This window comes from Curtobacterium sp. RM9 (genome assembly GCF_054956955.1).
Map to the genome: position 1 here is coordinate 3,003,895 of NZ_CM143271.1, position 54,353 is coordinate 3,058,247.

The window sequence follows — 54,353 nt, forward strand, 5'->3', positions numbered from 1 at the left end:
CGGCGCGTTCGCAGTGGTGCCGGTGTCGACGGCTCAGGCGGGACGGACGGACTCCGCCTGCGGCCCCTTCGACCCGGTGCCGACGTCGAACGTCACTGCCTGGCCCTCTTCGAGGACCTTGTAGCCCGACATGTCGATTGCCGAGTAGTGCACGAACACGTCCTGGCCCCCTCCATCGACGGTGATGAAGCCGAAGCCCTTCTCGGCGTTGAACCACTTCACGGTTCCGTTGGCCATGATCTCTTGCTCCCTGCGGTGGTGCTGATGCTGACGACGTCCTCGCCGTCTGCGCACGACTCTGACCGAACACCGGGGAGGTGGCAAGAGGTGTGACGTTCTTTCACGTGGATTCCGTCGGAATGCAACGTTCCCGAAACACGAGCGTCACAAAGGGCGTGTCAGCCCGCGTAGTCCGCACCGAGCACGACGCTCACGTCCGCGTTCGGGAACGCCGCCGAGCGCTGCACGGCCCTCGTGCCGAGCGACTTGGCGATGCCCTGCGCCACCGCGGCCTGCGACGCCTGCTGGTAGTACACGATCGTCGCGGTCGTCCCGGTGGTGCCCGCGTCGCCGGTCGACGTGACCTTCCACCCGGCGGCCGTCAGCGCCGTGCGGGCCTTCGCCGCGAGCCCGGAGGTCGTCGTGCCGTTCAGCACGACGACGCTCGTCGAGCCCTGGTCGGCCGGGGTCGCCGCGGCGGGCGCGGACGGGGTCGCGGTGGGCTTCGCGCTGCCCGTGGTGGCCGGCGCCGACGCCGAGGACGACGACGACGGGGCGGTCGACGAGCTCGACCCCGGGAAGGAGTAACTGTCGTTGAGCAGGGCGAGGACGAGCACGCCGAGACCGACGAGGACACCGGTCGCGAGGGCGGCCCAGGCGAACGCGATCCAGCCGCGCCCCCGCCGCTGCGCCCCGCGGTGCGCGCCGACCCGGGGACCCTCGGTGACGTCGTCGAACCGGTCGCGGGGGTGTCTCGTCGTCATCGTTCCTCTTCACGTCCTTCGGGGATGGCGCCGGGTGCGACGAAGCTGCGGGTCGCGCGGGCACTGGTGCGGGCGTGCCGCAGCCGCTGCAGCCGGGTGACGAGCAGCGGGTCGTACGCGAGCGCCGCGGGCGAGTCGATCACACGGTTGAGCACCTGGTAGTACCGCGCCGGCGACATGTCGAACTCGACCCGGATCTCCGCTTCCTTCGTGCGGTCGTGCCGCGCCCGGTCGTGCTCGAACGCGAGCACGTGCTTCGCGAGCTCGCTGAGCTCGTCGGCGGGGAGGGCGGTCACTGCTGTCCGATCACGGTCCGGTAACGGGTCTCGCACATCGTAGGGGTGTGACGGGGCCGCACCCTGGCACGCCGCTGGACTGTCGCGAACACCGGTCACAGGTTCGGTTCGCGGAACCACCGCACCCGTGTGCCGAAGGGGTCGGAGACGGCGAGGGCGGTCCCGTCGAGCGAGAGCGTCGCGAAGGCGTCCGGGTCGTTCGGGTCCACGTCGCCGGGCAGCGTCTCCGCGACGCCCGCCAGGATCCCCGTCCGTTCGAGGGCGATCCAGTGCACCCCGCGCTCCCGGAGCCGGTCGACCACCCGCTGCCGACCCACGCCCGGCACGTAGACGAGGGTCCCGGTGGTCATCACCACCGGCTCGACGTGGTCCGGCAGGGCGTCGAGTGCGCGGTCGAGGTCACCCGGCAGCGCTCCCCTGATCCGGACGGGAGGCGCGGCTCGCGTCGCCAGCGCCGCCTCGCGCATCAGGGCGGTCCGGTCCGTCGCCTCGGGCGGGACGGCCTCGACCAGCCGGTCGAACGCCCCGTGCTCGGCCAGGTCGATCGGGTTCGGGTCGAGGGCGACCCGCGCGCCGATCCGGATCGGGGTCGCACGCGGCGCGGGCACCACGCCGGAGACCGCGACCGTGAGGTGCACCGACGGCTCGGCGACCGCCGTGTGCACCCGGACGCGCTCGGGTCGCACCCCGCCGCGCACGTCGCGCCCCGCGGCACCGGGGTGCGGCGCCGGCAGCGGGGTGCGACCGGGCGTGCGGGCGGCGTCGGTGAGGACGTGGTCGAGCGTCACGTGGTCCGGGACCGAGCAGAGCCCGGCGGCTGCTCCCGCGTCGACGAGCCCCAGCGGACGCTCGGTCGCGGCGGCGAGCGCCTGCAGGACCGGCACGACCGGACCGAGGCGACGCGGGTCGTTGGCCTGCACCGTGGCGGTGGCGAGGGCCGCGACCAGGGCGGGGCGCGCCTCCAGGCCGACCGCGCGGAGCGCATCCGGGTCCGCAGGGTCCGCACCGAAGCGCCGGGCGACCGCGAAGAACAGCTCGGGCTGCCGCTGCTGCTCCGGGACCGCGTCGAGGAGCGCGACGAGGTCGTCGTCGAGCGACCGCGCCCACGCGGCGTACGACGGCGAGACCGCGGCGATGCGGTCGGCGTACGCGGCGTAGCGCGCCCGGGTGTCGGTCACGGGCGGTACATGCCGACGTGGCGGATGCCGGCCTCGTCGTAGGGCGACCCGAAGCGGACGAAGCCGTGCCGTTCGTAGAGTGCTGCGACGTACTCCTGGGCGTGCAGGACGAACGGGTCGTGCCCGTGTGCCTCGAGCACCGCGGCGACGAGTCGACCGGCGATCCCCTGCCCGCGGTGGTCCGGGTGCGTGGCGACCCGGCCGATCACCCACGCCGGTGGCACGCCACCCTCGGGGTGGGGCTCGCCCGGCGCCGGGCGGATCAGCCGCAGGTACCCGACCGGATCGGCGTCCGCTCCGAACCACCAGTGCTCCGTGTCCGCCTCGCGGTCGCGGCCGTCGAAGTCCACGCCGGTGACCCGCTGTTCGAGCGCGAACACGCGGTTCCGGAGGACGACGATGCCGTACAGTTCGTCCGTCGTCAGACGGTCCCAGCGGGCGTGGTGCACGGAATGCTCGGACATCGTCGCGAGTTTACTGAGGTGGCCGGGTGCCCCGTCGAAGCCCGGCCGGAAGCAGGAGGAACACATGACGTACAACGTCGACAAGTCCGACGCCCAGTGGCGCGAGGAGCTCTCCCCGGACCAGTACGCCGTCCTCCGGCAGGCCGGTACGGAGCGCCCGTGGACCGGTGAGCTCCTCGACGAGGAGCGTGCCGGTGTCTACACGTGTGCGGCGTGCGGCAAGGAGCTGTTCAAGAGCGGTACGAAGTTCGACTCCGGCTGCGGCTGGCCGTCCTTCTACGAGTCGGTCGACCCGGACGCCGTGCAGCTCATCGAGGACAAGTCCCTCGGCATGGTCCGTACCGAGGTCCGCTGCGCGAACTGTGGCTCGCACCTCGGGCACGTGTTCCCGGACGGCTTCGGCACGCCGACCGGTGACCGCTACTGCATGAACTCCATCTCGCTGAACTTCGAGGCGAAGGAGTGACCCCGGACGCGCCCCGGTAGAGTGGGCGCGTCCGCCGGCATGGCGCAATTGGTAGCGCACCGTACTTGTAATACGGGGGTTGCGGGTTCGAGTCCCGCTGCCGGCCCCGCAGGACCATCCGGTCCGAGAGATCGAGAGCCCGGGCGAGGGGATCGCCCGGGCTCTCGGCGCGAGTGGAACACGGATCAGGGGTGTTCCCGGCGCTCGACGCGGTAACCAGCCGGTCGTGCAGCGATCGTGACACCCCGCCCGGCGTGGTGTCCAGGGATCGTCCGATCCTCGCGGAAAGCCGCAGCGCGAGGACAGCCGCCGCTCAGCACGGCTGCCCTCGCTGTGATGCTGCTCAGCGACCGCCCGTGATCTTGCGCTCCCGCTGCGCGACACCCGCGGTGCCGTACGGGTAGTCGTCGATGCGCGGCGCGCTGGCGTCGGTCAGCGTCCGGAGCTCGTCCTCGGTCAGCACGAGGTCGGCAGCACCGAGGTTGTCCTCGAGCTGCGAGACCGTGCGGGCACCGAGGATGACGCTCGTGACGGCGGGTCGGGCGAGCAGCCAGGCGAGGGCGACCTGCGACTTCGAGGCGCCGTGCGCGTCCGCGACGGCGGACACCGCGTCGAGGACGGCCCAGGTGCGCTCGTCGGAGTTCCGGGCCTCCCACGCCTCCATGCCGCGCTGCGGGTTCTCGCCGAGCCGGGTCGCGCCGCTCGGGGCCTGGTCGCGCTGGTACTTGCCGGACAGCCAGCCGCCGGCGAGGGGCGACCAGGGCAGCAGGCCGATGCCGGCGTCGAGGCACGCGGGCACGACCTCGTGCTCGATGTCGCGGACGAGCAGGTTGTACTGCGGCTGCAGCGTCACCGGCGGCACCCAGCCGTGGGCCTTCGCCTCGTAGACGGCCTTCGTGACCTGGTAGCCGAGGTAGTTCGAGAAGCCGTAGGTGCCGATCTTGCCCGCGGAGACGGCGTCGTCGAGGAAGCGCAGGGTCTCCTCGATCGGCGTCAGGGCGTCCCACGCGTGCATCTGGTAGAGATCGATGTGGTCGACGCCGAGGCGCTCGAGCGAGGCGTCGAGGGCGACGCGGAGGTGCCGCCGCGAGAGGCCGAGGTCGTTCGGACCGTCGCCCTGCGGGAAGCGTCCCTTCGTGGCGAGGACGACCTGCTGCGCTTCGGTGGGGTGGGCGGCGAGCCAGCGGCCGATGATCCGCTCGGACTCGTTGCCCGAGTACACGTCGGCCGTGTCGACGAGGGTGCCGCCGGCTGCGACGAAGGCGTCGAGGATCTGGTGGGAGGTGGGTTCGTCGGCTTCGCTGCCGAACGTCATGGTGCCGAGGGTCAGCGTCGACACCGATGTCCCGCTGTTGCCGAGGAGTCTGTAGTCCATGGGCGGCACGGTACGCCCGGCCACCGCGACCCGAGGGGACCCGCGAGTACCTGTCAGCGCACCTCGGACAGGAACGCGATCGCCGCCTGCCGGAAGTCACGCGACGTCGGGGCGCCGAACCGTGTCACCGCGTGGTTGCGCCCCCGAGGAAGGCGATCGCGGCCTGTCGGAACGCACGCGACGTCGGGGCGCCGAACCGGGTCACCGCGTGGTTGCGCCCCCGAGGAACGCGATCGCGGCCTGTCGGAACGCACGCGACGTCGGGGCGTTGAAGTGGTTGCGACCCGGGATCTCGAAGAACCGCGCGTCCGGCGCCGCCTCGGCCAGCCGCACCGCGCTGTCCTTGATGCCGTCCTCGCTGCCGGCCGCCATGAGCACGGGCTGCCCCGGCGCGTTCGCGGGCGTCGGCTCGATGCTGTTCCGCATCCCCTCGACCATCGCGACGAGGGCGGCGAGGTCGTTCCCCTCGACGCCCGCCGCCATCGTCAGGTACCCGTTCGTCACGCGGTCCTCGACCGGGGTGCCGTCGGCGATGTACGCCTTCGCCTGGTCGACCCGCACGCGCCGCATCGGGTCGGCGTCCGGGATCCCGCCGAAGACCGCGCGCGAGATCCGGTCCGGCAGGCGTTCGGCGGTGTGCCAGCCGACGCGTGCACCGAGGGAGTACCCGAGGAACGCGACGTCGTCGAGCAGGTAGGTGTCGACGACGGTGGTCACGTCGGCGACGAGGTGGTCCATCGAGTAGGCGCCCGGGTCGTGCGGCTTGGCGCTGCGCCCGTGGCCGCGCTGGTCGAGGGCGAGGACGCGGTAGCCCGCCCGGACGAGGTCACGGGTCCAGCCGGCCTGGTGCCAGTTGAGCAGTGCGCCGGAGGCGAAGCCGTGCACGGCGAGGACCACGGGGGCGTCCGGGTCGCCGAAGTCGTAGGTGGCGAGGGGCAGCCCGTCCGGGGACATCACGACACGGGGGCGGGGCGCTTCGGGGACGAGTGACATGTCGCCTCCAGGCTACCGGGGCAGGGTGGGTGGCATGGACGGCTACGGCGGCGACCAGATCCGGGCGGCAGAACGACCGCACCTCGACGCGGGGGAACCGCTCATGCAGCGGGCGGCGGACGGCTTGGCCCGCATCGTCGCGGGACTCCTCGACGACCCGGCCGTCCGACCGGGTGACGGACCGGGCTCGGTCCTGGTGCTGGCCGGCAGCGGCGACAACGGCGGCGACGCCCTGTTCGCCGCGGCGCGGCTCGCATCGGACGGGAGGCGCGTGGCGGTGCTCCGCGTCGGCTCACGCGTCCACGGGGCGGGCCTGGCAGCGGCGCTGGACGCCGGTGCGCGCCTCCTGGACGGCGGCCCGACCGACCCCGGGGCGGGCCGGGCGGACGCGGGGGCGGCGGACGTGCTCCGGGCCGCGGTGCCCGGCGACGGCGAGCGCCTCGCCGCCGTCGCGAGCGAGGCCGCGGCGGAGGCCGACCTGGTGCTCGACGGGATCCTCGGCATCGGGGTGCACGGCGCGTCCGCGCTCCGCTCCCCCGCGCGCGAGGTGGTCGACGCGATCCGCGAGCTGGCGCGCGACCAGCGCGCACCGTTCGTCGTCGCGGTCGACGTACCGAGCGGCATCGACGTCGACACCGGCGGTGTCGCCGACGAGCACGTGCTGCACGCCGACGTCACGGTCACGTTCGGCGGGGTGAAGGCCGGGCTGCTCACCGGTCCGGGCGCGACGCTCGCCGGTCGCATCGAGCTCGTCGACGTCGGGATCGGCGCGGACCTCGCGGCGACGGAGCCGCTGATCCGCACCTGACCACGACGACCCGTCAGACGGCGCCGGCGTCCACCCCGTGCTCGACGTCGGGACGCGCCTCGAGCCAGGTGTCGACGAAGTGCCGGTAGTTCGCGGCGATGAGCGACTCCGCGGCCTCGGTGTCGAGGTGCTCGCGGACGACGTCCTCGAGCGCCTCTTCCCAGTTGCTCCGGCCGATCGCGAACCCGACGAACCCGTCGACCGGTGCGGCGGTCCGCAGCCAGTGGTCGAGCTGCTCCTCCGGGGCGTCACGGCCGAGGACGATGCACTGCACGGCGTCCCGACCACCGCGCCGGGCGGTGGCGACCACGCGTTCGGCGTCCTCACGGCGGTCGAGGCCCTCGAGCTTCCAGACGTCGGCCTCGACCCCGTGGTCCTGCAGGTACTCGAGCACCTGCACGACGAGGTCCGGCCGGAGGTCGCGGTCGTAGTCCTCGACGGATGCCTGCTGCTCGTCGGTGCCCGGCACGAGGAGTTCGACGAGGAAGGTGCGCCCGGCGTCGTGCAGCGCGGTCGCGACGGCGGCGAGGTCGGCGGCCTGCTGCGCGCGGCGCTCCCGGTCGAACGCCGGGTTGTCGCGGACGAGCACCTTCACGTAGTCGGGGTCGAACGCGTCGACGTGGGCGAGCCAGTCGTCGCCGTACTCGAGCTCGAACCACTCGCGGCCGGAGCGCTCGATCGGCATCGCGAGGCGGAGTCCGGCCTCCGTCACGAGGCGGGCGACGTCGGCGCCGTAGCGCTCGTCGACGAGGACGCCGGTGCGCTCCCGCGAGGCCCCGCCGGCGAGCGCCGTGAGCAGCCCGCGGTAGACCAGCTGCTTGCCGGCGCGGACGCGTTCCGCCTCGGCCTCGTCCTGCGGCTCGCCGTCGGACTCGTCGTACGTGTGCTCCAGGAGCGAGGACCGCTGGTCCATCGCGAGGAGGAAGAGGGGGTGCTGTTCATCGAGGTCGGCCATGCCGTCCATGCTGCTCGCCCCCGCTCGGTCGCGTCTCAGAGCGCGCGGTCCAGCAGACGCGGTGCGCCCGCACCTCCCCGGCGCCGCGTCCGTACGGTGGTCGCATGACCTTCAACGATGACTCCCAGCTCTCCGGCGGGAAGGTGAAGCGCCGCGGGCGGACGGCTGCGATCGCGGGCGGCGGCGGCGTGGGTGTCGTCGCGATCGTCGCGCTGCTCGTGACCGTGTTCACGGGGGGCAACGTCGATCTCACGTCCCTGCTCGGCAGCGGTGGCGGGGGTCTCACGCAGATCCAGCAGCAGGGCGAAGCGGTCGACGCAGCCCCCGAGTGCCGCACCGGCGAGGACGCGAACAAGTCCGTCGACTGTCGGATGGAGGGCGCGGCCGAGTCGCTCGACGCCTACTGGACGGCCGAGGCCCGGCAGCTCGGGATCTCCTACCGTTCGCCGGACTTCTACCTGTTCGACGGTTCGACCGACACCTCCTGCGGGCAGGCGTCCGCGTCCACCGGCCCGTTCTACTGCCCGCCGGACCGGGCGATCTACCTCGACACCGCGTTCTACGACGACCTGCAGTCCCGCTACGGCTCGTCCGGCGGGCCGCTCGCGCAGATGTACGTCGTCGCGCACGAGTGGGGCCACCACGTCCAGCAGCTGCAGGGCTCGTTCGCGAACACCGACCGCTCGGGTACCGGTGCGTCGTCGGGCAGCGTGCGGGTCGAGCTGCAGGCGGACTGCTACGCGGGAGCCTGGGTCGGTGACGCCGCGACGACGAAGGACGCGGACGGCCGCACCTTCTTCGAGCCGATCACCCGGTCGGAGATCGACGACGCACTCTCGGCAGCGAGCGCGGTCGGCGACGACAGCATCCAGGAGCGCGCCACCGGTCGGGTCGACCCGGACTCGTTCACGCACGGCACGAGCGAGCAGCGGCAGCGCTGGTTCCTGCAGGGCTACCAGCGGGGAGCGACCAGCTGCGACACGTTCAGCGTGCCGGGATCGTCGCTCTGACGGGACCGTCGCGCTGACGGGACCGTCGCTCGGACGGACCTCAGCGCGCCGAGGCGCTGGCCGACGGCTTCGGCTTCGGGGTGCTCGACGGGGTCGGCGTCGGCGTCGGCGTGGAGTCGGTCGAGCCGGCGGCCGAGACCACGAACGTGCGGAAGTCGTCGTTCGTGATCGGGTCGGTCAGCTCGTAGCGCTGTCCGTTCACGAGCACGAGGGGTGTGCCGGGGAACTCCTCGAGCGACGAGCCCGGGATGTCCCCACCGGTGACCGAGGACGTGCGCTCGTCGACCCACTTCGCGAAGGTCTGGTCCCCGATGCACTTCCGGATCGCCGAGCGGTCGCGGAGGCCGTCGACCCCGGTGACGACGCGGGTGAGCTGCGCGTCGGTGAGGCCGGTCGTGCCCTCCTCGGGCTGTCGGGCGAAGAGCGCCTGGTTCACCGCGAGGAACTGCGCGGGCGACCGGTCCGCCACGCAGGCGGCCGCGTTCGCCGCGCGGAGCGAGTACTTGGTGCCCTGCGACCGGTTCGTGAGGATCGCGACCGGGTGGACGTCGACCGTCGCGGCGCCGGACTCGACGAGGTTCTGGATGTACTCGCCGTTCGCCTTCTCGAACGCGCCGCACGTGGGGCAGAGGTAGTCGACGTACAGCGTGATCTGCACGGCACCGGCTGCGTCGGTGGCACCCGCCGAGGGAGACGCCGACGCGGTCGACGACTGCCGGAGGTCGTCCTGGCCGATCGTGATGCCGCCCTGCGACATGTTGGCGGGACCGGGCCCCGCGGGCTGCGTCGAGTCGACCAGCACGAGCGTGACCACCGTCGCCGCGGCGAGCAGGACGACGCCGAGCCCGATCTGCAGCCCGAGGCGCACACCGCGCTGCCGACGCTTCTGCTGCGCACGACGTCGCTGGGCCCGCTGTCTGGCGGCTTCGCGGCGCTCGTTCCGCGCGGCGCGGGCATCACCCTCGGGGCGGTTGGTCATCGAGTGGTCCTCCTGGTTCGGCGGCGTCCGACCTGCCTCCCCCCGAACGGCCGACGGACCCGTCGATCGTAGTGGGGCGCTCTGGGAACCACCCAACCAGCCGGACCGCACTGGCGCTTCCCCGGGAAGTCGTGTTGTATGAGCACCGATGGTCGACGGCGACCATCCGGGGCCCTCAGGGCAACCGCTTCACTCGGATCGTCCGGCACGTACCTGCCGGTGAAGGAAGGACCGAACGCTCATGGCGTCCGTCACCTACGACAAGGCAACCCGTCTCTACCCGGGCGGCAACCGCCCCGCTGTCGACTCGCTCGACCTGGACGTCGCCGACGGCGAGTTCCTCGTCCTCGTCGGCCCCTCCGGCTGCGGCAAGTCGACCTCCCTGCGCATGCTCGCCGGCCTCGAAGAGGTCAACTCCGGCGCCATCCGCATCGGCGACCGCGACGTCACCGACGTCCCGCCGAAGGACCGCGACATCGCGATGGTCTTCCAGAACTACGCGCTGTACCCGCACATGACCGTCGCCGAGAACATGGGCTTCGCGCTCAAGATCGCCGGTGTCGGCAAGGAAGAGCGCGCCACCCGCGTGCAGGAGGCCGCCAAGCTCCTCGACCTCGAGCAGTACCTCGGCCGCAAGCCGAAGGCGCTCTCCGGTGGTCAGCGTCAGCGCGTCGCGATGGGTCGCGCGATCGTCCGTCAGCCGCAGGTGTTCCTCATGGACGAGCCGCTGTCGAACCTCGACGCCAAGCTCCGCGTGCAGACCCGCACGCAGATCGCGTCGCTGCAGCGTCGCCTCGGCGTCACCACGGTCTACGTCACGCACGACCAGACCGAGGCCCTCACCATGGGCGACCGCATCGCGGTGCTCAAGGACGGCATCCTGCAGCAGGTCGGCAGCCCCCGCGACCTCTACGAGAAGCCGAACAACGTGTTCGTCGCCGGCTTCATCGGTTCGCCGGCCATGAACCTCCTGCCGGCCGACGTGGTCGAGGGCGGCATCCGCTTCGGTTCGCTCAACCACCCGATCGACCGCGACACGCTGTCGAACGCCCGCTCCGGCTCCATCACGGTCGGCATCCGCCCCGAGGACGTCATCGTGTCGGCCTCGGGCGAGGGCCTGCCCGTCACGGTCGACGTGGTCGAGGAGCTCGGTGCCGACGGCTACCTCTACGGTCACGCCGACGTCAACGGCCAGCGCGCCGACATCGTCGCCCGTGTCGACGGTCGTTCGCACCCGTCGATCGGTGACACCATCGTGATCGCGCCGAAGCAGGGCCACGTCCACGCATTCGACACCGAGTCGGGCGAGCGCCTCGACGACAAGGCCGTCGCCAGCGTCTGACGCTGGACGAACCGGACAGGAGGCGCGGTGCCAGCTGGCACCGCGCCTCCTGTCTGTCAGACCACCCGCACCAACAGGAGCCAACCGTGCCCGACTCCCTGTCCATCACCGCAGCCACCGTCGACCCGGGTCTGCTCGACCTCCCGTGGGACCTGCCGCTCGAGGACTGGCCCGACGACGTGATCGTCGCGCTGCCGAAGGGCATCTCGCGGCACCTCGTGCGGTTCGTGCACCTGAGCGGGTACGTCGCCGCTGTGAAGGAGACCGGCGAGGAGGTCGCGCGCAGCGAGTACGAGATGCTCCGCACCCTGCAGCGCATGGACGTGCCGTGCGTCGACCCCGTCGCGGTCATCACGAACCGTGTCGACGAACACGGCGAGCCCCTGCACCCCGTGCTCGTCACCCGGCACCTGCGCTTCTCGCTCCCGTACCGCGCGTTGTACTCGCAGACGCTGCGTCCGGAGACCGCCACCCGTCTCGTCGACGCCCTGGCGCTCCTGCTCGTCCGGCTGCACGTCATCGGGTTCTACTGGGGTGACGTGTCCCTGTCGAACACCCTGTTCCGCCGCGACGCCGGGTCGTTCGCGGCGTACCTCGTGGACGCCGAGACCGGCAAGCTCTACCCCGGCGGCCTGTCGAACGGGCAGCGGGAGAACGACCTCGAGGTCGCGCGCGTGAACATCGCCGGCGAGCTCCTCGACCTCGAGGCCGGCGGTCGGCTCGACGAGAACGCCGACGCGGTCGACGTGTCGAACCGGATCGTGGCGCAGTACCGGACGCTGTGGAAGGAGCTGACCGGCACCGAGCAGTTCGACATCAAGGAGCGCTGGCGGATCAACGACCGTGTGGAGCGCCTCAACGCCCTGGGGTTCGACATCGAGGAGCTGTCGATCCACACCACCGAGGGCGGCTCGCAGGTCCGGATCCAGCCCAAGGTCGTCGACGCCGGGCACCACCAGCGCCGGCTGCTCCGTCTGACCGGGCTCGACGCCGGCGAGAACCAGGCGCGACGGCTGCTCAACGACCTCGACGCCTACCGCGCGCGCAACGGTCGCGACCAGCTCGACGAGGAGATGGTGGCGCACGAGTGGGTGTCCCGCGTGTTCGAGCCCGTCGTGCGCTCGATCCCCCGTGACCTCCGCGGGAGGCTCGAACCGGCTGAGGTGTTCCACGAGCTGCTCGAGCACCGCTGGTACATGTCGCAGCAGGAGGAGCGCGCGGTCTCGCTCCCCGAGGCGACGACCGCGTACATCAACGACGTGCTGCGCCACCGCCGCGACGAGCGGCTGCTCATCAACCCGCCGACGTCGTCGATGACGCTCCCGATCCCCGTCGTCGACGAGGACGAGGACGAGTCCGACGACGTCGAGGACTGGCGCGCCTCGGTCTAGACCGCACGCCTGCCCAGCCGGGCCCTGCCCCGCCCCGCCCGACCCCGCCCCGCCCCGCCGAGCCCCGCCGAGCCCCGCCCCGCCGAGCGGGCAACATCCGTCACACTCGGCGCAGCCGGGCGTCAGGTCGTGTCCGCTCGACGACACGCACGCGGCGTGTCCTGCTCGCTCGCGGACGCACAGGAGGCGCGGTGCCGGTCCCTGGGACCGGCACCGCGCCTCCTGTGCGTGCGTCTGGCGTCGTCGGTCGGCTACTCCGCGCGACGGCGGCGGGCGACCTCCCACAGGGTCACGCTCGCCGCGATGCCCGCGTTGAGGGACTCCGTCGCGCTCGAGATCGGGATCGACACGATCGCGTCGCACGTCTCGGTGACGAGGCGCGACAGGCCCTTGCCCTCGGACCCCACCACGATGACGATCGGGCGGTCGGCGAGCTGGAGCTCGTCGAGCTGCACGTCCCCGTCGCCCGCGAGCCCGAGGACGAACAGCCCCATCGACTTCAGGGACTTGAGGGTCTGCGTGAGGTTCGGCGCCATCGCGACGGGTGTCCGGGCAGCGGCACCAGCAGAGGTCTTCCACGCGCTCGCGGTCACGCCGACCGAGCGGCGCTGGGGCACGATCACGCCGTGCCCGCCGAATGCGGCGGTGGAGCGGATGATCGCGCCGAGGTTGCGCGGGTCGGTGATGCCGTCGAGGGCGACCATGAGCGGCACCTCGTCCTTGGCGAACGCGCGCTCGACGACCTCCTCGGCCACTGCGTACTCGTACGCCGGCACCTTGAGCGCGACGCCCTGGTGCACGCTGTCGTGCCCGGTGATGCGGTCGAGCTCCGGACGCATGATCTCCATGATGGGCACGCCGCGGTGGTTGGCGAGCGCGAGGATCTCCTTCACGCGGTCGTCCACCTCGATGCGCGACGCGATGTAGAGCGTCGTCGACGGGGTCTTCGTCCGGAGCGCCTCGAGCACCGAGTTCCGGCCCGTGACGAGCTCGGAGTCGTCGGTCTTCCGCGCCGGCGGGCGGCTGCTGCGCTGCTGCGGTGCGCTGGAGGCGCCGTGGCGACCGCGCGCCGCGTCGAGGCGGTCCTTCGCTGCCTTGCGCTTGCCGGCCGGGTGGTACGGACGGTCTTCGGCCTTCGGCGTGGGCTTGCGACCCTCGAGCGCCTGCGCGCCCTGGCCGCCGGAGCCGACCTGCTTGTTGCCCTTGCGACCGGAACGGACCGCGCCGGGGCGGCCCTTCTTGTTCCCCGAGACGTTCTTCATTGCTCTCTCCTGTCCGGCACGGCCGTTGTCAGGCGATGCTCCAGCGTGTACCTGCTGCGGTGTCCTCGATGGTGATGCCCGCGGCGGCGAGGTCGTCCCGCACGCGGTCGGCCGTGGCGAAGTCGCGTGCCGCCCGTGCGTCTGCACGTTCCTGCACGAGTCGTTCGACCAGCGCTGCGAGCGGTGCTGCCGAGGCGTCCTGGCCGCCGCCCGACCAGTGGGCGGCCCGCGGGTCGATGCCGAGCACCTCCACCATCGCGGCCACCTGATGGTACGCGGTTCCGAGCGCTTCCGCATCGTCCGCGTCCAGGGCGGCGTTGCCGGCGCGCACGGTGTCGTGCAGCACAGCGAGGGCCTGGGGCACGGAGAGGTCGTCGTCCATGGCCGCAGCGAACGCGTCGGGCACGGTCGGGGCATCGCGCAGGACGACCCCCTCGAGCCGCGGTTCGGCACGGTCGAGGAAGCCCGCGATCCGGTCGTACGCCGCCTCGGCCTCGGCCAGGGAGCCGTCGTGGTGGTCGATCGACGAGCGGTAGTGGGCGGCGCCGAGGAAGTACCGCACCACCGCGGGACGAGCCGCCCCGAGGAACTCGGCGGCGAAGATCGAGTTGCCGAGCGACTTCGACATCTTCTGCCCGTCGACCGTCACGAGGCCGTTGTGCAGCCAGTACGAAGCGAACGGGTCCCCCGCCGCGGTCGACTGCGCGAGCTCGTTCTCGTGGTGCGGGAACCGGAGGTCGAGCCCGCCGCCGTGGATGTCGAACGCCGGGCCGAGGTAGCGCCGCGACATCGCGGAGCACTCGATGTGCCAGCCGGGGCGCCCCGGACCCCAGGGCGAGTCCCAGTTCGCGGTCTCGGGTTCGCCGGGCTTCGCGCCCTTCCAGAGCGCGAAGTCCCGCGGGTCGCGCTTGCCGCGGGGGTCGGCGTCGGCGGCTTCGACCATGTCCTCGCGACGCTGCCGGGTGAGTGCGCCGTAGGACACCCAGCTGCCGGTGTCGAAGTAGACGTCGCCGCTGCCGTCCGCCGCGGCGTAGGCGTGCCCGCGGTCGATCAGCCGCTGGATGATGTCGTGCATCTGCGGCACGCTCGCGGTGGCACGGGGCTCGTACGTCGGCGGCAGGATGCCGAGCGCGGCGTACGCGGCGGTGAACTCGAGCTCGACGCGGTAGGCACGCGCGAACCACTCCTCGTCGGTGCCCGCCGCCAGGTCGAGCACCTTGTCGTCGATGTCGGTGACGTTGCGCACGAGCGTGACCCGCAGACCGCGGTACGTCAGCCAGCGCCGCCAGATGTCGTAGACCAGCGCCGACCGGAGGTGCCCGATGTGCGGCGAGGACTGCACCGTCGGCCCGCAGACGTACATGCTGACCTGTCCGTCGACCCGCGGTTCGAGGTCGACGACGGCAGCGGCACGGGAGTCGTAGAGGCGCACGGTCACGCCCTCAGCCTAGGACGTGCGAACCGTCGTGCGACGGACCGTCGCCGTCGCGATCGCCGCGAGTCCATCGCCGCGGCCCGTGAACCCGAGGCCGTCCGTCGTCGTGCCGGACACCGCCACCGGTGCACCCACGACCGCGGCCAGCGCGTCCTGCATCTCCGTACGCCGACCGCCGATGCGCGGCCGGTTGCCGATCACCTGCACCGTCACCCCGGTCGGCACGAGCCCGGCCTCGGCGAGCAGGGCCACCGCACCCCGGACGAAGACGTCACCCGATGCGCCCGCGTACGCCGGGTCGGAGGTGCCGAAGCGGCCGCCGATGTCGCCGAGCCCACCCGCCGAGAGCAGGGCGTCGCAGACCGCGTGTGCGACCGCGTCGCCGTCGCTGTGCCCGGAGAGCCCGGCCTCGCCCGGGAAGTCGAGCAGCCCGACGCGGCAGGGCGCGGCCGGGTCGAAGGCGTGCACGTCGACGCCGAGCCCGACCCGGACGTCCGCGGCTCCGGCCCCGGCCCCGGCGGCAGGAGCAGCCCCGGAGGCGTCGTCGGCCGGTCGGTCCGCGCGGGAGGCCACGATGGCCTCGGCGCGCGCGAGGTCCCAGCGCGTGGTGATCTTGAACGCGTCGGCGTCGCCCGGCACCGTGTGCACCGTGCCCCCGGCCGCCTGGAACACCCCGGCGTCATCGGTCTCGGACTGCTGGGACACCGCGTAGGCGCCTCGGAGCGCGGCGAGCGGGAACACCTGCGGCGTCTGCACCCCGACGAGCGCCGAGCGGTCCACGGTCTCGACGACCACGCCGTCCTCGACGCGCTTCACGGTGTCCGTCACGGGCAGCGCGGGCACGGCGCCGGCATCGGCAGCGCGTGCGGAGGCGAAGACGGCCTCGAACTGCGCCGCCGGTGTCAGGCAGCGCGCGGCGTCGTGCACGCCCACCCACGCCACGCCCGCGGGCACGGCGTCGAGGCCGGCGAGGACGGACGCGTGCCGGTCCGCGCCGCCGGGCACGACCGCGGTGAGGTCGACCGCGGGTCCGGCCACCGCCGCCACCAGGGCACGGCACTCGTCGAGCCGTCCGGCCGGCGCGACGACGACCAGCGCGGTCGGCTCGGCGAGGGTGAACACCGTCCGGATCGCGCGGGTCAGCATCAGCTCCCCGGCGACCGGCACGAAGGCCTTCGCGTCACCGATGCCGAGGCGGGTGCCGGAGCCGGCCGCGACGACGACGACCGCCCTGCTCACCCGGTCGGGGAGCAGAGCGGTCGTCGTGGTGTCCAGTGCTACGGACGGGCTAGGAGGCGAGGACCTCGTCGAGGACGGTCGATGCCCGGTCCTCGTCGGTCTTCTCGGCCAGCGCCAGTTCGGAGATGAGGATCTGCCGCGCCTTGGCGAGCATCCGCTTCTCACCCGCGGAGAGACCGCGGTCCTGATCGCGGCGCCAGAGGTCGCGCACGACCTCGGAGACCTTGATCACGTCACCCGAGGCGAGCTTCTCGAGGTTCGCCTTGTAGCGGCGGGACCAGTTCGTGGGCTCCTCGGTGAACGGGGCACGCAGGACCTCGAACACCTTGTCGAGGCCTTCCTTGCCGATCACGTCGCGGACTCCGACCAGGTCGACGTTGTCCGCCGGCACCTCGATCGTCAGGTCACCCTGGGTGACCCGCAGCTTCAGGTAGACCTTTTCCTCGCCCTTGATGACGCGCGTCTTGACTTCAGAGATGGTTGCCGCCCCGTGATGGGGGTAGACGACGGTCTCGCCGACCTCGAATTGCATGTATCAGGCTCCGTTCCGAGACCCCCAGTTTACCACAAGCCCTCCTGGGGTAAGGGGTGCCTGACCTCGGCCCTCCCCGCGCTTCGCTAGGATGGTCCCGTCGGACCGATCGGTCCGCGTCGTGATCTTCCGGAGGAATCTCTTGCGAGCTCGGGTACTCGTGTCCGTCGCCGTTGCGGCAACCATCGCGTTCGGCGCGACCGGCTGCGAGTTCCTCTCGCCCGCGCACACGAAGGACATCAAGCAGATCACGGACGGCGTGAACGTGTCGACCGGCAAGATCGACATCCGCAACGCGCTGCTCATCGCAGACACGTCCGAGGGCGCCCGCTTCATCGGCACCTTCATCAACACGAGCGCGGAGGACGACTACACGGTCTCCGTCGAGGTCGGCGGCGACACCCAGACGGTGGACGTCCCGGCGAACTCGCACGTGGACCTCGGCCAGGCCGCTGCCCCGTCCGAGCAGGCGACCGCCGGTACCGAGGTCGGCGACACCACGCAGGGCTCGAACCCGGCCCCGTCGTCCGAGGTCGTCTTCGACGACGCCGACGTCACGCCCGGCTCGCTCGTGAAGGTCTACTTCTCGTACTCGGGAGCCGAGGGCGTCTCGGCGAGCGTCCCGGTCCTCACCAGCGCGCTCGAGGAGTACTCGACGCTGGCACCGAGCCCGACGCCGAGCAGCACCGCGACCAGCCCCTCGGAGAGCGGTGCGCAGCCGACCGGCGAGGCCGGTGTCCCCGGCACGCAGCCGAGCGACTCGCAGACCGACTCGTCCGTGGGCGACAACGGCACCAACTAGGTCCGGCGCGCACGGCGCGACCACCGACACCACACGCAACGCACCGGAGGCCCGGTGCCGGTCCCGAGACCGGCACCGGGCCTCCAGTCCGTTGCGCCCAGGGCGCGCGTCAGCCCTCGATGCGGTACCCGAGTCCGCGGACGGTCACCAGGATCTCCGGCGTGCTCGGCACGCGCTCGATCTTCGAGCGGATGCGCTTGATGTGCACGTCGAGCGTCTTCGTGTCGCCGAAGTAGTCGGACCCCCACACGCGGTCGATGAGCTGCCCGCGAGTGAGGACCCGCCCGGCGTTGCGGAGCAGCAGCTCGAGCAGCTCGAACTCCTTCAGCGGCATCGGCGTCTCCGACCCGTCGACCGACACCGTGTGGCGTTCGACGTCCATCCGGATGCCGCCGACCTGCAGGATGCCGCTGTCCGCCGGGTCGTCCTCGGTGCGTCGACGGAGGACGGCGCGGATGCGGGCGAGGAGCTCGCGGGTCGAGTACGGCTTCGTGACGTAGTCGTCCGCGCCGAGCTCGAGCCCGACCACGATGTCCACCTCGGAGTCCTTCGCCGTCAGCATGATGATCGGGACGTTCGACCGCGTGCGGATCTGCCGGCACACCTCGGTGCCGCTCAGCCCGGGCAGCATGAGGTCCAGCAGCACGAGGTCGGGGTTCTCGGTGTCGAACTTCGACAGCGCGGTCACGCCGTCCGCGGCGACGCACGTCTCGTACCCCTCGCGCTGCAGCAGGAACTCCAGGGGCTCGCTCAGGGCCGGCTCGTCGTCGACGATGAGGATCTTGGTCACGATGGCTGCTCTTCCAGTTGCTCTTCGAGTGCGGTGGTCAGTTCCGTGTCCGCCTCGGGCAGGCGGATGGTGAAGGTCGAACCCTTGCCGGGCTGCGACCAGACGCGGACGTCGCCGCCGTGGTTGCCCACGACGTGCTTGACGATCGCGAGTCCGAGGCCGGTGCCGCCGGTGGCGCGGGACCGGGCGGGATCGACGCGGTAGAAGCGCTCGAACACGCGGTCGAGGTCCGCCTCCGGGATGCCGACGCCCTGGTCGGTGACGGCGATCTCGACGAAGCCCTTCGCGGACCGGACGCCGATGCCGACGCGGGTGTGGTCCGGCGAGTACTTCACCGCGTTGGCGATGAGGTTCGACACGGCGACCTGCAGCAGGCCGGGGTCGCCCATCACGCGGAGCTTCGTCTTCTTCGCCCGGACGAGCTCGATGTCGCGGGCACGGGCGACGACCTCGTTCGCGTCGGCGGCGGCCTGCACGATCTTGTCGATCGACGTCTCCTCGCTGTTCTCCAGCGCGTCCACGGACTGCAGGCGGGACAGCTCGATGATGTCCTTCGTCAGCGCGGCCAGGCGCTCCGACTCCGTCACGAGCTGCGCGGCGAACCGTCTCACGTGCTGCGGCTCGTCGGCGGCGGCCACGAGGGTCTCGGAGAGCAGGCCGATCGCGCCGATCGGCGTCTTCAGCTCGTGCGAGATGTTCGCGACGAAGTCCCGCCGGACCTCGTCGATGCGCCGGCTCTCGGTCAGGTCGTCCGCGGTGAGGAGGACGTACCGGTTGCCAAGCTGTGCCGCCCGGAAGCTCAGGTAGCCCACGAGCTCGCCGCCACGGCCACGGGGCAGCTCCAGGTCCTCGCTGCTCATCTCCCCGCTCCGACGCACCCGGTCGACCAGCTCCGCGAGCTCGTGGTGCACGAGCTTCCGGCGCACCACCAGGCCGACCGTCAGCGCCTGCGGCGAGGCGGCGACGACCGTGTTCGAGGGGTCGACGACCACGGCCGGGTTGTGCATCGTGGCGATGACCGCCGCGACGCCGTCCGGGAGGGTGCGCTCCGCGACGTCCGCGGCACGGGCCGTCCGTTCGGCGGTGATGATCAGCACCACGACGCCCGCGCCGAACACCCCGCCGAGGAGCATCGACAGTGGCACGAGCCACGCGTTGTCCATGCCGCCAGTGTAGGGACGGTCATGCGGGGTTCGGACGCCGTTCACCCGCCGTGGCCGCTGTTCCGGCGCGGGATCGTGAAGCGTTCAGCCGCACGTCACCGTTCGTTCACCTGGGCTGACGACACTCGTCCGGTACGCATCAGAGAGGCCATCCCCCATGCGCGAAGTCTTCCAGCAGGAACTCCAGGACGTCCAGGAGCGACTGACCGAGATCGCCGGACTCGTCGAGTCCGCCATCACCCGTGCCACCCAGGCCTTCAGCGAGTCGGACGTCGCACTCGCCGAGGAGGTCATCGCCGACGACGCCAAGATCGACCAGGCGGCGAACAGTCTCGACGAGATCGCGATCGACATCCTCGCCCGGCAGGCGCCGGTGGCCCGCGACCTCCGCGTCGTCGTGACCGCCCTGCGCGTCAGCTCCTCGCTCGAGCGGATGGGCGACATGGCCGAGCACATCGCCCAGCTCGCCCGCCAGCGCTTCCCCGAGAAGGTCGTGCCGAAGGGACTGCGCCCCACGTTCAAGCAGATGGGCGCGCACGACGTGCAGATGGCCCAGAAGCTGACGCGCCTCCTCGCGACCGAGGACATCGCCCTGGCTGCGGAGATCCGCGACGAGGACGACGCCGTCGACGAGCTGCACGCGAGCGTCTTCGACTTCGTGCTCGGGGAGACGTGGAAGGGGAACCCGATCGACACCGTCGACGCGACCCTCGCCTCGCGGTACCACGAGCGCTTCGCCGACCACGCGGTGTCGATCGCGAAGAAGGTCGAGTACCTGGCGACGGGCGACTGGGCCGGCGCGTCCTCGGTGACGGTCTCCCCCGCCTGACGGGTTCTGACAGGATCGGGGCATGGCTCAGGTCGCGATCGTCGTCAACGGGATGCCCGGTTCGGGCAAGAGCACGATCGGGGCGGCCCTCGCCGAGGTCCTCGGGTGCCCGTTCCTGTCGAAGGACCGCATCAAGGAACCGCTCGCCGACCTCGTCGGCCCGATGATCCCGTCCCGCGAGCTCGGCGGGATCGCCATGGACACCATGTGGTCGATGGCGCGGGCCGTCGAGAACGGGGTCGTCCTCGACGCCGTCTGGCTGCCGTCCCGTGACCGCGACCGACTGGAGGCGCAGCTCGCCGCCGCCGGGTCGCCTCGCGTCGTCGAGGTCTGGTGCGACGTCGACCGCGCCACCGCCGAGGAACGGCTGCGGGACCGCTACGACCCGGGCACCGTGCCGGTGCGCCACGCGGTGCACGGCGAGTACACGGACATCGTCGCGTTCTGGGACGAGCACGGTGCCGACGCGCAGCCGGTCGGACTGCCGGGCGTCCCGGTCGTGCGCGTCGACACGACCGAGGAGTACGACGTCGGGGCCCTCGTGCAGGAGATCGCGTCGCACTTCGTCTGACTCAGCGGCTCCACGGACACACGAACGCCCCGCCGGCCACCGGCGGGGCGTTCGTCGTGCTGGTGCTACTTCTTGGCGCCCTGTGCGGCGACCGCGGCCGCGCCGGCGGCAGCGGCCTCGGGGTCGAGGTAGTACGCCGGCTTCGTCGGACGGTGCTCGTCGTCGAGCTCGTACACGAGCGGGATGCCCGTCGGGATGTTGAGGCCCGCGATGTCGTCGTCGGAGATGCCGTCGAGGTGCTTCACGAGCGCCCGCAGCGAGTTGCCGTGCGCGGTCACGAGGACCGTCTTGCCGGCGGCGAGGTCCACCGTGATGTCCGACTCCCAGTAGGGCAGCAGACGGTCGATGACGAGCTTGAGCGACTCGGTGCGGGGCAGCTGGTCACCGAGGTCGGCGTAGCGGCGGTCGCCCGCCTGGGACCACTCGGCGTCGTCCGCGATGGGGGGCGGCGGCACGTCGAACGAACGACGCCACTCCATGAACTGCTGCTCGCCGTACTGCTCGAGCGTCTGGGCCTTGTCCTTGCCCTGCAGGTCGCCGTAGTGCCGCTCGTTGAGGCGCCAGTCGCGCTTCACCGGCAGCCACGCCAGGTCGGCCTCGAGCAGCGCGATGTCGGCGGTCTGGATCGCGCGGGTGAGGAGCGAGGTGTAGAGGACGTCCGGGACGATGCCGGACCCGGCGATGAGCTCGCCGGCGCGCTTCGCCTCCTTCTCGCCCAGCTCGCTGAGCCGGACGTCGACCCAACCGGTGAACAGGTTCTTCTGGTTCCAGTCACTGTTGCCGTGACGGAGCAGGACGAGCGTGGAGGTCATGCCCCGATCCTACCGAGCGCGTGCGCCTCGGTACCCTGGGGTCATGCCCATCGGGAACGTCACGCGCGGGACCACCGGGTACAACCGGCTCCGCCGCGTCGACCGGTGGATCGCCGCGCTCCCGGTCCTCCGTCGCACGGACGACCCGCTCGTGGCCGACGTCGGGTACGGCGCCCGACCGACCACGACGCTCGAGCTCCGGGACCGCCTGGCGCGGGTCCGTCCGGACGTGGAGGTCACCGGCATCGAGATCGAGCCCGCCCGCGTGGCCCTGGCGAACGCGGGTACCCGCGACGGTGTGACCTTCCGGCTCGGCGGCTTCGAGACCCCGACACCCGGCGGCCGTCGCCCCGCCGTGATCCGCGCGTTCAACGTCCTGCGGCAGTACGACGAGTCCGCGGTCGCGGCATCGTGGCGGATCATGCAGGACCGCCTGCAACCGGGCGGCGCGCTCGTCGAGGGCACGTGCAACGAGGTCGGCCGGGTCGCGTCGTGGGTGACGCTCGACGAGCACGCGCCGCTGACCTTCACGGTGTCGCTGCGACTCGCCGGGCTCGACGTGCCGAGCATCGTGGCGGAACGGCTGCCCAAGGCGCTCATCCACCGGAACGTGCCGGGCGAGCGGGTGCACGCGTTCCTGCGAGACCTCGACGCGGCGTGGGCGGTCGCGGCGCCGCTCGGCACGTACGGCCCCCGGCAGCGGTGGATCGCGGCGGTCACCGGCATGCGCGACCGGGGGTGGCCGGTGCTGGACGGGGTGAGACGGTGGCGGCTCGGGGAGCTCAGCGTGCCGTGGTCGGCGGTCGCTCCCGCCTGAACGCGGACGCGTCGCGCAGGACGACGCCGACGGGCGTGCCGGGAACCAGGTTCCGGCAGCGGAACCAGGTTCCGGACACGCGGACCCCGGTGCCGTGTCCGGAACCTGGTTCCGACGCGGGGTCAGGCGGCGGGGCCAGACGGCGAGGTCAGGCGGCGGGGCCAGACGGCGAGGTCAGCCGCGGCGGACGGCCCCGAGACGCGGCAGGCGCGGCACGTCGGCGGTCGCGCCGGCCCCGGGCGGGACGATGGTCTCCTGCGCGGCGGTCACGACGACGTCGTCCGCGGTCAGCGTCAGCGTCGCCGTCGGGTCGAGGGAGCGCTTCACCACGGCGAGCCCGACCGGACCGAGCTCGTGGTGCACGGCCGAGGCGGTCAGGCGCCCGACCTCCTTGTCGCCGGCCACCACGGGAGTGCCCGGGGCGGGGAGCACGGCGTCGGAACCGTCGAGGTGCAGCATCACGAGCCGCCGCGGCGGGTGCCCGAGGTTGTGCACCTTCGCGACGGTCTCCTGCCCGCGGTAGCAACCCTTCGACAGGTGCACCGCGGAGCGGAGCCAGTCGAGCTCGTGCGGGATCGTGCGCTCGTCGACGTCGGACAACGCGGGACGCCACGCGGCGATCCGCAGGGCCTCGAGCGCGAGGAGTCCGGCGGCGGGCACGTCCGACCGGGCGATCGTGTCCGCGGTGTCGGGGGTGACCACGGCGACACGGAGGGTCCAGTCGGAGCCGGGGTGCGCCTCCAGGTCGGCGTAGCCCCATCCGCCGGGCGTGACCGACGCCCATGGGTCGACCCACTCGACCGCCACGTCCTCGCCGGAGGCGACGGACGCACCGAAGCGACCCAGCGTGACGGAGTCGGCGGAGCGGTCCGCGACCTCGACGCGCAACATGAAGCGCATCGAGTCGAGCCAGGCGGCCAACGGCGCGGCATCGGCGTGCTCGGTGAGGAGCCAGGTCGTCGAGCCGTCGTCGACCACGCGCGCGGCGTGCTCCACCCGACCGGACTGGTCGAGCACGAGCGTCTCGGTGGACGTGCCCGGCGCGAGACCGGTGAGCAGCTGTGACGTGATCGAGTTGAGCCAGGACAGGCGGTCCGGACCGGTGACGGTCACGACGCCGAGGCCGAGCTCGACCACGGCCGCGCCGGACGCCAGCATCCGCTGCTCGGCGAGGGGGCTCCCGAAGTGCGCGGCAGGACCGGCCTCGGACCCCACGAAGCCCGGACGCTCCGCGAACACGGCGGCCATCAGTCGACCTTCGCGAGCTGCCCCGAGGCGTGCGAGGTGAGCTCCTTGCCGAGTGCAGCGATGTCCCACGCCCAGAAGAGCTTGCCCTCGACGAGCCCGTACAACCGGGTCGCCGCGGAGTACTCCTTGGCGTTCGGCGAGCGCATCACGGCGTCGGTCGCGAGGTCGATGCGGCCCTTGCGGACCCGCCCGACGTAGAGCTCGTTGACGCCCGTGGGGTGGATGATCGCGGCCTCGACGTCGAAGCCGTCCGTGGTGTTGCGGAGCGCCTCGACGCTCTCGACCGTGCCGAACGGGGTCGGCCCCTCGCCGAGGAGCATCGCCGGCCCGCGGTCGCCGGGCTCGGACGGTCGGTCGATGCGCCAGTAGCCCATCTCCGCCGCGAGCGGGGTGTGCTCGTCGTCGAGCAGCCACGTCGTCGAGGAGTAGTTGAGGTAGGGCAGGCCGTCGTGGCTGAAGCTGACGCGCTGGCCGAACTCGTACTTGCGGGGCTCGTCCTCGTCACCCACGGGGTACTCGACGACGCCGGTGCCCTCCCAGACCCCGACGAGCCAGGACAGCGGGACGAGTTCGGGGGCGAGACCCTCGGGCAGTTCGATCAACGCTGACCCTTGAACAGCTTCACGATGACGGTCACCGAGATGAACGCGATGGCGAGCGACGCGAGGCCGAGCAGGCCCACGTAGAAGAGCTCGAGCGCAAGCAGTGAATCCATGCCGCGAGTCTACGCGGTGCGCCTCAGCGCGCCAGGAGCACCACGGCGGTGACGAGCACGACGACGAACGCCCCGGAGGACGCGATGCTGATCCGCTCGACCAGACCGTCCTTCGTCGCCGTGATGAGCTGCAGCACGAAGCTGACGAGCACGCAGAGCACGAACACGAGCAGCAACCACGCGAAGGAGTCCTTCTGCGTGAGGGTGAGCACGAGGACCGCGCCGACGACCGCGAGCAGCCACACCGGCAGCACGGACGTCAGCCGGAGTCGGCGTTGGTCGGCGGGCGGGACGGGCTCGGTCACGCGCCCCATCATGTCAGGCGGACGCGTGGGGCGGGCGGCGGGCCGGACCGTCCGCCCGGTCCGAGGGACCCATGGTCCGCCGGGGCGGGCCGGGCCGGGCCGGACCGTCCGCCCGGTCGGAGGGGCGGCGCGGCGGCATCACTAGGATGTGTGCACGACTCCCCCACGCCCTGGAGGTCCTGTGGCCCAGCTCCTGGTACTCACCTCAGCCGCGCCCGGCGACGTCCTGCCGAGCCTCGGGCTGCTGAGCCACCGGATCCGCCACGTGCCCGCCGAGGCCGCACAGCTGGTCAACGCACCGCAGAGCGACCTCATGTTCGTGGACGCCCGCACCGACCTCGCGAGCGCCAAGGCCCTGTGCAAGATCCTCGCCACGAGCGGGTCGACGACGCCGATCATCCTCGTCGTCACCGAGGGCGGCCTCACCGCGGTGAACAGCGAGTGGAACGTCGACGACGTCGTGCTCGAGACCGCCGGCCCCGCCGAGGTCGACGCCCGCATCCGGCTCACCGCGGGGCGCGCGTCGAAGAACCAGACGGGCTCGAAGATCCAGGCCTCTGGCGTCGTCATCGACGAGGCCAGCTACTCCGCGAAGGTCCGCGGTCGGCCGCTCGACCTGACGTTCAAGGAGTTCGAGCTCCTCCGCTTCTTCGCCACGCACCCGTCGCGGGTCTTCACCCGCGAGCAGCTGCTCAGCGAGGTCTGGGGCTACGACTACTTCGGCGGCACCCGCACGGTCGACGTGCACGTCCGACGCCTGCGCGCCAAGCTCGGCGACCTCGAGTCGCTCATCGGCACCGTCCGCAACGTCGGCTACCGCTTCAACGTCTACGACGACGAAGCCGAGCGCCTGACGGGCCAGTGACCGTGGTGTCACTCGACCGGTTCGTCGTGCCCGGTGAGCCGAAGCCGTTCTCCGACCAGACCCTGGTCGACGTGCGCGCGGGGCGCGCGAGCGTCGTCGGCGACGAGCGCGGCGTCGCGGTGGTGCGTGACGGCGAGCTGGAGCTCGCGGTCGCACGGGAGGAACGGGGCCGCGGCCTCGGCACCGCTCTCGTCGCGCAGGTGCTCGGGTCGGACGGCGGGGCCGTCCCCGTGGCCGCCGGTGCGCCCCGACTCGCGTGGGCGCACGGGGACCACCCCGCTGCCCGGGCCCTGGCGGCACGGTTCGGCTGGACCGCGGTGCGGACGCTGCTGCAGCTCCGTGCACCGCTCCCCGAGGTCGCTCCGGACGCCGCGGTCCCGGACGGCTACACCCTGTCGGCGTTCCGCGCCGGGGACCCGACGGACGAGCAGGCGTGGCTCGCGCTGAACGCCGCCGCCTTCGCCCACCACCCGGAGCAGGGCCGGATGACCCTCGACGACCTCCGCGCGCGCGAGGCCGACGCCTGGTTCTCCGGTGACGACCTGCTCCTGCTCCGTGACGCGTCCGGCGACCTCGCGGGGTCGTGCTGGCTCAAGGTCGAGGACGGCGTCGGCGAGTTCTACGCCGTGGCCGTCCGTCCGGACCTGCAGGGCCGGCGTCTGGGCGGGGTGCTCATGTGCGCGGGGACGGCCCGGCTGACCGGGCGCGACCTCGACACGGCGGCGCTCTACGTCGAGGGCGACAACGAGCCCGCGCTGGCGCTCTACCGTCGGTCCGGCTTCACGCAGCACGCGATCGACGTGCAGTACGCCGCGCCCTGACCGCCCCGCACAGGGGCGTCGTTCACCGCGCGTTTCCACAGCGTCCACCGACCGCCCTCCGACCGGAGGGGCCGGGTGGCAGGATGTCGTCATGGACACCGAACCGCAGCTCGACGGCGAATCCGTCGCACCCGACCTCGACGACTTCGACGAGGTCATCGAGATCGAGCACGAGTCGCTGCCCACGGACCGCTACTTCGACCGTGAGCTGAGCTGGCTCCGGTTCAACCAGCGCGTGCTCGAGCTCGGTGAGGACCGCACGCAGCCCCTGCTCGAGCGCGCGAACTTCCTGGCGATCTTCGCGTCGAACCTCGACGAGTTCTTCATGGTCCGGGTCGCGGGGCTCAAGCGCCGCATCGACACCGGCATCGCCGTGCCGACGAACGTCGGGCGTGCACCGAGCGACGTGCTGCGGGACATCGCGACCAAGGCGCACGAGCTGCAGGACCGCCACGCGCAGGCGTTCATCGGGTCCCTCAAGCCGGACCTCGACGCCGCCGGCATCCACGTCGAGCACTGGTCCGACCTCGACGAGGCCGACCGGCTCCGGATGCGCGAGTACTTCAACGAGCAGATCTTCCCGGTGCTCATGCCGCTCGCGGTCGACCCGGCGCACCCGTTCCCCTACATCTCCGGGCTCTCGCTCAACCTCGCGGTGCGGGTGCGGAACCCGAAGTCCCAGCGGCAGGAGTTCGCGCGCCTCAAGGTGCCGCAGAACTTCTCGCGCTTCATCAAGCTCCCCGACGACGGCTCCGGGCGCATGCGCTTCATCCCGCTCGAGGACCTCATCGCGAACCACCTCGACGACCTCTTCCCGGGGATGGAGGTCCTCGAGCACCACGTGTTCCGGGTCACCCGCAACGAGGACGTCGAGATCGAGGAGGACGAGGCCGAGAACCTCATCCAGGCCCTCGAGCGCGAGCTCCTCCGTCGTCGCTTCGGCCCGCCGATCCGCCTCGAGATCACCGAGGACATGGACGCGGTGACGCTCGACCTGCTCGTGCGCGAGCTCGACATCACCGAACAAGAGGTCTTCCGGCTGCCGTCGCCGCTCGACCTCGGTGGCCTGTTCGAGATCGCCAAGATCAACCGCCCCGACCTGCACTACCCGAAGCACGTACCGACCACTCCGGTGCAGTTCCAGCCCGGCGAGCCGAACACGAAGCCCGACCTGTTCCGCGCGATCGCCTCGCGCGACGTCCTCGTGCACCACCCGTACGAGTCCTTCGCCACGAGCGTGCAGGCGTTCCTCGAGCAGGCCGCCGCCGACCCGAACGTCCTCGCGATCAAGCAGACGCTCTACCGCACCTCGGGCGACAGCCCCATCGTCGAGGCCCTCATCGACGCGGCCGCCGCCGGCAAGCAGGTGCTCGCCCTCGTCGAGATCAAGGCGCGCTTCGACGAGCAGAACAACATCACGTGGGCGCGCAAGCTCGAGAAGGCCGGCGTGCACGTGGTCTACGGCCTGGTCGGGCTGAAGACCCACTCGAAGCTCGTGCTCGTCATCCGGCAGGAGGGCGGCACCCTCAAGCACTACAGCCACATCGGTACGGGCAACTACAACCCGAAGACCTCGCGCATCTACGAGGACATGGGGCTGTTCACCTCGGACGACACCGTGGGCAAGGACCTCACGCGCCTGTTCAACGAGCTGTCCGGCTACGCGATCGAGAAGAAGTTCAAGCGGCTGCTCGTCGCCCCGCTGCACCTGCGGAAGGGCCTGGTCAAGCGGATCCAGGCCGAGGCCGCGAACGCCGCCGCCGGCAAGCCCTCCGGGATCCGGATCAAGGTGAACTCGATGGTGGACGAGCAGATCATCGACGCGCTCTACCTCGCGAGCCAGGCCGGGGTGCCGATCGACGTCTGGGTGCGCGGCATCTGCTCGCTCAAGCCGGGCATGGAAGGCGTCAGCGAGACGATCCGCGTGCGCAGCGTCGTCGGCCGGTACCTGGAGCACTCCCGGGCGTTCACGTTCCACAACGACGGCGACCCCGCGGTGTTCACCGGCTCGGCCGACATGATGCACCGCAACCTCGACCGTCGCGTCGAGGCCCTCGTGCGGCTGTCCGACCCGGCGCACGTGGCCGAGGTCCAGGAGATGTTCGACCTCGCGATGGCGGACACCACGAGCTCGTGGCACCTCGAGTCGGACGGAGAGTGGACGCGGCACTCCACCGACGCGGACGGCCGACCGCTCGACGACGTGCAGAATGTCCTCATGCGGAAGATCTCGGCCCGGAAGCGCGCGACTCGGTGAGCGGCGGTCCCTCGGGTCCGGTCGTCGCAGCGGGGGCCGTCGTCTGGCGCGAGCGGGACGGCGTGCCGCTCGTCCTGCTCATCCACCGCGACCACCACAAGGACGTCTCGCTGCCCAAGGGCAAGGTCGACCCGGGTGAGAGCGTCCCGACGACCGCCGTGCGCGAGATCGCCGAGGAGACCGGGTACCGCGTGCACCTCGGCGCACCGCTCGGCACGGCCGAGTACGTGCTGCCGAGCGGCCGCGACAAGGTCGTGCACTACTGGTCGGCGCGGGTGTCGTCCAAGGAGTACGAGCGCGCCGGCACGTTCCGCCCCAACGACGAGGTCGCCGCGGTCGAGTGGGTCACGATCGATGACGCCCGGGGTCGGCTGACCTACGAGCGCGACGTCGCGATCCTCGACCGGTTCGCCGACCGCGTCGCCGCCGGGGAGCACCACACCTTCGCGCTCATCGCCCTCCGGCACGCCAAGACCGTGCCCGGTTCCGACTGGGACGGCCCCGACGCGACGCGACCGCTCCTGCCGGTCGGGCGGACGCAGGCGAAGGCCGCTGCGGCACCGGTCGCGGCGTTCGGACCGAAGAAGATCGTCAGCAGCACGGCGGCGCGGTGCCTCGCGACGGTCGAGCCGCTGTCCGCCCGCACGAAGGTCGGGGTGTCGAGCACGCCGGACATCAGCCAGGAGGCCCACGACCGGGGCGCCGCGAACGTCAAGGGCGTCGTGCAGAAGCGCCTCGAGAAGGGCAAGTCGACCGTCCTGTGCTCGCACGGGCCCGTCCTGCCGGACATCATCGCCCGCATCGCCACCGCGACGGCGGACGACAGCGGCCGCTTCGACCTCCGGCGGGCCGCCATGCTCTCGGTCGGCGACTTCGCCGTGCTGCACATCGCCGACGGCAGGCTCGTCGCCGTCGAGACCCACCGCAACACCGTCTCGGCGTAGGCCGACGGGGCGCCCCCGGCGCAGCGCGCCCACCCGGTCGGGTGCGGTGCCCGCCGGGGGTGCTCCGTGCCTCCAGGACGACGCATGCGTCCGCATCCACCGCGGGGACGCGCACCGTCCCCGAGCCTGCACCCGTCCGGCGTGCGCTGCGCGCGCGCCCGACCGCGACAACGCGTCGTTCACCTCCCGTTCACCGGAGGGCGTCATCCGCGTCACCTCGCGTCCCTACAGTCGCTCCCGGGTCAGCACCGGCCCGCGGGACCAGCAGCGGTCCCACCTGCACTGACATTCCCGAAGGGACCCCTGTGAACATCAAGCGAATCGGTACGGTCGCGGCAATCGCGATCGCCGGCGCCGTCGTGCTCTCCTCCTGCGCGTCGAACGAGAGCGGCAACGGCGGCACCTCGCCGTCCGCTTCCTCGGCTTCCGGTACCGACTACTCGAAGCTCTCCGGCACCCTCACCGGCTCGGGCTCCTCCGCGCAGCAGACCGCCGAGGCCACCTGGGCCGCCGGCATCCAGAACCTCGCCTCGGGCCTCACGGTCAACTACTCGCCCGACGGCTCGGGCGCCGGCCGCAAGAACTTCATCGCCGGTGCCGCGGACTTCGCCGGCTCCGACGCCGCGCTGAAGGACGAGGAGCTCTCCGGCTCCTTCGCACTCTGCGCCGCGGACTCGAAGGCCATCGACATCCCGGTCTACATCTCCCCGATCGCGATCGCCTACAAGGTCGACGGCGTCTCCGACCTGACGCTCGACGCGAAGACCATCGCGGGCATCTTCTCCGGCAAGATCACCAAGTGGAACGACTCGCAGATCGCCGCGCTCAACGACGGCGTGAAGCTGCCGGACGCGAACATCACCGTGGTCCACCGCTCGGACGACTCCGGCACGACGCAGAACTTCTCGGAGTACGTCTCCGCGAACGCCGGCGACGTCTGGACCGAAGAGCCCAGCCAGACCTTCCCGTACCAGGTCGGCGACAGCGCCAAGGGCACCTCGGGTGTCGCATCGGCGATGGGCAGCGCCAGCAACGCGATCACCTACATCGACGACTCCGGCGCGGGTGACCTCGACAAGGCGAAGCTCATCGTCGGCGACAAGGCCACCGAGATCTCGGCCGAGGGCGCTGCCAAGGTCGTCTCCGACTCCGAGGTCAAGTCCGGCCGCGCCGAGAACGACCTCGCGATCGACATCAACCGCAAGGACACCGCCGAGGGTGCGTGGCCGCTGGTCCTCGTCTCCTACGCCATCGCGTGCCAGGAGTACAAGGACGCCGACAAGGGCGAGCTCGTGAAGGGCTACCTCGACTACGTCGTCTCGAAGGACGCGCAGGACGCCGCCGCGAAGGAGGCCAAGTCGGCCGCCCTCTCGAGCGAGCTCTCGGAGAAGGCCGCGAAGGCCGTCGCCTCCATCAAGTAACACCCCCTGAGTGCCCGGACGCCGGTCCCACCCACCTCGACCGGCGTCCGGGCCCTCAGCCGTTGCGGACACACGCGTCCGTCGGCGCCCGCTCCACCCGAACCCGTCGCCTCCCCCGGCGTTCCTCCGACAGGAGTCCCATGACGACCGCACCGGCCCACCCTGGGGCCACCGTCCCCCCGAAGCCGAAGGCCGTCGTCCGCGTCGGCGACCGGGTGTTCTCCGCCGCCTCCGTCATCTCCGGCGGCCTCATCCTCTTCGTGCTCGTGCTCGTCGCCGCCTTCCTGGTCTGGCAGAGCATCCCGGCCTTCAGCGCGAAGGTCGGCGAGCTGCCGAACAACGCGACGAGCTTCTGGGACTACGTCGGTCCCCTCGTCTTCGGCACCGTGTGGTCCGCGATCATCGCCCTCGTCATCGCGGTGCCGCTCTCGCTCGGGATCGCGCTCTTCATCTCGCACTACGCGCCCCGCCGCGTCGCGCCGGTCCTCGGCTACGTGATCGACCTGCTGGCCGCCGTCCCGTCGGTCGTCTACGGCCTCTGGGGCATCGTCGTCCTGGCGCCGTTCGTGAAGCCGTTCTACGCGTTCCTCAACGAGTACCTCGGCTGGTTCCCGCTCTTCTCCGGCCAGGTGTCCGGCACCGGCCGCACGATCCTGACCGCCTCGATCGTCCTCGCGGTCATGGCCATCCCGATCATGACCGCCGTCATGCGCGAGATCTTCCTGCAGGCGCCGACCCTCAACGAAGAGGCGGCGCTCGCCCTCGGCGCGACGCGCTGGGAGATGATCCGGCTGTCGGTCCTGCCGTTCGCCAAGTCCGGCATCGTGTCCGCGATCATGCTCGGCCTCGGTCGCGCGCTCGGCGAGACGATGGCGATCGCCCTCGTGCTCTCGGTGTCCACGAACGTCACCTTCCAGATGCTGACGGCGCAGAACCCCTCGACGATCGCCGCGAACATCGCCCTGCAGTTCGCCGAGGCATCCGGGACGGCCCTCAACGCGCTCATCGCCTCGGGCCTGATCCTCTTCGTCATCACCCTGGTCATCAACATGCTGGCGCGCTACATCGTGCGCAAGCGGGTCTCCTGAGAGGTCACACCCGATGTCCCTCGCCCTCCGTCAGACCGGCCTCGCCGGCAACGTCTACGCCAACGGCAAGCTGCACCGGTCCGTGCCGTGGCTGCTCCTCGTCGGCTCCTGGGTCGCCCTCGTCCTGGTGTTCGCCCTCCTCAACGCGGGCGGCGCCGTCAAGGACTTCAACATCGTCGCCGCGCTGTTCCTCGGCACGGTCCTGTTCGACGTCCTCATCGTCGTCGTGTCGCGGATCGTCGAGGGCGGCCGGAAGGCGGTCGACCGGCTCGTCACGTCCCTCGTCGTCACGGCGTTCGTCATCGCCGTGCTGCCCCTCGTGTCGCTGCTCTGGACGGTGATCGCCGACGGCGTCGCCCGGTTCGACGCGCAGTTCTTCTCGTACTCGATGCGCGGCGTCATCTCCGACGGCGGCGGCGCGGTGCACGCCCTCATCGGCACGCTCGAGATCACGCTCTTCGCGGCGCTCATCTCGGTGCCGATCGGTCTGCTGACCTCGATCTACCTGGTCGAGTACGGCAAGGGTGCGCTCGCCCGCGGCATCACCTTCTTCGTCGACGTCATGACGGGCATCCCGTCGATCGTCGCCGGTCTGTTCGCCTACTCGCTGTTCGCGCTGTTCCTCGGCCCGGGTGCCCGCTTCGGCCTGGTCGGATCGGTCGCCCTGAGCGTGCTGATGATCCCGATCGTCGTGCGCTCCACCGAGGAGGTGCTGAAGATCGTCCCGATGGAGCTCCGCGAGGCGTCGTACGCGCTCGGTGTGCCGAAGTACCTCACGATCCTCAAGGTCGTCCTGCCCACCGCCCTCGCCGGCATCACGACCGGCGTCATGCTCTCGATCGCCCGCGTCATCGGCGAGACCGCTCCCCTGCTCGTCACGGCGGGCTTCACCGCGAGCATGAACTACGACCTGTTCAAGGACCCGATGATGACGCTGCCGGTCTTCGCGTACACGCAGTACTCGCAGCAGGGTGCCAACCCGGTGCCGTTCGTCGACCGCGCCTGGACCGCGGCGCTGTTGCTCATCCTGATCGTGATGCTGCTCAACCTGCTCGCCCGCTTCATCACCCGTCTCTTCGCCCCCAAGCTCTCGCGCTGACGCGCGGAACCACCCACCCCGAAGGAAGCACCGTGTCCAAGCGCATCGAGGTCGACGGCCTCAACGTCTACTACTCGAAGTTCAAGGCGGTCGAGGGCGTCGACATCACCATCGAGCCCCGCACCGTCACCGCGTTCATCGGCCCGTCCGGCTGCGGCAAGTCCACGTTCCTCCGCACGCTCAACCGCATGCACGAGGTCATCCCCGGCGCCTGGGTCGAGGGCTCGGTCAAGATCGACGGCGACGACCTCTACGGCCAGGGCGTCGACCCCGTGCTCGTCCGTCGTCAGGTCGGCATGGTGTTCCAGCGTCCGAACCCGTTCCCCACGATGTCGATCAAGGACAACGTGCTCGCCGGCGTGAAGCTCAACAACAAGCGCGTGTCCCGCTCCGAGGCCGACGACATCGTCGAGCGCTCGCTGCAGGGCGCGAACCTGTGGAACGAGGTCAAGGACCGCCTCGACAAGCCCGGCATGGGTCTGTCCGGCGGGCAGCAGCAGCGTCTGTGCATCGCGCGGGCGATCGCCGTGCAGCCCGACGTGCTCCTGATGGACGAGCCGTGCTCCGCGCTCGACCCGATCTCGACCCTCGCGATCGAGGACCTCATCGAGGAACTCAAGAAGGAGTTCACGATCGTCATCGTGACCCACAACATGCAGCAGGCGTCGCGGGTGTCCGACAAGACGGCGTTCTTCAACATCGCGGGCACCGGGAAGCCGGGCAAGCTCATCGAGTTCGACGACACCGCGACGATCTTCTCGAACCCGTCCGTGCAGGCCACCGAGGACTACGTGTCGGGCCGCTTCGGGTGAGCTGAGGCGTTCTGGCGACGACGACGCCCATGCACTCCGGTGCGTGGGCGTCGTTCTGTGTGTGAAGGGCGTGTCGGAACATGCACTCGCAGCGATCCCGACGCGCCGCGCACGCTGCCCCCGCCCCACACGCGACGACGCCCACGCACTCCGGGTGCGTGGGCGTCGCGCGAGCGTCAGGCCGTGGTGGTCGGCACCGCCATGATCGGCGTCGTGGTCGGCTGGTCGGAGCCGCCCTCGGGCTCGACCGTCATGCCGATCGTCGCGCCGGACGACAGCTTGCCGTCGAGCACCGCCGTGTGCACGCCGTCCGCCACCCCGTCGAGCAGACCCGCGGCGCTGATCTTGCCGCCGGTGCCCTCGGAGCCGATGTACCAGAGCTCGTAGGTCTTGCCCTCCGGTGCCGGGGAGACACCGTCGAGGATCACGGCCGACTTGCCCACCGAGTCCGACCAGACGACCGTGGCCGTCCCGCCGCCGGCGACCTTCGCGGTCGTGCGCTTGAAGTCCGACGCGGCGTAGATCCGGTCGAGGCCGCCGGATGCCTGCGTGGTGCCCGGCCCGGGCTGCGTGCCCTGGTCGAACTGCCCGCCGATGCCGAGTCCGACGCCGAGGAAGACCACGGCGACCGCGGCTGCGGCGGAGAGGGCTGCTGCCGGACGCTGGAACCACCGACGCTGGGCGGCAGCGGTGGCGCGGCCGGAGGACTGGGTGAACGCCGTGGCGGAGGCGGGGCGCGCCTCCAGACCGGCGACCGGAGCCTTCGACGGAGCCGGAGCAACGTCGTCGGTGACCGATGCGGTCGGAGCGGCAGCAGCAGCGAGCGGAGCCGCCTGCGGCGTCGACGCGATCTGTGCCATCAGCGACGCCTTGAGCGAGGCCGGCGGCTGGACCGACGGCACCGCGTAGGCGAGCTGCAGGGCGGTCTCGCGCAGCGAGTCCGTCTCGGCCTGCAGCTCCGGCGAGGTCGTCAGTGCGTGGTCGAGGAGCGCGCGCTCGTCGTCCGACAGGGCGTCCAGAGCGTGCGACCCGGTGAGCAGTGCAGGGTCGTCGTGACGGTCGGTCATGACGTCACCCCCATCTCGTCTCGGAGTCGGATCATCCCGTCACGGAGACGGGTCTTGACGGTGCCGATCGGGACACCGAGCCGTTCGGCCATCTCGCTGTGCGAGAAGCCGCCGTAGTACGCGAGTTGCACCGCTTGGCGCTGGAACTCGGTGAGTTTGCCGAGCGCGCGACTGACCCGCTCGTGCTCGATCCGGATCTCGACGGACTCGGAGACCTGGTCGTACCCGGCCTCGAGGTCGCGGATCCCGATCTTGGTGTCCCGGTCGTGCGAGGCCTGCGAGGCCCGGATCCGGTCGACGGCCCGGCGGTGCGCCATGGTGAGCACCCAGCTCGCGGCGGTCCCGCGCTTGCGGTCGAAGCGGGTGGCCTGCTGCCAGACCTCGAGGAAGACCTCCTGCGTGACCTCCTCGGACTGCGCGCGGTCCCGGAGGAGACGCGTCACCAGCCCGAGTACGCGGCCCGACAACACGTCGTACAGCTCGGAGAAGGCTGCCTGGTCGCCGGTCGCCACACGGGCGAGGAGTTCGTCAGGCGACGCCTGAGCCGGCTCGTCCGTACTCCAACTCTCGGTGTCGCTGTCCACGATGGCAAGCATTGCAGGTTTCCCTCCTTCCGGTGTGCGGGTCGTCTGTGAGTGGGGACCACGAACACCGGGTGCCCGGGACGCACGTGGGGACGAGGGCCTGCGTGACCCGCAGGGAATTGACCGCCAGGGAGCGGACCGGGTCGCGCAGGACCCTCGTCTTCGTGAAGGACGATCACGTCCCTCACGCTGATGATTCGGTGCCCTCGGGAGGTCGGATTGCTCCTGCTCGGAATGCTCCTGCTCGGGCTGCCCGCGCCCGGGTCCTCGGGCGGGGAGCGCTCACGCTCGGGCGGGGTGCCGGGGCACGCCCGGGTCCGGATGTGTCCACCGAGAGTGAACACGGGAGCGCGTCCAGGGTCGCGTCTCGTAGAATCGATCTCGCCGGGCCGCAGCAAGCCCCGGGCTCCAAAATTCGCCGCTTCGAGCGGCCTCGCGCCGAGAGGCGCTTCTGCGGCCCGGTCTTCTCATGCCTTCTGCGGTCGGCCGTCGTCCGGCGTCGTCGGTCCGGCTGTCTGCCGTTGCCGGTCGGCTTCCGGTCTGGAGGCGCGGTGCGGGTCCGCCCCGCCGCCCGCTCAGTCGAGGTTGTCGCGACGCCAGAGCGCCGCCGCCTCCGTCAGGTCCGCCGCCAGCTCCGTGAGCCGCAGGGCCCTCGTGGTCAGCTCGCTCGCACGCTCCCCCGCCGTGAGGTCGGACTCGTCCGCGACGGCCGTCGCGCCCGCAGCCGTCAGACGGCAGAACGCCGCACCGCGGTCGAGCGCCACCGCGAGGTCACCCGTGTACAGGCCGTGCAGGATCCGGTCCGCCAGGGTCAGGATCTCCGCCGGGCCCGTCGGCTGCTCGGCACCCGCGACGGCCTCGTCGATCGTGCCGATCTGCTCCGTGCCCCGCTCGAAGAAGTACGCGATCTCCTCCGGGTTCTGCCGGATCACCACCCGCACGAGGTAGATGCGCCAGAGCGCCCCCGGCAGGGTGTGCGCGCCGACACGGGCCCAGAGCTCCGCGATCGCGTCGATGCCGTGCACGTCCGTGTAGGTCACGAGTCGCTCGACGACCGCCGGGTCCGGGTCCTCACGCACGCGGTGGAGCAGCGCGTTCGCGGTCTCGTGTGCGACGCGGTTCACGAGCGCCGGGTCGTCGCCGCCCTGGATCGCGGCGAACTCCTGGTCGGTGAAGTGGACGGGACGGTGGTGATCGCGAGGCACCCGGGAAGTGTAGGCACCGCCGGTGACATCCGCGTGCCCCGTTCGCCGAGAACACAACGGGCCGCTCGCGCGTACTGTGCTCCGGCAGGGAGGCACCCCTCCCGGACGTGAAGAAGAGGAAGCTCCATGAACGCCCTGCTCATCATCCTGGCCGTCATCGCGGTCATCCTGCTGTTCGTCGGCGGTTTCGCCGCGAGCCTGAAGTTCCTGCTGTGGGTCGGGATCGTGCTGCTCGTCATCGCGGTCATCGCCTGGCTGCTGCGATCGCTGACCGGTCGGCGCGGCTGACCGTCCGCGCGCTGATCCAGACCAGAGGCCCTCACCCGCTAGCCTTGCGGGTGAGGGCCTCTAGCTCAGTTGGTAGAGCACCGGACTTTTAATCCGAGGGTCGTGGGTTCGAGCCCCACGGGGCCCACCGCGATACTTGCTTCGTGACGACTCTCCGAGGCACCCTCCGATCCACCGAGACCCGCGAGGCCGAGGGCAGCGGCAACTCCGCAGGCGAGGCCCGCGACGCCGCGATCGGCGCACTCGACCTCGACGGCTTCCAGCTGCTCGGCGCGACGACCGTCACGAGCAAGGCCACCGGTGAGACCACGATCCGCGCCGTCGCCCGGTCCACCGCGCTCCGCCCGCACGAGGCCACGGGTCCCGACTACCCGACCGCCCTCGCCGCCTTCCGGGCCTCCGTCCCCGAGGGCTGGGAAGCGCAGGACGTCCGCGAGGTCCGGCCCGTCGACTGACCCGCGTTCACCGGTCGCGCACGATCCGCCAGGTACCATCGCCGTCGTGGCCCGAAGAACCGACGGCGGCTGGCCGGACGCTCCTCGTACCCACCAGCCCACACGACGCCGACGCCTGACGCTCCCCGCGGTGGCGCTCGGCGCGATGGCGTTCGGCGTCGTCTCGCTGGTCGCGATGCTCCCGATGGTCTCGAGCGCCTGCCAGACCGTGCCGGACACCCGCGTGGCCGAGCCGTCGCGTGTCGCCGCGGCGATCGCCCCCGGGTCGGACGTCCTCATCGTCGGCGACTCGTACACGAAGGGCCGAGGCTCGTTCGACCAGCAGCACGGCTGGGCGCAGGACATCGTCGGCGACATGGGCTGGGACGCCACGATCGACGGCGTCGGCGGCACCGGCTACGCCAACGTCGGCCCCTACGGCTCCACACGGTTCACCTACTCGGCGCGACTCGGCACGCACCGGGACCTCGACCCCGACCTCGTCATCGTGCAGGGCAGCCAGAACGACTGGGTCGTCAGCGCGGACCGGCTGCGGACCGTGGTGGAGTCGACCCTCCGCCGCGCGCAGCAGCAGTGGCCCGACGCGGTCGTCGTCGCCGTCGGGCCGTCGGCGCCCCTCCCCCGAGCGCAGGGCACGACGGGCATCACCACCGCGGTCGCCGCCGGCGCCCGAGCAGCCGGGGTGACGTTCATCGACCCGCTCGACCGACAGTGGTTCACGACGTCCAACAGCGCGGGCTTCGCGGCGCCGGACGGGCAGCACCTCAACGACGCCGGGTACCGCTACCTCGCCGAGCGGATCGAAGGCACGCTCCGCGATCTCGCCGCACCCACCGACGGCCCTCGCTGCGCCTGAGCAGACCACCCGGGGCCGCTCTCCCGGGGTACAAGTCACCCACAGGCGCTTCTTGGACAGCCCACACCACAGTTCAGGTCGTGCTCAGCGGGCTGTTGGGTTGCGGCCGCTAGGGTCGTTCCCGGATCCGATCGACGGGTCCTGCTCCACCAGCACCACCGAAGAACGAACGGGGTACACCGTGATCGAGCCCATCGAGGCCACGCCGACCAGCACCACCGGTGACGCGCGCCGCATCGTCGAGCTCGCCGCAGCCACCAACACGAGCATGAGCAACGCGCTCCTGCTCGACACCCTCCGACGCAACGCGCAGGTCACCACCCGCGCGATCCGCAAGGACTTCATCGAGCTCGCGACCGCCACCACCGTGCTCGGCTACGTCTGCCGGCAGCGCAAGCAGTTCGTCGCACTGCGTGGGGACGACCCCGCGTGGGCGCAGGAGGTCGGCCGGTACGCCACCGAGTCCCTCGCGGTCGAGGCGCTGCGCATGCGTCGCGCCTGACCCGCCAGAGCACGGACGAAGGGCCGCTCCCCACGAGGGGGCGGCCCTTCGTCACGTTCCGGTCGCACGACGTGCCGCCGGCCGTCGTTCCGGTCGCACGACGTGCCGCCGACGGCGGACGTGAGCGGCAGGTCGTGCGACTGGGCCCAGCACCCGCACCGGCACCCGCACCGCGAGGGAGCGGCGAGGCCGGCCCGGGCGGCGCGGACGCCTGCGTCAGGACCAGACGCGGCGGATGCCCCAGGTACCGGACCACGACTCGTCGGGCTCGAGCCAGCGCAGGCCCTCACCGGAGTTCAGCGCGTTCGCGGGTGCCGTCATCGGCTCCACCGCGACGGCGAGCCCGGTGCCCTCGCCCCGGGGGAACTCGCGGGAGGTGAACACCTGCACGTACGGGAACGACGCGTCCTGCCAGAGCTCGACGCCGTCGCCCTCGGGCCCGTGCAGCGTCGTGCGACGGACACCGTCCGCGTCGGGGGTGACGTCGCGGTAGGCGGTGTCGAGGTCGGCGTCACCCGCGCGCACCCCGGCGCGGAGGTCGAACGGCGTGCCGTCCACCGACACGGTGCCGTTCGGGATCTTGTGCCCGTCGACCGTGAAGGCGGTCGCGGCGTCGAGCCGGACGACCAGGTCCTCGGCGGGGGTGTCGCCCGCGCGGAGGTAGGGGTGGGCCCCGACCGCGAACGGAGCCCGGACGCCCGAGCGGTTGACGATCTCGTGGGTCACCCGGATGCCGTCGTCGACGAGTTCGTGGTGCACCCGGGTCTCGAGCGTGAACGGCCAACCGTGCTGCGGGTGGATCGTGGCCTCCTGCTGGATGCCCGACTCGGTCTGGGTCACGACACGGTACGGCGCGAAGCGGAGGAGTCCGTGCGACGCATTGCCGTACTTGGGCTCGGAGACGTCGAGCTGCTGGCGCTTGCCGTCGAGCTCCCAGGCACCCCCGGCGACGCGGTTCGGCCACGGGACCAGGACGATGCCGTCGGCACCGGGCGGAGCGGACGTGACGGGGAACGGCTCGGTGAGGTCGAAGCCGGCGACGCGGAGTTCGCGGATGCCGGCGGCCACCTCGGTGACGACCGCCTCGACGACCCCGTCGGGTCCGGCGTGACGGAGGTGGTACTGCCCTCCGGTGGGTGCTGCGGTCATGGGTGCGACTTCCTTCCGTCTGGTGCTGCCCGGCCGCCGTCATCCGCCACGACCACCTCGACACCCGCTGCCCGGATCGGGGCGACGGCGTCCGCCGTGACCTCGGCGGTGACGACGACGTCGATGTCCTCGAGCGAGCGGACCACGCCGAGGTGTGCTCGACCGAACTTCGACCCGTCCGCCACCACGACGGTACGCCGGGCGGCGTCCGCGAGCATCCGCTTCGCCTCGGTCTCCGGCAGGTTGACATTCGTCAGACCGTGCTCGACGTCGAGGCCGGTCCCGCCGAGGAACACCGTGTCCGCCGCGATCATCGGCAGGACACCACCCATGAACGGCGCGACGAGGGAGTGCTGCAGCGGGCGGAGCGTGCCACCCGTCACGACCACCGTGAAGCGCGGGACGGCGGGTTCGAGCGCGAGCGCCGTGGTCAGCGAGTTCGTGACGACCGTGACGTCGGTCAGGTCCTCGCGGGCAACGAGCGCCGTGGCCACCGCGGCCGGCGTCGTGCCGACGTCGAGGACGACGCACTCGCCCGGGCGGACCATCGCGGCCGCGGCGCGGCCGATGGCCGCTTTGGCCACCTGGTGTTCGACGGCGGTCTCCTCGAAGGGGCGCTCGCCCGGAGCCGCGCCGAGGCGGACCGCACCGCCGCGGACCCGCCGGATGCGCGCCTCCAGGTCGAGGGTGGCGAGGTCCTGTCGGACCGTCACCTCGCTCGTGCCCAGGGCGGCGGCGAGCGCCGCGGTGCGGACCAGGCCGGGTGCCCCCTCGACGATGGACACGATGCGGTCCTGTCGGAGGGGCGCGGGCAGCGTGCCGGCGAGGAAGGAGAGGTCGTCGTCCGTCACCCGCTCAGTTTCGCGCACTTGCGGAGGCTTTCGCAACGCTTCGGAGAGCGGGTATGGTGGTGCGGTGATCACCAAGCGCGTGACGACGCTCGCCGACGGCCGCGAGCTCATCTACTTCGACGACGCCGACTCGACGCTGCCCGCTGAGCGCAGCATCGACCAGCGGGTGCTCGACCCTCGTCCCGAGACCGCGAAGATGCGGCAGGACGTCCTGACCGGCGAGTGGGTCTCCATCGCGGCGAGCCGCCAGAACCGCGTGTTCCTGCCGCCGGCCGACCAGGACCCGCTCGCGCCGCAGACCGCCGCGAACCCGTCCGAGATCCCGAGCCGCTACGACGTCGCGGTGTTCGAGAACCGCTCGCCGTCGTTCGGCCCGCTGCTCGAGGCGGACGACGCCCCGTCCTCGCTCGATGCCCTGTCGGACGTCGGCCTCAACCGCGAGCTCCGGAGCGTCGGCCGCTGCGAGGTCGTGTGCTTCTCCCCGGAGACCTCGGGCTCGTTCGCGTCGATCACCGAGTCCCGCGCGCGCACCGTGGTCGAGGCCTGGGCGGACCGGACCGCCGCGCTGTCGGCACTGCCGGGCATCCAGCAGGTGTTCCCGTTCGAGAACCGCGGCGAGGCCATCGGCGTCACGCTGCACCACCCGCACGGGCAGATCTACTCGTACCCGTACATCACCCCCCGGACGCAGCGACTGCTCGCGTCGATCGAGCGCTTCGGGCCGGACCTGTTCGAGCAGCACCTCGCGAACGAGCGGGGCTCGGAGCGCGTGGTCCTGCAGGGCGAGCACTTCACCGCGTTCGTGCCGTTCGCGGCGCGCTGGCCGATCGAGATCCACATGCTCCCGCACCGCCACGTCCCCGACTTCGCGGGGCTGACCGACGCCGAGAAGGACGAGCTCGCGCACATGCACCTGCGCCTGACCCGCGGACTCGACGCGCTCTACGACACCCCGACGCCGTACATCGCGGCGTGGCACCAGGCGCCGGTGCACACCGCGCGTGACACCGTGCGGCTGATGCTGCAGATCACGTCCCCGCGCCGCGCGGCGGACAAGCTCAAGTTCCTGGCCGGCAGCGAGGCCGCCATGGGCGCCTGGATCGGGGACCTCGTGCCCGAGAAGGCGGCCGAGTTCATCCGAGGAGGGATCGAGCGCGCATGACGTTCCAGCAGGTCTACGGGTACGAGCCGACGGTGCGGTACTCCGCCCCCGGTCGCGTCAACCTGATCGGTGAGCACACCGACTACAACGACGGGTACGTCCTGCCGTTCGCGATCGACCGCCGGACGGTCGCGTCGATCGGGCAGCGCGACGACCGGGTCATCCGCGTCGCGTCCGCCTTCGAGCCGGAGGCCGTCCACGAACTCTCGCTCGACGGGCTCGACCCGTCGCGCATGGACGGCTGGTCGGCCTACGTCTTCGGGATCGCCTGGGCGCTCCGCGAGCAGGCCGGTGCCGACCTGACCGACAAGACCGGGTTCGACGTGTTCATCGAGTCCGACGTGCCGGTCGGCGCCGGCCTGTCGTCGAGCGCCGCGATCGAGTGCGGCGTCGCGCTGGCGTTCAACGACCTCTGGGAGCTCGGCCTCGACCGCAAGACGCTCGCCCGCGTCGGGCAGTACTCCGAGAACCACGCCGTGGGCGCCCCCACCGGCATCATGGACCAGTCCGCGTCACTCCTCGGCGAGCAGGACGCCGTCGTGTTCCTGGACTGCCGCACGCTCGACACCGCCGTGGTCGACCTGGCGCTCGAGGCGAACGGGCTCGAGGTCCTGGTCATCGACACCCGCGTCGAGCACGCCCACGCCACCGGCGGGTACAAGGCGCGCCGCGACTCCTGCGAGCGTGGCGCCGAGGCCCTCGGGGTGCCGGCGCTGCGGGACGTGTCCGTCGCCGACCTGCCCCGCGCGCAGGAGCTCCTCGACGACGAGACCTTCCGCCGCGTCCGACACATCGTCACCGAGGACCAGCGCGTCCTCGACACCGTCCGGACGCTGCGCGAGGAGGGTCCGCGGGCCATCGGCTCCCTGCTGGTCGCCTCCCACGAGTCGATGCGCGACGACTTCGAGATCTCGGTGCCGGAACTCGACCTGGCGGTCGAGACCGCCGTGTCCCACGGAGCGGTCGGTGCCCGGATGACGGGCGGCGGCTTCGGCGGTGCGGCGATCGCACTGGTCGACCGGGAGGCACGGGGCACCATCTCCGCGGCCGTCACCGCCGCCTTCGCCGCGGCCGGGTACCGCGAACCGAACGTGTTCACGGTGCACGCGGCGCAGGGCGCTCGGCGCGACTGACGCGGAGTGCGCAGCGGCGCGTCAGCCGTCGTGTGACGGGTACTCGACGGCGATCGACACGTCGCCGAGCATGAACGGGTGGAGCACGCCGTGGTCCACCGCCCAGAACGCCCACTCGTACTGCACGAGGAACAGCACCCAGACGAGGGCGGTCACGCCGACGACCCCGGCCAGACCGAGGGCGAGCACGCGGTCCTGGTGCCAGCGCCGAGCACCGCGGCGGGCGGCCCCGACGACGAACCCCGCCACCGCGAACCCGACGGTGAGCACGACCCAGCCGACCCACGGACGGGCCTGGAACGTCACCCACCCGAGCGGCACGTCGTCGGTGCTGCCGGGCAGGCGGGGTTCGGCGGACCAGTTCTGCGCGAGCACCTGCAGGAACAGGCAGATCAGGGTGATCCACACGAGCTTCCGGGCGTCCCGGGTGAACAGGCTCTCGCGGGGGGACAGGGACGCACGGCCGGCGGTGTCGGGAGTACGCGTCATCGAGTCATGTGGCCGATGGTGACGGTCACGCCGCCCCACGGGAAGCCGTGCGGGGGCAGGACCTCGTGGTCGATCTGGTCCATCACGACGTGGCCCTGCCACACGGTGTAGACGAGCACGCCGACGACGATGCAGAGCGGCACCGCGAGGTACGCCGCCCACCGGACGACGTCGCCCAGCGCGGCACGACCGGAGCGGGCGAGCGTCGGCGGCAGGAACACGCCGACGACCACCACGAGGAGGAGCACCGCGAGGGCCGCCGGCGCGATGTGTCCCTCGACGTGCACGGTCGGCGGGGCGGACGACACCGGGTGTCCGGCGTTGTCGATCCAGTTGCCGTCGGCGTCGACACCGCCGTAGCCGGCGGACGCGCTCCAGAGCGTGGCGCCGGACAGCGCAACGGCGACGATGCCCACGAGCACGAGCCCCCAGGCACGTGGACGCAACCGGCGCCCCTCGTGTGCCATCACCGGAGCGGTCAGGACGGTCTGCGTCTCCCCCATGTGGCGACCGTAGCACCGCGCCAGGCGCGTGGCGGAGGTGATCCGTGCCTCCAGTCCGGGGCTGGTGGCGACCACCTCACGCACAAGCGACAGATCGCCGCGGACGGACCGCGGTGATCTGTCGCTCTCGCGGAAGCAACGCGCGACCAGTGAGCGCCCGCTCAGTGCAGGTGGCGCTCCGCGGCCTCGACCACGTTCTTCATGAGCATCGCCCGGGTCATCGGCCCGACGCCGCCGGGCGTCGGCGACAGGAACCCGGCGACCGACGCGACCGCGGGGTCGACGTCGCCGCGGAGCTTCGCCTTCCCCGTCTCCGAGGACACCACGCGGCTGATGCCGACGTCGATGACCGCCGCACCGGGCTTGACCCAGTCCGGCTGCACCAGGCCCGCGACCCCGGCGGCCGCCACGATGATGTCCGCGCGACGGCACTCGGCGGCGACGTCCTCGGTGAGGGAGTGGGTGAGGGTGGCGGTGGCCTCGAGGCGGGTGAGCAGCAGGCCGAGCGGGCGTCCGACCGTCAGCCCCTGACCGATGATCGTGACGTGCTGGCCGCGGATCGGGACGTCGTACGCCTCGAGCATCGCGACGATGCCGCGCGGGGTGCACGGCAGCGGAGCGTCGATCGTGCCGGCACCACCCGGGACGGCGAGCACGAGCTCGCCGAGGTTGGTCGGGTGCAGGCCGTCGGCGTCCTTGGCCGGGTTCATCAGCTCGAGCATCGGGATCGGGTCGATGCCCTGCGGCAGCGGGAGCTGCACGATGAACGCGGTGACCCGGGGGTCGTCGTTCATCTGCAGGATCGCCGCACGGATGTCGGCGGCACTCGCGGTCTCGGGGAGGTCGATGCGGACCGAGTCGAGCCCGATCTGTGCGGAGTCCTTGTGCTTGCCGGCGACGTAGGACACCGATCCCGGGTTCTGCCCGACCATGATCGTGCCGAGGCCCGGGCGGAACCCGTGGTCGTGCAGCCGGTCGATGCGGACCTTCAGGTCGTCGAGCGTGCGGGCGGCGAGGGCGGTGCCGTCGATGCGGACGGCACTGCCCTCACCCGCCCAGAGCGCCCGCGGCAGGTCAGCCACGGCGCCGCTCACGCGTAGAGCGGGAACGCGTCGGTCAGGGCCTTCACCCGCGCCGAGAGCGCCTCGACGTCCGGGTTGGGCATCAGGGTCAGCGCGATGATGTCCGCCACCTCGGTGAACTCGGCGTCGCCGAAGCCGCGGGTCGCCAGCGCCGACGTGCCGATGCGGACACCCGAGGTGACCATCGGCGGGCGCGGGTCGAACGGCACGGAGTTGCGGTTCACGGTGATGCCGACCTCGTGCAGCAGGTCCTCGGCCTGCTTGCCGTCGACCTCGGACTCGCGCAGGTCGACGAGCACCAGGTGCACGTCGGTGCCGCCGGTCAGGACGTCGATGCCCGCGGCCTTGGCGTCGTCCTGCGTGAGGCGCGACGCGAGGGCCTTCGCCCCGCGGAGGGTGCGCTCCTGGCGGTCCTTGAACTCGGGCGTCGCCGCGAGCAGGAACGCGGTGGCCTTCGCGGCGATCACGTGCATGAGCGGGCCACCCTGCTGGCCCGGGAAGACCGCGGAGTTGAGCTTCTTGAACAGCGTCTCGTCGTTGGACAGGATGATGCCCGAGCGGGGGCCGGCGAGCGTCTTGTGCACTGTCGACGACACGACGTGGGCGTGCGGCAGGGGCGACGGGTGCAGGCCCGCGGCCACGAGCCCGGCGAAGTGCGCCATGTCCACCCAGAGCGTCGCGCCGACCTCGTCCGCGATCTCGCGGAACTTCGCGAAGTCGAGCTGGCGCGGGTAGGCGGACCACCCGGCGATGAGGACCTTGGGCTGGTGCTCGATCGCCTTCGCGCGGATGTCGTCGTAGTCGACCTCGAACGTCTCGGGGTCGACGCCGTACGACACGGCGTTGTAGATGCGGCCGGAGAAGTTGAGCTTCATGCCGTGGGTCAGGTGACCGCCGTGCGCGAGCTCGAGGCCGAGGATGGTGTCACCGGCCGAGGCGATGGCGTGCAGGACGGCGGCGTTCGCGCTGGCGCCGGAGTGCGGCTGGACGTTCGCGTACGCGGCGCCGAAGAGGGCCTTCGCGCGGTCGATGGCGAGCTGCTCGGCGACGTCGACGAACTCGCAACCGCCGTAGTAGCGCTTGCCCGGGTAGCCCTCGGCGTACTTGTTCGTGAGCACGGAGCCCTGCGACTCGAGGACGGCGCGCGGGACGAAGTTCTCGGACGCGATCATCTCGAGGGTGTCGCGCTGACGGCCGAGCTCGTTCTGCAGGACCGCGGCGATCTCGGGGTCGATCTCGGCGAGCGGGGCGTTGAAGCTGGACCGTGCGGCGTCGGACTGTGCAGCCGCAGCGGGCAGATCGGTGATGGACACGGGACTCCTCGTTGTCTGTTCCGTCGCGCGGACGCGACGAGGTGGACGGTTGGGCGCTGCCCAGGCGTACGGCTGCGCTCCGTGTCAGGTGTCGCTCCCCGATGGTGACCCATCCAACGCCAGTCGCGACCCGTCGATCGTACCGAGCGCGCCCGTTCGTGTCACCCTGGTGGCATGACGCTGCTGCACCCCGAGCTCGACGAGCGGACCTCGGTCGACGCCGCCGCGCGCCCGGACGCCCCGTGGGTGACCGTGGTCTGGGACGACCCGGTGAACCTCATGTCGTACGTCACCTTCGTCTTCCAGCAGCACTTCGGCTTCTCCCGCGACCGCGCGGAGCGGCTCATGCACCAGGTCGACCGGGAGGGTCGGGCGATCGTCGCCACCGGCCCGCGCGAGGCCATGGAGGCGCACGTCGAGGCGATGCACGGCTACGGTCTGCAGTCCTCGGTGGACCGGGCGCCCACCCCGTGATCCCGTTCGTCAGACGGGCCGACGGCGTGCACCTCGGCATGGCCTCCGGCGAGCGCGCGCTCCTCACCTCGCTGACCGAGCAGCTCCGGCAGGTGCTCGGCGGCGACCTGTCCGCCGACCCGGTCGCCGCACGGCTCTTCCCGGACGCCTACCGTGACGACGCCGAGGCCAGCGCCGAGTTCCGCCGGTGGACGCAGTCCGACCTGCTCACGCAGAAGACCACCAACGCGGACGTCGTGCACGCGTGGCTGACGGGTGCGCGCGAGGGCGCCTTCGCCGGCGAGGACGAGCAGGCCTGGCTGCGCTGCCTGACCGACCTGCGGCTGACGATCGCGGACCGGCTCGGGATCGTGGACGCCGCGACCGACTCCGCCTCGGCGGACGCCGACGACGGCGTCGGGCTGCGGGACGTCTACGACTGGCTCGGGTACGTGCAGGAGCACCTGGTCACCACGCTCACCGGGCAGCGATGACGGTCACCGTCCGCGCGTCCACACCCGCCGACCTGGAGGCGCTGCTCGCCTTCTCGACGTCGGAACCGGTCTCGTGGACCCGGCCGGAGACGTACCGGAGCGAGTCCGCCACGCAGCACCACCGCCCGGAGTGGTCCTTCCTCGCGCTGCGGGACGGCCGCCCGGTCGGGCGCGCGCTGTGGTGGGGCCTCACGGACGCGTCGACGCCGTCGACGCTCGACGACCTGCTCGTCGACCCGGCCGACGGCGACCGAGCGGACGTCGCCGTCGGGCTGCTCCGGGCCGGCCGTGACGCCTTCGGCGCCCTGCCCGAGTGGATCGTCGACCTGGCGGTGGACTGGCACGAGGACCCGGCCGCGGTCGCCGCGGTGGCGTGGCGCACCGAGGTCGCCCGTGCTGCGGATCTCGTCCGGGCCACCGAGCGCGTCAGCGTCGCCTGGGAGCCGTCGACTGCCGGACCGCCGGTACCCGTGCCCGCCGGCGTCCGATTCCGCGATGGGGACGACGCCGAGTTCGTCGACCTGTTCGCCCGGGTCGCGGTCGGCTCGCTCGACGCGCACACCCGGGGAGCAGTGGCCGAGCTCGGTGCACGCGGGGCTGCCGCCGACGACCTCGACTTCTACGGCTCGCTGCCCGGCCGCCGCGAGGACTGGCGGATCGCCGAGGACCACCACGGCGTGCCCCTCGGGTTCGTCCTCGCCACCCGGACCGCGTACGACGCCGCGGTGAGCTTCATCGGCGTCCTCCCGCAGCACCGCGGCCGAGGGGTCGTCGACGCCCTGCTCGCCGAGGCGCTGCGGATCCACACCGTCGCCGGCGAGCCCCGGGTCGTGGGGACGACCGACGCCGCGAACACCCCGATGCGTCGCGCGTTCGAGCGCGCGGGCTTCCGCGTGACGAAGCGTCGGATGGTGTTCGAGCGCTGACCGCACCCGATCGGACGGCAGCCTTGCAAGTTCGCCTGCGGAAGGAGTACCGTCGCGGTGTGGAATCGCACGTGGAGCTCGCCGACGACCTCCTGACCCTGTACGGGCGGATCCGTCGGACCCTGCTCACCGGCAAGGCGGACGAGGTCACCGCCTCACAGACCGCCGCGCTCGGCCGACTGCTCCGCCACGGTGAGAGCACCGTCGCCGACCTCGCCCGGGCGGAGGGCGTCCGGCCCCAGTCGATGGGCGCCACCGTGCAGGCGCTCGTCGACCTCGGGCTCGCCGAACGACGGGCTGACCCGTCCGACGGCCGACGCACGCTCGTGCGTGCGACCGACGCCGGGTCCCGCGCGCGCGAGGACGCGTGGACCACCCGCACCCGCGTGCTGGCCGACCGCCTGGCCGCGCTGCCCGAGGACGACCGCGCCACCGTTGCGCGTGCGATCGCCGTCCTCACCCCGCTCACCGAGTCCTGACCCCCACTGCGCCCGACCCCCGGAAGAAGCCGCCCCACGTCCACCTCCACTGCTCCCGCCCCCGTCGTGCACGGCAGCGGCTTCGGTCCGAAGCTGCTCGTCCCCGTGCTCGTCGGCCCCCTGCTCAACCCGATCAACACGACGATGGTCTCGGTCGCCCTCGCGCCGATCTCCCACGACCTCGGGATCGGGGCCGCACAGGCGATCTGGCTCGTCGCCGCGCTCTACCTCGCCAGCGCCGTGGCACAGCCAACGATGGGGAAGCTCGCTGACCGGTTCGGCCCGAAGAAGGTCTTCCTCACCGGGCTCGTCATCGTCGGTGTCGCCGGCGTCGTCCCCGAGGTGCTGACCGGCTTCGGCGGGGCCGTCACCGCTCGGGTGCTCATCGGCATCGGCACCTCGTCGGCGTACCCGGCCGCGCTCACCACGCTCCGGCAGCGCTCCGCCCGGATCGGGAAGCCCACGCCACCGCTCGTGCTCGGCGCGCTGTCGATCACCTCGCTCGTGTCCGCAGCGGCCGGACCGCCCCTCGGCGGTGCGCTCATCGCGGCGTTCGGCTGGCACGCCATCTTCCTCGTGAACGTCCCGCTCGCGGCGTTCGGGCTCGTGGTGGCCTCGCTGTGGCTGCCTTCCGACCGGCTGCGTCCGCGCCCGGACGTCGAGGTCCCCGTGCTCACCGCCCTCGACCCGGTCGGGATGCTCCTTATGACGGGCGCGGTGTCCGCGCTGCTCGTGTTCCTGCTCGACCTGTCGGCGGGGCTGTGGTGGCTCCTCGGCACGGCGGTCGTCCTGCTCGTCGCGCTCGTGGTCTGGGAACTCCGCGCCGCGCAGCCCTTCGTCGACGTGCGGCTGCTCGTCCGGAACGGCGCTCTGTCCCGCACCTACGCTCGGCTGTTCCTGACCTACCTGCTCGCCTACACGATGACCTACGGGTTCTCGCAGTGGGTGCAGGACGTCGCGGGCTACCCGAGCGACGTCGCCGGGTACCTGCAGCTGCCGGCCGCGATCGTGGCGGGGGTCGTCTCGTTCCTGGTCGCGCGGAAGACCACCGTCCGCCGGCCGCTCGTGGTCGCTGCGCTCACCCCGCTCCTCGGCGCCGGCCTGCTGCTCCTGCTGCACGCCGGGTCGCCGCTCGTGCTGCTCGTCGTGGTGCCGGCGCTGTTCGGGGTGCCGCAGGCGCTCGCGTCGGTGTCGAACCAGGCGGCGCTGTACAAGGTGGTGCCCGCCGAGTGCATCGGGACCGCCGCCGGGCTCTCCCGCACGAGCATCTACATCGGGGCGATCGCGGCGTCCTCGTTGATCGGCGGGGTGTTCGGTCAGGCCCCGACCACGCCGGACCTGCACGTGCTCGCGTGGGTGATGCTCGGGGTCGGCGTGCTCCTGTCCGTCCTGACGCTCGCCGACCGTGCGCTCGCCCGGGCGGACACGCGCTGACGCGGGCCGGGTGACCGGCGCACCACGCGCCTCCAGGCCGGGTCTCCACAGCTGACCTGCGCCGCCGCAACGCGTGCGACCTGCCCGGTACCCTGAACCGGTGACCGACCCGACCCCCACGCACTGGACCCTCACGCTCGTCTGCGACGACCAGCCCGGGATCGTGCACGCCGTGTCCGGAGCCGTCGTCGCTGCGCAGGGCAACATCACCGAGTCGCAGCAGTTCTCCAGCGCCGACACGAACTCGTTCTTCATGCGCCTGCAGGTCATGGCGCCGGTCGACCGCCCGACCTTCGAGGCCGCGCTCGCCCCGGTGATCGAGCGCTACGACGCCCGGGTGCAGCTCGACGTCGTCGGCCGCCCGCTGCGCACGCTCGTGCTCGTGTCGAAGGCCGGGCACTGCCTCAACGACCTGCTCTACCGGCAGCGCGGCGGCCAGCTGCCGATCGAGGTGCCGCTCGTCCTCGCCAACCACCCGGACCTCGCCGAGCTGGCGTCGTTCTACTCGGTGCCGTTCGAGCACCGTCCGGTGACGGACGCGGAGTCGAAGCAGGCGATGGAGCGGCGGATCCTCGAGGCGGTGGAGGAGCACGACATCGAGCTCGTGGTCCTCGCCCGCTACATGCAGATCCTCTCCCCGGAGCTCTGCGCGGCACTCGAGGGCCGGGCCGTCAACATCCACCACTCCTTCCTGCCCGGCTTCAAGGGCGCGAACCCGTACCGGCAGGCGCACGCCCGCGGCGTGAAGCTCATCGGCGCGACCGCGCACTTCGTCACGAGCGACCTCGACGAGGGCCCGATCATCGAGCAGAACGTCGTCCGGGTCGACCACACGAAGGACCCCGCGGAGCTCGTGTCGATCGGTCAGGACGAGGAGTCCCGCACGCTCACGCAGGCGGTGCGCTGGATCGCGGAGGACCGGGTCCTCCTCGACGGCGCCCGCACGATCATCTTCAAGTAGGCACCACATGACGAACGCACCGCAGAGCCCGGTCGACTGGGGCGACGTCCCGCCGCCGGTCGACGCCGACCGTCCCCGTCGCCGTGTGTCCGGGTGGACGGTGCTGCGGATCGTCGTGTGCGCGTTCGGCCTGTTCTCGCTGGCGTTCTGGGGGTACTGGTCGTGGATCCTGCCGTGGCCCGGGTACCTCTTCGCGATCGGGACGCCGCTGTTCGCGGCCGTCGTCTGGTTCCTGTTCCGGTCCCCGCGCTCGCCGATCGACACGGACGTGGTCGGCAAGGTCATCGTCGAGACCGCCCTGGTGATCGCCGCCGGCGCGTGCTGGGTCTCGATCGGCCTGCCGCTCGTGGGCCTCGTGTTCGTCCTGGTGGCCGCGGTCTCCGGGGTGGTCGCCCTCCGCCGGGAGACGGCATGAGCACCGGCACGGGCTCCGGCCTGGAGGCGCGCAGCACCCTGGTCCGCGCCGCCACCGTCGTCGACGTGGCCGGGTCCACCCCCGACGGCTGGGTCCTCGTCGTCGGTGACACCATCCACGCGGTCGGCTCCGGCGCCGAGGCGCCGGCGTCCGACGAGGTCGTCGACCTCGGCGACGCGGTCCTGACGCCCGGGTTCATCGACCTGCACGGACACGGCGGCGCGGGCGCCTCGTACGAGGACCCGTCCGTCGCACCGGCGCTCGCCGTGCACCGGGCGCACGGCACCACCCGCTCCGTCCTGTCGCTCGTCGCGAACCCGCTACCGCAGCTCGTCGCGTCGCTCGACCGCGTGCGCACCCTGATGGCCGACGACCCGCTCGTGCTCGGTGTCCACCTCGAGGGGCCGTTCCTCTCCCCGCACAACAAGGGCGCCCACAACGAGTCGTTCCTGGTCGACCCCACGCCCGCCGCCGTCGAGGCCCTGCTCGAGGCCGGCGAGGGTGTCCTGCGGCAGGTCACCGTCGCGCCCGAGCTACCGGGGGCGCTCGACGCCGTCCGCCGGTTCGCCGACGCCGGGGTGCGGGTCGCCGTCGGACACACCGTCGCGACGGCCGACCAGGCCCGCGCCGCGTTCGACGCCGGCGCGACCCTGCTCACGCACGCCTTCAACGCGATGCCCGGCATCCACCACCGTGCGCCGGGGCCGATCGTCGCCGCCGTGGCCGACGACCGGGTGACCCTCGAACTCATCCTCGACGGAGTGCACGTCGACCCGTCGGTGGCCGCGATGCTGCTCGACGCCGCACCGGGTCGGGTCGCGCTCATCACCGACGCGATGGGCGCCGCCGGGGCGGCGGACGGCTCGTACACGCTGGGCTCCCTCGCCGTGACGGTCACCGACGGCATCGCACACGTCGCCGGCACGGACACGATCGCCGGGTCGACGCTGACGCAGGACGCCGCGCTCCGGAACGCCGTCGAGCACGCCGAACGGACCCTGCCTCAGGCGGTGGCTGCGCTGACGAGCGTGCCCGCTGCGGCGCTCGGACTCGGCGATCGCATGGGTCGGATCGCCCCCGGGTACGCCGCCGACCTCGTCGCGCTCTCCCCGTCACTCGACGTCCGCCGCGTGTGGGGCGCCGGTCACGAACTGGCGGTGCCCGGGTCTTGACCCCAGCGGGGCTCGGCGGGACCATCGCCGCATGAGCCTCTACATCTCCTGCCCGGTCGACGACGTCCGGCGTGCGACCGCCTTCTACACCGCGCTCGGCTGGTCGCTGGACGAGGCGATGTCCCGCGACGACGTCTCGTGCATCGCGTTCGGCCCCGACCAGTTCCTCATGCTGAGCAGCCGCGAGATGTACGCGAGCGTCGGTGGCACCGAGGACCTGATCGGCGGCCCGGACACCCCGTCGAAGGTCACCCTCTCGTTCGACCTCCCCAGCCGCGCCGCCGTCGACGAGCTCGTCGAGCGCGCCCGTGCCGCCGGAGGTCGGATCGGCGACACCGACGAGTACCCCTTCATGTACCAGCGGCAGTTCGACGACCCGGACGGGTACCACTGGTCACCGTTCGCGATGACCCCCGAGGCCGCTCGCAGCGAGTGACATGAGCCGTCTCATCACCCTCCGCGCCGCACTGCCCGACGTCGCAGCGGACTTCGCTGCCGTCATCCCCGTCGAGGCTGAGCCGCGGCTCGCGATCCTCGACCGAGTGCCCGACCCATCGGTGTCGGAACAGGTACCGGACGCATCCGAGTGGATCGACGCTGCTGCCGACGAGCAGGTGCTCCTCCTCGTCGGCGTCAACGTGACGTCGATGACAGCGCGATGGACCGACCGGGACGAGTTGGCGGTGGAGTGCGCCTCGGCGCTGCAGACGCTCGTGATGGACGAGCGCGGTGCGCCTTGGCCTGTCCTGCCTGACGGGGCCGGCGTCGCGGAGCCGAGCCTGCACGACGGGAGGCCGCAGTGGATCGCGAACGGACGAGCGGTGCAGCTCGGGCGTCTGGCAGCGGCGTTGCGGTGACGACGCACGCCCCGGCGGCTCACCGGTCGACCGGGCGGCTCCGTTCCCCGGTCGCCCACGAGGTGTCCGCGGTGTCGCCGACCCGGAACGACAGCGTGCCGCCTCGGTTCACGAACGAGGCCGGCACCCACGAGCGATCGAGCGTGCGGCCGTCGAGCCGGGCGTCCTGCACGTAGGGGTCCGTTCCCGATGACCGGATGACGATGTGCTGCCCGGACGACCGGCGGATGTCGACACTCCGGAAGGTCGGGCTGCCGACGAGCATGTCCGCGCGTCCCGGCGTCTGCGGGAACAGGCCGATCGACGCGAACACGTACCAGGCGCTCATCGTGCCGAGGTCGTCGTTGCCCGGCAGCCCGGCGGGGCCGGTCGAGTACGCCTGGTCGACGACCTGCCGCACGGTCTCCTGCGTCTTCCACGGCTGGCCGAGCGCGTTGTACATCCAGGGCGTGTGGA

The 54,353-nt window shown here is 71.8% G+C and carries 62 protein-coding genes, 2 tRNA genes and 1 riboswitch (1 of these 65 running past the window's edge); of the genes, 35 read left to right on the plus strand and 29 right to left on the minus strand.

The window, feature by feature from the left end:
- Window positions 1-33 precede the first annotated feature (33 nt).
- The 5 genes from ACY3FI_RS14215 to ACY3FI_RS14235 form a co-directional block, all read right to left on the minus strand.
- Complete coding sequence (locus ACY3FI_RS14215) at window positions 34-237, minus strand: cold-shock protein (protein ID WP_022903461.1); 204 nt, start codon at window positions 235-237, stop codon at window positions 34-36.
- Between the two features lie 161 nt (window positions 238-398).
- Window positions 399-983, minus strand: a complete 585-nt coding sequence (locus tag ACY3FI_RS14220) for a LytR C-terminal domain-containing protein (RefSeq protein ID WP_462548226.1) — start codon at window positions 981-983, stop codon at window positions 399-401.
- Complete coding sequence (locus tag ACY3FI_RS14225; RefSeq protein WP_462548227.1) at window positions 980-1,279, minus strand: DUF3263 domain-containing protein; 300 nt, start codon at window positions 1,277-1,279, stop codon at window positions 980-982. The genes ACY3FI_RS14220 and ACY3FI_RS14225 overlap by 4 nt, the downstream gene beginning before the upstream one ends.
- A gap of 95 nt (window positions 1,280-1,374) precedes the next feature.
- The gene (locus ACY3FI_RS14230) at window positions 1,375-2,457 is read right to left on the minus strand and encodes a DUF2332 family protein (RefSeq protein WP_462548229.1); all 1,083 of its coding nucleotides are present in this window, start codon (window positions 2,455-2,457) and stop codon (window positions 1,375-1,377) included.
- A complete protein-coding gene (locus ACY3FI_RS14235) occupies window positions 2,454-2,921 on the minus strand; it encodes a GNAT family N-acetyltransferase (protein ID WP_462548231.1) in 468 nt (155 codons plus the stop codon). Before ACY3FI_RS14235 ends, ACY3FI_RS14230 begins: the two co-directional genes overlap by 4 nt.
- Before the next feature lie 64 nt (window positions 2,922-2,985).
- Here ACY3FI_RS14235 and msrB point away from each other — a divergent pair, with 64 nt between their 5' ends.
- Together msrB and ACY3FI_RS14245 are read left to right on the plus strand one after the other, a co-directional pair.
- The gene (gene msrB / locus ACY3FI_RS14240) at window positions 2,986-3,387 is read left to right on the plus strand and encodes a peptide-methionine (R)-S-oxide reductase MsrB (protein WP_462548232.1); all 402 of its coding nucleotides are present in this window, start codon (window positions 2,986-2,988) and stop codon (window positions 3,385-3,387) included.
- A gap of 33 nt (window positions 3,388-3,420) precedes the next feature.
- Window positions 3,421-3,493 (plus strand) — tRNA-Thr (locus tag ACY3FI_RS14245).
- Between the two features lie 237 nt (window positions 3,494-3,730).
- On the opposite strand, the gene ACY3FI_RS14250 is transcribed toward ACY3FI_RS14245, so the two are convergent.
- Entirely contained in the window at window positions 3,731-4,762 is a 1,032-nt protein-coding gene (locus ACY3FI_RS14250) for an aldo/keto reductase (protein ID WP_462548234.1), read from the minus strand.
- Window positions 4,763-4,963: 201 nt separating this feature from the next.
- Window positions 4,964-5,755, minus strand: a complete 792-nt coding sequence (locus ACY3FI_RS14255; RefSeq protein ID WP_462548236.1) for an alpha/beta fold hydrolase — start codon at window positions 5,753-5,755, stop codon at window positions 4,964-4,966.
- Window positions 5,756-5,789: 34 nt separating this feature from the next.
- Here ACY3FI_RS14255 and ACY3FI_RS14260 point away from each other — a divergent pair, with 34 nt between their 5' ends.
- Window positions 5,790-6,563: an NAD(P)H-hydrate epimerase gene (locus ACY3FI_RS14260; RefSeq protein WP_462548238.1), complete on the plus strand. Its 774-nt coding sequence runs from the start codon at window positions 5,790-5,792 to the stop codon at window positions 6,561-6,563.
- A gap of 13 nt (window positions 6,564-6,576) precedes the next feature.
- On the opposite strand, the gene ACY3FI_RS14265 is transcribed toward ACY3FI_RS14260, so the two are convergent.
- On the minus strand, window positions 6,577-7,518 hold the full coding sequence (locus ACY3FI_RS14265; RefSeq protein ID WP_462548240.1) for a 2-deoxy-5-keto-D-gluconate 6-phosphate aldolase domain-containing protein: 942 nt from the start codon (window positions 7,516-7,518) through the stop codon (window positions 6,577-6,579).
- A gap of 104 nt (window positions 7,519-7,622) precedes the next feature.
- On the opposite strand from ACY3FI_RS14265, the gene ypfJ reads away from it, so the two are divergent.
- On the plus strand, window positions 7,623-8,528 hold the full coding sequence (gene ypfJ / locus ACY3FI_RS14270; RefSeq protein WP_462548242.1) for a KPN_02809 family neutral zinc metallopeptidase: 906 nt from the start codon (window positions 7,623-7,625) through the stop codon (window positions 8,526-8,528).
- Window positions 8,529-8,568: 40 nt separating this feature from the next.
- On the opposite strand, the gene ACY3FI_RS14275 is transcribed toward ypfJ, so the two are convergent.
- A complete protein-coding gene (locus ACY3FI_RS14275; RefSeq protein WP_462548244.1) occupies window positions 8,569-9,507 on the minus strand; it encodes a DsbA family protein in 939 nt (312 codons plus the stop codon).
- Between the two features lie 241 nt (window positions 9,508-9,748).
- Between ACY3FI_RS14275 and ACY3FI_RS14280 the strand changes: the two genes are divergently transcribed.
- Entirely contained in the window at window positions 9,749-10,849 is a 1,101-nt protein-coding gene (locus ACY3FI_RS14280; protein WP_462548245.1) for an ABC transporter ATP-binding protein, read from the plus strand.
- Between the two features lie 86 nt (window positions 10,850-10,935).
- Entirely contained in the window at window positions 10,936-12,240 is a 1,305-nt protein-coding gene (locus tag ACY3FI_RS14285; protein WP_462548247.1) for a DUF4032 domain-containing protein, read from the plus strand.
- 251 nt (window positions 12,241-12,491) lie between these two features.
- On the opposite strand, the gene rlmB is transcribed toward ACY3FI_RS14285, so the two are convergent.
- From rlmB to ACY3FI_RS14305, 4 genes are read right to left on the minus strand one after another with little or no spacing between them, the layout of a single operon-like run.
- Window positions 12,492-13,502, minus strand: a complete 1,011-nt coding sequence (gene rlmB / locus ACY3FI_RS14290) for a 23S rRNA (guanosine(2251)-2'-O)-methyltransferase RlmB (RefSeq protein WP_462548249.1) — start codon at window positions 13,500-13,502, stop codon at window positions 12,492-12,494.
- Between the two features lie 28 nt (window positions 13,503-13,530).
- The gene (gene cysS, locus ACY3FI_RS14295; protein WP_462548251.1) at window positions 13,531-14,940 is read right to left on the minus strand and encodes a cysteine--tRNA ligase; all 1,410 of its coding nucleotides are present in this window, start codon (window positions 14,938-14,940) and stop codon (window positions 13,531-13,533) included.
- Between the two features lie 9 nt (window positions 14,941-14,949).
- Entirely contained in the window at window positions 14,950-16,176 is a 1,227-nt protein-coding gene (gene ispD, locus ACY3FI_RS14300) for a 2-C-methyl-D-erythritol 4-phosphate cytidylyltransferase (protein ID WP_462548253.1), read from the minus strand.
- A 49-nt stretch (window positions 16,177-16,225) separates the two neighbouring features.
- Window positions 16,226-16,708, minus strand: coding sequence for a CarD family transcriptional regulator (locus ACY3FI_RS14305; RefSeq protein WP_462548255.1), 483 nt, complete (start codon window positions 16,706-16,708; stop codon window positions 16,226-16,228).
- Window positions 16,709-16,850: 142 nt separating this feature from the next.
- Here ACY3FI_RS14305 and ACY3FI_RS14310 point away from each other — a divergent pair, with 142 nt between their 5' ends.
- On the plus strand, window positions 16,851-17,510 hold the full coding sequence (locus tag ACY3FI_RS14310) for a hypothetical protein (protein WP_462548257.1): 660 nt from the start codon (window positions 16,851-16,853) through the stop codon (window positions 17,508-17,510).
- Between the two features lie 109 nt (window positions 17,511-17,619).
- Here ACY3FI_RS14310 and ACY3FI_RS14315 read toward each other — a convergent pair whose 3' ends face one another.
- Together ACY3FI_RS14315 and ACY3FI_RS14320 are read right to left on the minus strand one after the other, a co-directional pair.
- Complete coding sequence (locus ACY3FI_RS14315) at window positions 17,620-18,300, minus strand: response regulator (protein WP_462548259.1); 681 nt, start codon at window positions 18,298-18,300, stop codon at window positions 17,620-17,622.
- Window positions 18,297-19,463, minus strand: coding sequence for a sensor histidine kinase (locus ACY3FI_RS14320; protein WP_462548261.1), 1,167 nt, complete (start codon window positions 19,461-19,463; stop codon window positions 18,297-18,299). Before ACY3FI_RS14320 ends, ACY3FI_RS14315 begins: the two co-directional genes overlap by 4 nt.
- Window positions 19,464-19,620: 157 nt before the next feature.
- Between ACY3FI_RS14320 and phoU the strand changes: the two genes are divergently transcribed.
- Window positions 19,621-20,292: a phosphate signaling complex protein PhoU gene (phoU, locus tag ACY3FI_RS14325; protein WP_462548263.1), complete on the plus strand. Its 672-nt coding sequence runs from the start codon at window positions 19,621-19,623 to the stop codon at window positions 20,290-20,292.
- A gap of 22 nt (window positions 20,293-20,314) precedes the next feature.
- The gene (locus ACY3FI_RS14330; protein WP_462548265.1) at window positions 20,315-20,863 is read left to right on the plus strand and encodes a P-loop nucleotide/nucleoside kinase family protein; all 549 of its coding nucleotides are present in this window, start codon (window positions 20,315-20,317) and stop codon (window positions 20,861-20,863) included.
- 65 nt (window positions 20,864-20,928) lie between these two features.
- Here ACY3FI_RS14330 and ACY3FI_RS14335 read toward each other — a convergent pair whose 3' ends face one another.
- Window positions 20,929-21,675 carry a phosphoglyceromutase gene (locus ACY3FI_RS14335; RefSeq protein WP_462548267.1) on the minus strand — a complete coding sequence of 249 codons (747 nt, stop codon included), beginning with the start codon at window positions 21,673-21,675 and terminating at the stop codon, window positions 20,929-20,931.
- Window positions 21,676-21,718: 43 nt separating this feature from the next.
- Between ACY3FI_RS14335 and ACY3FI_RS14340 the strand changes: the two genes are divergently transcribed.
- Entirely contained in the window at window positions 21,719-22,492 is a 774-nt protein-coding gene (locus ACY3FI_RS14340; protein ID WP_462548268.1) for a class I SAM-dependent methyltransferase, read from the plus strand.
- Window positions 22,493-22,666: 174 nt separating this feature from the next.
- Here ACY3FI_RS14340 and ygfZ read toward each other — a convergent pair whose 3' ends face one another.
- From ygfZ to ACY3FI_RS14355, 3 genes are all read right to left on the minus strand, one after another.
- The gene (gene ygfZ / locus ACY3FI_RS14345) at window positions 22,667-23,740 is read right to left on the minus strand and encodes a CAF17-like 4Fe-4S cluster assembly/insertion protein YgfZ (RefSeq protein WP_462548270.1); all 1,074 of its coding nucleotides are present in this window, start codon (window positions 23,738-23,740) and stop codon (window positions 22,667-22,669) included.
- Window positions 23,740-24,342 (minus strand): heme-binding beta-barrel domain-containing protein, encoded by a 603-nt coding sequence (locus ACY3FI_RS14350; protein ID WP_462548272.1) that lies wholly within the window; start codon window positions 24,340-24,342, stop codon window positions 23,740-23,742. The genes ygfZ and ACY3FI_RS14350 overlap by 1 nt, the downstream gene beginning before the upstream one ends.
- Before the next feature lie 136 nt (window positions 24,343-24,478).
- Window positions 24,479-24,760, minus strand: coding sequence for a hypothetical protein (locus ACY3FI_RS14355; RefSeq protein ID WP_462548274.1), 282 nt, complete (start codon window positions 24,758-24,760; stop codon window positions 24,479-24,481).
- A gap of 181 nt (window positions 24,761-24,941) precedes the next feature.
- Between ACY3FI_RS14355 and ACY3FI_RS14360 the strand changes: the two genes are divergently transcribed.
- The 8 genes from ACY3FI_RS14360 to pstB all read left to right on the plus strand — a co-directional run bounded on the left by ACY3FI_RS14360 (window position 24,942) and on the right by pstB (window position 34,067).
- Window positions 24,942-25,625 carry a winged helix-turn-helix domain-containing protein gene (locus ACY3FI_RS14360; protein ID WP_462548276.1) on the plus strand — a complete coding sequence of 228 codons (684 nt, stop codon included), beginning with the start codon at window positions 24,942-24,944 and terminating at the stop codon, window positions 25,623-25,625.
- Window positions 25,626-25,630: 5 nt separating this feature from the next.
- Window positions 25,631-26,446, plus strand: coding sequence for a mycothiol synthase (gene mshD, locus ACY3FI_RS14365; RefSeq protein WP_462548278.1), 816 nt, complete (start codon window positions 25,631-25,633; stop codon window positions 26,444-26,446).
- Window positions 26,447-26,537: 91 nt separating this feature from the next.
- Entirely contained in the window at window positions 26,538-28,703 is a 2,166-nt protein-coding gene (locus tag ACY3FI_RS14370; protein WP_462548280.1) for an RNA degradosome polyphosphate kinase, read from the plus strand.
- Window positions 28,700-29,647: an NUDIX hydrolase gene (locus tag ACY3FI_RS14375; RefSeq protein WP_462548282.1), complete on the plus strand. Its 948-nt coding sequence runs from the start codon at window positions 28,700-28,702 to the stop codon at window positions 29,645-29,647. The genes ACY3FI_RS14370 and ACY3FI_RS14375 overlap by 4 nt, the downstream gene beginning before the upstream one ends.
- Window positions 29,648-29,952: 305 nt before the next feature.
- Window positions 29,953-31,068 (plus strand): phosphate ABC transporter substrate-binding protein PstS, encoded by a 1,116-nt coding sequence (locus ACY3FI_RS14380; protein WP_462548284.1) that lies wholly within the window; start codon window positions 29,953-29,955, stop codon window positions 31,066-31,068.
- A gap of 140 nt (window positions 31,069-31,208) precedes the next feature.
- Window positions 31,209-32,156 (plus strand): phosphate ABC transporter permease subunit PstC, encoded by a 948-nt coding sequence (gene pstC, locus ACY3FI_RS14385; RefSeq protein WP_462548286.1) that lies wholly within the window; start codon window positions 31,209-31,211, stop codon window positions 32,154-32,156.
- 13 nt (window positions 32,157-32,169) lie between these two features.
- Window positions 32,170-33,255 carry a phosphate ABC transporter permease PstA gene (gene pstA, locus ACY3FI_RS14390; protein ID WP_462548288.1) on the plus strand — a complete coding sequence of 362 codons (1,086 nt, stop codon included), beginning with the start codon at window positions 32,170-32,172 and terminating at the stop codon, window positions 33,253-33,255.
- Window positions 33,256-33,287: 32 nt separating this feature from the next.
- Window positions 33,288-34,067, plus strand: a complete 780-nt coding sequence (gene pstB / locus ACY3FI_RS14395) for a phosphate ABC transporter ATP-binding protein PstB (RefSeq protein WP_462548290.1) — start codon at window positions 33,288-33,290, stop codon at window positions 34,065-34,067.
- 176 nt (window positions 34,068-34,243) lie between these two features.
- Here pstB and ACY3FI_RS14400 read toward each other — a convergent pair whose 3' ends face one another.
- The 3 genes from ACY3FI_RS14400 to ACY3FI_RS14410 form a co-directional block, all read right to left on the minus strand.
- Window positions 34,244-35,134 carry an anti-sigma factor gene (locus ACY3FI_RS14400; RefSeq protein ID WP_462548292.1) on the minus strand — a complete coding sequence of 297 codons (891 nt, stop codon included), beginning with the start codon at window positions 35,132-35,134 and terminating at the stop codon, window positions 34,244-34,246.
- Window positions 35,131-35,730, minus strand: coding sequence for a sigma-70 family RNA polymerase sigma factor (locus ACY3FI_RS14405; protein WP_462548294.1), 600 nt, complete (start codon window positions 35,728-35,730; stop codon window positions 35,131-35,133). The genes ACY3FI_RS14400 and ACY3FI_RS14405 overlap by 4 nt, the downstream gene beginning before the upstream one ends.
- A 563-nt stretch (window positions 35,731-36,293) precedes the next feature.
- A complete protein-coding gene (locus tag ACY3FI_RS14410; RefSeq protein ID WP_462548296.1) occupies window positions 36,294-36,923 on the minus strand; it encodes a DNA-directed RNA polymerase subunit beta in 630 nt (209 codons plus the stop codon).
- 126 nt (window positions 36,924-37,049) lie between these two features.
- On the opposite strand from ACY3FI_RS14410, the gene ACY3FI_RS14415 reads away from it, so the two are divergent.
- The 5 genes from ACY3FI_RS14415 to ACY3FI_RS14435 all read left to right on the plus strand — a co-directional run bounded on the left by ACY3FI_RS14415 (window position 37,050) and on the right by ACY3FI_RS14435 (window position 39,024).
- A complete protein-coding gene (locus ACY3FI_RS14415) occupies window positions 37,050-37,211 on the plus strand; it encodes a DUF2207 domain-containing protein (RefSeq protein ID WP_138801981.1) in 162 nt (53 codons plus the stop codon).
- A 54-nt stretch (window positions 37,212-37,265) separates the two neighbouring features.
- Window positions 37,266-37,338, plus strand: a tRNA-Lys gene (locus tag ACY3FI_RS14420).
- A 16-nt stretch (window positions 37,339-37,354) separates the two neighbouring features.
- Window positions 37,355-37,666 carry a hypothetical protein gene (locus tag ACY3FI_RS14425; RefSeq protein ID WP_462548297.1) on the plus strand — a complete coding sequence of 104 codons (312 nt, stop codon included), beginning with the start codon at window positions 37,355-37,357 and terminating at the stop codon, window positions 37,664-37,666.
- Window positions 37,667-37,712: 46 nt separating this feature from the next.
- Window positions 37,713-38,522 carry an SGNH/GDSL hydrolase family protein gene (locus ACY3FI_RS14430; RefSeq protein ID WP_462548298.1) on the plus strand — a complete coding sequence of 270 codons (810 nt, stop codon included), beginning with the start codon at window positions 37,713-37,715 and terminating at the stop codon, window positions 38,520-38,522.
- A 181-nt stretch (window positions 38,523-38,703) separates the two neighbouring features.
- Window positions 38,704-39,024 carry a hypothetical protein gene (locus ACY3FI_RS14435; protein WP_462548299.1) on the plus strand — a complete coding sequence of 107 codons (321 nt, stop codon included), beginning with the start codon at window positions 38,704-38,706 and terminating at the stop codon, window positions 39,022-39,024.
- Window positions 39,025-39,240: 216 nt separating this feature from the next.
- Here ACY3FI_RS14435 and ACY3FI_RS14440 read toward each other — a convergent pair whose 3' ends face one another.
- On the minus strand, window positions 39,241-40,173 hold the full coding sequence (locus tag ACY3FI_RS14440; protein ID WP_462548300.1) for an aldose 1-epimerase family protein: 933 nt from the start codon (window positions 40,171-40,173) through the stop codon (window positions 39,241-39,243).
- Window positions 40,170-41,024 carry a DeoR/GlpR family DNA-binding transcription regulator gene (locus tag ACY3FI_RS14445; RefSeq protein ID WP_462548301.1) on the minus strand — a complete coding sequence of 285 codons (855 nt, stop codon included), beginning with the start codon at window positions 41,022-41,024 and terminating at the stop codon, window positions 40,170-40,172. Before ACY3FI_RS14445 ends, ACY3FI_RS14440 begins: the two co-directional genes overlap by 4 nt.
- A 64-nt stretch (window positions 41,025-41,088) precedes the next feature.
- On the opposite strand from ACY3FI_RS14445, the gene galT reads away from it, so the two are divergent.
- On the plus strand, window positions 41,089-42,186 hold the full coding sequence (gene galT, locus ACY3FI_RS14450; RefSeq protein WP_462548302.1) for a galactose-1-phosphate uridylyltransferase: 1,098 nt from the start codon (window positions 41,089-41,091) through the stop codon (window positions 42,184-42,186).
- Window positions 42,183-43,319: a galactokinase gene (galK, locus tag ACY3FI_RS14455; RefSeq protein ID WP_462548303.1), complete on the plus strand. Its 1,137-nt coding sequence runs from the start codon at window positions 42,183-42,185 to the stop codon at window positions 43,317-43,319. Before galT ends, galK begins: the two co-directional genes overlap by 4 nt.
- A gap of 21 nt (window positions 43,320-43,340) precedes the next feature.
- Here galK and ACY3FI_RS14460 read toward each other — a convergent pair whose 3' ends face one another.
- From ACY3FI_RS14460 to glyA, 4 genes are all read right to left on the minus strand, one after another.
- Window positions 43,341-43,808: a hypothetical protein gene (locus ACY3FI_RS14460; protein ID WP_462548304.1), complete on the minus strand. Its 468-nt coding sequence runs from the start codon at window positions 43,806-43,808 to the stop codon at window positions 43,341-43,343.
- Window positions 43,805-44,311: a hypothetical protein gene (locus tag ACY3FI_RS14465; protein WP_462548305.1), complete on the minus strand. Its 507-nt coding sequence runs from the start codon at window positions 44,309-44,311 to the stop codon at window positions 43,805-43,807. Before ACY3FI_RS14465 ends, ACY3FI_RS14460 begins: the two co-directional genes overlap by 4 nt.
- A 161-nt stretch (window positions 44,312-44,472) precedes the next feature.
- Window positions 44,473-45,405, minus strand: coding sequence for a tetrahydrofolate dehydrogenase/cyclohydrolase catalytic domain-containing protein (locus ACY3FI_RS14470; protein ID WP_462548306.1), 933 nt, complete (start codon window positions 45,403-45,405; stop codon window positions 44,473-44,475).
- Window positions 45,402-46,706 (minus strand): serine hydroxymethyltransferase, encoded by a 1,305-nt coding sequence (gene glyA, locus ACY3FI_RS14475; RefSeq protein WP_462548307.1) that lies wholly within the window; start codon window positions 46,704-46,706, stop codon window positions 45,402-45,404. Before glyA ends, ACY3FI_RS14470 begins: the two co-directional genes overlap by 4 nt.
- A gap of 51 nt (window positions 46,707-46,757) precedes the next feature.
- Window positions 46,758-46,843: riboswitch (ZMP/ZTP riboswitch) on the minus strand.
- A 37-nt stretch (window positions 46,844-46,880) separates the two neighbouring features.
- Between glyA and clpS the strand changes: the two genes are divergently transcribed.
- From clpS to ACY3FI_RS14525, 10 genes are all read left to right on the plus strand, one after another.
- Window positions 46,881-47,180, plus strand: coding sequence for an ATP-dependent Clp protease adapter ClpS (clpS, locus tag ACY3FI_RS14480; protein ID WP_462548308.1), 300 nt, complete (start codon window positions 46,881-46,883; stop codon window positions 47,178-47,180).
- Window positions 47,177-47,653, plus strand: coding sequence for a DUF2017 family protein (locus ACY3FI_RS14485; protein ID WP_462548309.1), 477 nt, complete (start codon window positions 47,177-47,179; stop codon window positions 47,651-47,653). Before clpS ends, ACY3FI_RS14485 begins: the two co-directional genes overlap by 4 nt.
- Complete coding sequence (locus ACY3FI_RS14490; protein ID WP_462548310.1) at window positions 47,650-48,579, plus strand: GNAT family N-acetyltransferase; 930 nt, start codon at window positions 47,650-47,652, stop codon at window positions 48,577-48,579. The genes ACY3FI_RS14485 and ACY3FI_RS14490 overlap by 4 nt, the downstream gene beginning before the upstream one ends.
- Before the next feature lie 59 nt (window positions 48,580-48,638).
- Window positions 48,639-49,058 (plus strand): MarR family winged helix-turn-helix transcriptional regulator, encoded by a 420-nt coding sequence (locus ACY3FI_RS14495; protein WP_462548311.1) that lies wholly within the window; start codon window positions 48,639-48,641, stop codon window positions 49,056-49,058.
- Between the two features lie 66 nt (window positions 49,059-49,124).
- The gene (locus ACY3FI_RS14500) at window positions 49,125-50,492 is read left to right on the plus strand and encodes an MFS transporter (RefSeq protein ID WP_462548312.1); all 1,368 of its coding nucleotides are present in this window, start codon (window positions 49,125-49,127) and stop codon (window positions 50,490-50,492) included.
- 100 nt (window positions 50,493-50,592) lie between these two features.
- Window positions 50,593-51,453 carry a formyltetrahydrofolate deformylase gene (gene purU / locus ACY3FI_RS14505; protein WP_462548314.1) on the plus strand — a complete coding sequence of 287 codons (861 nt, stop codon included), beginning with the start codon at window positions 50,593-50,595 and terminating at the stop codon, window positions 51,451-51,453.
- Between the two features lie 7 nt (window positions 51,454-51,460).
- On the plus strand, window positions 51,461-51,868 hold the full coding sequence (locus tag ACY3FI_RS14510) for a YrdB family protein (RefSeq protein ID WP_462548315.1): 408 nt from the start codon (window positions 51,461-51,463) through the stop codon (window positions 51,866-51,868).
- Window positions 51,865-53,040, plus strand: a complete 1,176-nt coding sequence (gene nagA, locus ACY3FI_RS14515) for an N-acetylglucosamine-6-phosphate deacetylase (protein ID WP_462548316.1) — start codon at window positions 51,865-51,867, stop codon at window positions 53,038-53,040. Before ACY3FI_RS14510 ends, nagA begins: the two co-directional genes overlap by 4 nt.
- A 31-nt stretch (window positions 53,041-53,071) precedes the next feature.
- Window positions 53,072-53,476, plus strand: a complete 405-nt coding sequence (locus tag ACY3FI_RS14520; protein WP_462548317.1) for a VOC family protein — start codon at window positions 53,072-53,074, stop codon at window positions 53,474-53,476.
- A gap of 1 nt (window position 53,477) precedes the next feature.
- A complete protein-coding gene (locus tag ACY3FI_RS14525) occupies window positions 53,478-53,897 on the plus strand; it encodes a hypothetical protein (protein WP_462548318.1) in 420 nt (139 codons plus the stop codon).
- 19 nt (window positions 53,898-53,916) lie between these two features.
- Here ACY3FI_RS14525 and ACY3FI_RS14530 read toward each other — a convergent pair whose 3' ends face one another.
- Window positions 53,917-54,353 carry the 3' end of a GH92 family glycosyl hydrolase gene (locus ACY3FI_RS14530; RefSeq protein ID WP_462548320.1) on the minus strand. The gene runs 2,026 nt beyond the window's last position, so 437 of the gene's 2,463 nt are visible here — the last part of the coding sequence; its start codon lies off the right edge, out of view; the stop codon is at window positions 53,917-53,919.

What these genes read in the sequence shown, in the direction of transcription:
- ACY3FI_RS14335 (WP_462548267.1), bottom strand. Translation starts at nt 21,675, where the DNA reads ATGACCTCCACGCTCGTCCTGCTCCGTCACGGCAACAGTGACTGGAAC.
- ypfJ (WP_462548242.1), top strand. Translation starts at nt 7,623, where the DNA reads ATGACCTTCAACGATGACTCCCAGCTCTCCGGCGGGAAGGTGAAGCGC.
- ACY3FI_RS14525 (WP_462548318.1), top strand. Translation starts at nt 53,478, where the DNA reads ATGAGCCGTCTCATCACCCTCCGCGCCGCACTGCCCGACGTCGCAGCG.
- ACY3FI_RS14260 (WP_462548238.1), top strand. Translation starts at nt 5,790, where the DNA reads ATGGACGGCTACGGCGGCGACCAGATCCGGGCGGCAGAACGACCGCAC.
- ACY3FI_RS14340 (WP_462548268.1), top strand. Translation starts at nt 21,719, where the DNA reads ATGCCCATCGGGAACGTCACGCGCGGGACCACCGGGTACAACCGGCTC.
- ACY3FI_RS14275 (WP_462548244.1), bottom strand. Translation starts at nt 9,507, where the DNA reads ATGACCAACCGCCCCGAGGGTGATGCCCGCGCCGCGCGGAACGAGCGC.
- ACY3FI_RS14490 (WP_462548310.1), top strand. Translation starts at nt 47,650, where the DNA reads ATGACGGTCACCGTCCGCGCGTCCACACCCGCCGACCTGGAGGCGCTG.
- ACY3FI_RS14465 (WP_462548305.1), bottom strand. Translation starts at nt 44,311, where the DNA reads ATGGGGGAGACGCAGACCGTCCTGACCGCTCCGGTGATGGCACACGAG.
- rlmB (WP_462548249.1), bottom strand. Translation starts at nt 13,502, where the DNA reads ATGAAGAACGTCTCGGGGAACAAGAAGGGCCGCCCCGGCGCGGTCCGT.
- ACY3FI_RS14255 (WP_462548236.1), bottom strand. Translation starts at nt 5,755, where the DNA reads ATGTCACTCGTCCCCGAAGCGCCCCGCCCCCGTGTCGTGATGTCCCCG.
- ACY3FI_RS14235 (WP_462548231.1), bottom strand. Translation starts at nt 2,921, where the DNA reads ATGTCCGAGCATTCCGTGCACCACGCCCGCTGGGACCGTCTGACGACG.
- ACY3FI_RS14305 (WP_462548255.1), bottom strand. Translation starts at nt 16,708, where the DNA reads ATGCAATTCGAGGTCGGCGAGACCGTCGTCTACCCCCATCACGGGGCG.
- ACY3FI_RS14400 (WP_462548292.1), bottom strand. Translation starts at nt 35,134, where the DNA reads ATGACCGACCGTCACGACGACCCTGCACTGCTCACCGGGTCGCACGCT.
- phoU (WP_462548263.1), top strand. Translation starts at nt 19,621, where the DNA reads ATGCGCGAAGTCTTCCAGCAGGAACTCCAGGACGTCCAGGAGCGACTG.
- msrB (WP_462548232.1), top strand. Translation starts at nt 2,986, where the DNA reads ATGACGTACAACGTCGACAAGTCCGACGCCCAGTGGCGCGAGGAGCTC.
- ACY3FI_RS14265 (WP_462548240.1), bottom strand. Translation starts at nt 7,518, where the DNA reads ATGGCCGACCTCGATGAACAGCACCCCCTCTTCCTCCTCGCGATGGAC.
- ACY3FI_RS14250 (WP_462548234.1), bottom strand. Translation starts at nt 4,762, where the DNA reads ATGGACTACAGACTCCTCGGCAACAGCGGGACATCGGTGTCGACGCTG.
- ACY3FI_RS14415 (WP_138801981.1), top strand. Translation starts at nt 37,050, where the DNA reads ATGAACGCCCTGCTCATCATCCTGGCCGTCATCGCGGTCATCCTGCTG.
- ACY3FI_RS14320 (WP_462548261.1), bottom strand. Translation starts at nt 19,463, where the DNA reads ATGGACAACGCGTGGCTCGTGCCACTGTCGATGCTCCTCGGCGGGGTG.
- ACY3FI_RS14510 (WP_462548315.1), top strand. Translation starts at nt 51,461, where the DNA reads ATGACGAACGCACCGCAGAGCCCGGTCGACTGGGGCGACGTCCCGCCG.
- ACY3FI_RS14280 (WP_462548245.1), top strand. Translation starts at nt 9,749, where the DNA reads ATGGCGTCCGTCACCTACGACAAGGCAACCCGTCTCTACCCGGGCGGC.
- ACY3FI_RS14370 (WP_462548280.1), top strand. Translation starts at nt 26,538, where the DNA reads ATGGACACCGAACCGCAGCTCGACGGCGAATCCGTCGCACCCGACCTC.
- ACY3FI_RS14520 (WP_462548317.1), top strand. Translation starts at nt 53,072, where the DNA reads ATGAGCCTCTACATCTCCTGCCCGGTCGACGACGTCCGGCGTGCGACC.
- ACY3FI_RS14405 (WP_462548294.1), bottom strand. Translation starts at nt 35,730, where the DNA reads ATGCTTGCCATCGTGGACAGCGACACCGAGAGTTGGAGTACGGACGAG.
- nagA (WP_462548316.1), top strand. Translation starts at nt 51,865, where the DNA reads ATGAGCACCGGCACGGGCTCCGGCCTGGAGGCGCGCAGCACCCTGGTC.
- galK (WP_462548303.1), top strand. Translation starts at nt 42,183, where the DNA reads ATGACGTTCCAGCAGGTCTACGGGTACGAGCCGACGGTGCGGTACTCC.
- ACY3FI_RS14330 (WP_462548265.1), top strand. Translation starts at nt 20,315, where the DNA reads ATGGCTCAGGTCGCGATCGTCGTCAACGGGATGCCCGGTTCGGGCAAG.
- ACY3FI_RS14215 (WP_022903461.1), bottom strand. Translation starts at nt 237, where the DNA reads ATGGCCAACGGAACCGTGAAGTGGTTCAACGCCGAGAAGGGCTTCGGC.
- clpS (WP_462548308.1), top strand. Translation starts at nt 46,881, where the DNA reads ATGACGCTGCTGCACCCCGAGCTCGACGAGCGGACCTCGGTCGACGCC.
- ACY3FI_RS14440 (WP_462548300.1), bottom strand. Translation starts at nt 40,173, where the DNA reads ATGACCGCAGCACCCACCGGAGGGCAGTACCACCTCCGTCACGCCGGA.
- pstC (WP_462548286.1), top strand. Translation starts at nt 31,209, where the DNA reads ATGACGACCGCACCGGCCCACCCTGGGGCCACCGTCCCCCCGAAGCCG.
- ygfZ (WP_462548270.1), bottom strand. Translation starts at nt 23,740, where the DNA reads ATGGCCGCCGTGTTCGCGGAGCGTCCGGGCTTCGTGGGGTCCGAGGCC.
- pstA (WP_462548288.1), top strand. Translation starts at nt 32,170, where the DNA reads ATGTCCCTCGCCCTCCGTCAGACCGGCCTCGCCGGCAACGTCTACGCC.
- ACY3FI_RS14220 (WP_462548226.1), bottom strand. Translation starts at nt 983, where the DNA reads ATGACGACGAGACACCCCCGCGACCGGTTCGACGACGTCACCGAGGGT.
- ACY3FI_RS14460 (WP_462548304.1), bottom strand. Translation starts at nt 43,808, where the DNA reads ATGACGCGTACTCCCGACACCGCCGGCCGTGCGTCCCTGTCCCCCCGC.